Annotated in this window: 56 protein-coding genes and 1 riboswitch (1 of these 57 running past the window's edge); of the genes, 27 read left to right on the forward strand and 29 right to left on the reverse strand. The window is 46.1% G+C overall.

The genetic code is table 11. The features are described 5' to 3' along the window. Positions 1–178: 178 nt before the first annotated feature. The gene (locus AK966_RS09215; protein ID WP_099079976.1) at positions 179–775 is read left to right on the forward strand and encodes a LysM-like peptidoglycan-binding domain-containing protein; all 597 of its coding nucleotides are present in this window, start codon (positions 179–181) and stop codon (positions 773–775) included. 84 nt (positions 776–859) lie between these two features. Here the strand turns inward: AK966_RS09215 and AK966_RS09220 are convergent, their stop codons facing one another. Continuing rightward, the gene (locus AK966_RS09220; RefSeq protein WP_099079975.1) at positions 860–1,720 is read right to left on the reverse strand and encodes a DMT family transporter; all 861 of its coding nucleotides are present in this window, start codon (positions 1,718–1,720) and stop codon (positions 860–862) included. Then, positions 1,721–2,173: a GNAT family N-acetyltransferase gene (locus AK966_RS09225; RefSeq protein WP_099079974.1), complete on the reverse strand. Its 453-nt coding sequence runs from the start codon at positions 2,171–2,173 to the stop codon at positions 1,721–1,723. It lies immediately after the preceding gene. Between the two features lie 146 nt (positions 2,174–2,319). Here AK966_RS09225 and dbpA point away from each other — a divergent pair, with 146 nt between their 5' ends. Continuing rightward, entirely contained in the window at positions 2,320–3,699 is a 1,380-nt protein-coding gene (dbpA, locus tag AK966_RS09230; RefSeq protein ID WP_099079973.1) for an ATP-dependent RNA helicase DbpA, read from the forward strand. Between the two features lie 52 nt (positions 3,700–3,751). On the opposite strand, the gene AK966_RS09235 is transcribed toward dbpA, so the two are convergent. After that, positions 3,752–4,327, reverse strand: coding sequence for a Crp/Fnr family transcriptional regulator (locus AK966_RS09235; RefSeq protein ID WP_119464017.1), 576 nt, complete (start codon positions 4,325–4,327; stop codon positions 3,752–3,754). Between the two features lie 97 nt (positions 4,328–4,424). Continuing rightward, positions 4,425–6,386: a 2',3'-cyclic-nucleotide 2'-phosphodiesterase gene (gene cpdB / locus AK966_RS09240; RefSeq protein WP_182852642.1), complete on the reverse strand. Its 1,962-nt coding sequence runs from the start codon at positions 6,384–6,386 to the stop codon at positions 4,425–4,427. 260 nt (positions 6,387–6,646) lie between these two features. Between cpdB and cobA the strand changes: the two genes are divergently transcribed. The 5 genes from cobA (at position 6,647) to cysC (ending at position 12,525) form a co-directional block, all read left to right on the forward strand. Beyond that, positions 6,647–7,522 (forward strand): uroporphyrinogen-III C-methyltransferase, encoded by an 876-nt coding sequence (cobA, locus tag AK966_RS09245; protein WP_172438145.1) that lies wholly within the window; start codon positions 6,647–6,649, stop codon positions 7,520–7,522. A gap of 59 nt (positions 7,523–7,581) precedes the next feature. Next, positions 7,582–8,490: a sulfate adenylyltransferase subunit CysD gene (gene cysD / locus AK966_RS09250; RefSeq protein WP_099079970.1), complete on the forward strand. Its 909-nt coding sequence runs from the start codon at positions 7,582–7,584 to the stop codon at positions 8,488–8,490. 32 nt (positions 8,491–8,522) lie between these two features. Then, positions 8,523–9,953 carry a sulfate adenylyltransferase subunit CysN gene (gene cysN, locus AK966_RS09255; protein ID WP_119464018.1) on the forward strand — a complete coding sequence of 477 codons (1,431 nt, stop codon included), beginning with the start codon at positions 8,523–8,525 and terminating at the stop codon, positions 9,951–9,953. Positions 9,954–10,158: 205 nt separating this feature from the next. Beyond that, positions 10,159–11,883, forward strand: coding sequence for an SLC13 family permease (locus AK966_RS09260; RefSeq protein ID WP_119464019.1), 1,725 nt, complete (start codon positions 10,159–10,161; stop codon positions 11,881–11,883). Between the two features lie 24 nt (positions 11,884–11,907). Beyond that, positions 11,908–12,525, forward strand: coding sequence for an adenylyl-sulfate kinase (gene cysC, locus AK966_RS09265; protein WP_099079967.1), 618 nt, complete (start codon positions 11,908–11,910; stop codon positions 12,523–12,525). A gap of 90 nt (positions 12,526–12,615) precedes the next feature. Here the strand turns inward: cysC and AK966_RS09270 are convergent, their stop codons facing one another. The 7 genes from AK966_RS09270 to AK966_RS09300 form a co-directional block, all read right to left on the reverse strand. Continuing rightward, positions 12,616–13,521, reverse strand: a complete 906-nt coding sequence (locus AK966_RS09270; protein ID WP_099079966.1) for a TIGR03899 family protein — start codon at positions 13,519–13,521, stop codon at positions 12,616–12,618. 343 nt (positions 13,522–13,864) lie between these two features. After that, positions 13,865–14,362, reverse strand: coding sequence for a DUF3299 domain-containing protein (locus AK966_RS09275; RefSeq protein WP_099079965.1), 498 nt, complete (start codon positions 14,360–14,362; stop codon positions 13,865–13,867). 5 nt (positions 14,363–14,367) lie between these two features. Next, on the reverse strand, positions 14,368–15,627 hold the full coding sequence (locus AK966_RS09280; RefSeq protein WP_099079964.1) for an ABC transporter permease: 1,260 nt from the start codon (positions 15,625–15,627) through the stop codon (positions 14,368–14,370). Then, complete coding sequence (locus AK966_RS09285) at positions 15,624–16,352, reverse strand: ABC transporter ATP-binding protein (protein WP_119464020.1); 729 nt, start codon at positions 16,350–16,352, stop codon at positions 15,624–15,626. Before AK966_RS09285 ends, AK966_RS09280 begins: the two co-directional genes overlap by 4 nt. A 52-nt stretch (positions 16,353–16,404) precedes the next feature. Continuing rightward, entirely contained in the window at positions 16,405–17,082 is a 678-nt protein-coding gene (locus tag AK966_RS09290; RefSeq protein WP_099079962.1) for a DUF2796 domain-containing protein, read from the reverse strand. Between the two features lie 93 nt (positions 17,083–17,175). Continuing rightward, on the reverse strand, positions 17,176–17,475 hold the full coding sequence (locus AK966_RS09295) for a DUF2607 family protein (protein WP_099080008.1): 300 nt from the start codon (positions 17,473–17,475) through the stop codon (positions 17,176–17,178). Between the two features lie 172 nt (positions 17,476–17,647). Further along, positions 17,648–18,199 carry a YtfJ family protein gene (locus AK966_RS09300; protein WP_099079961.1) on the reverse strand — a complete coding sequence of 184 codons (552 nt, stop codon included), beginning with the start codon at positions 18,197–18,199 and terminating at the stop codon, positions 17,648–17,650. A 216-nt stretch (positions 18,200–18,415) separates the two neighbouring features. Between AK966_RS09300 and AK966_RS09305 the strand changes: the two genes are divergently transcribed. Beyond that, on the forward strand, positions 18,416–18,616 hold the full coding sequence (locus AK966_RS09305) for a DUF1107 domain-containing protein (RefSeq protein ID WP_099079960.1): 201 nt from the start codon (positions 18,416–18,418) through the stop codon (positions 18,614–18,616). A 45-nt stretch (positions 18,617–18,661) separates the two neighbouring features. On the opposite strand, the gene msrA is transcribed toward AK966_RS09305, so the two are convergent. After that, positions 18,662–19,294: a peptide-methionine (S)-S-oxide reductase MsrA gene (gene msrA, locus AK966_RS09310; RefSeq protein ID WP_099079959.1), complete on the reverse strand. Its 633-nt coding sequence runs from the start codon at positions 19,292–19,294 to the stop codon at positions 18,662–18,664. 170 nt (positions 19,295–19,464) lie between these two features. On the opposite strand from msrA, the gene AK966_RS09315 reads away from it, so the two are divergent. From AK966_RS09315 to AK966_RS09335, 5 genes are all read left to right on the forward strand, one after another. Next, positions 19,465–21,177 (forward strand): autotransporter assembly complex family protein, encoded by a 1,713-nt coding sequence (locus AK966_RS09315; protein ID WP_099080007.1) that lies wholly within the window; start codon positions 19,465–19,467, stop codon positions 21,175–21,177. After that, positions 21,174–24,968 carry a translocation/assembly module TamB domain-containing protein gene (locus AK966_RS09320; RefSeq protein WP_119464021.1) on the forward strand — a complete coding sequence of 1,265 codons (3,795 nt, stop codon included), beginning with the start codon at positions 21,174–21,176 and terminating at the stop codon, positions 24,966–24,968. The genes AK966_RS09315 and AK966_RS09320 overlap by 4 nt, the downstream gene beginning before the upstream one ends. A 32-nt stretch (positions 24,969–25,000) precedes the next feature. After that, entirely contained in the window at positions 25,001–25,348 is a 348-nt protein-coding gene (locus AK966_RS09325) for a gamma-glutamylcyclotransferase (protein ID WP_099079957.1), read from the forward strand. Next, a complete protein-coding gene (locus tag AK966_RS09330; RefSeq protein WP_253252695.1) occupies positions 25,345–25,551 on the forward strand; it encodes a DUF2799 domain-containing protein in 207 nt (68 codons plus the stop codon). The genes AK966_RS09325 and AK966_RS09330 overlap by 4 nt, the downstream gene beginning before the upstream one ends. 100 nt (positions 25,552–25,651) lie before the next feature. Next, positions 25,652–26,011, forward strand: a complete 360-nt coding sequence (locus AK966_RS09335; RefSeq protein WP_119464022.1) for a DUF2799 domain-containing protein — start codon at positions 25,652–25,654, stop codon at positions 26,009–26,011. 64 nt (positions 26,012–26,075) lie between these two features. Here AK966_RS09335 and ppa read toward each other — a convergent pair whose 3' ends face one another. Further along, a complete protein-coding gene (gene ppa, locus AK966_RS09340; protein ID WP_099079955.1) occupies positions 26,076–26,606 on the reverse strand; it encodes an inorganic diphosphatase in 531 nt (176 codons plus the stop codon). 126 nt (positions 26,607–26,732) lie between these two features. Continuing rightward, positions 26,733–27,749: a class 1 fructose-bisphosphatase gene (gene fbp, locus AK966_RS09345; RefSeq protein ID WP_099079954.1), complete on the reverse strand. Its 1,017-nt coding sequence runs from the start codon at positions 27,747–27,749 to the stop codon at positions 26,733–26,735. A 310-nt stretch (positions 27,750–28,059) separates the two neighbouring features. Here fbp and mpl point away from each other — a divergent pair, with 310 nt between their 5' ends. The 5 genes from mpl to thiQ all read left to right on the forward strand — a co-directional run bounded on the left by mpl (position 28,060) and on the right by thiQ (position 33,602). Then, positions 28,060–29,418, forward strand: coding sequence for a UDP-N-acetylmuramate:L-alanyl-gamma-D-glutamyl-meso-diaminopimelate ligase (gene mpl, locus AK966_RS09350; RefSeq protein ID WP_119464023.1), 1,359 nt, complete (start codon positions 28,060–28,062; stop codon positions 29,416–29,418). Further along, a complete protein-coding gene (locus tag AK966_RS09355) occupies positions 29,418–30,056 on the forward strand; it encodes a flavin prenyltransferase UbiX (protein ID WP_182852644.1) in 639 nt (212 codons plus the stop codon). The genes mpl and AK966_RS09355 overlap by 1 nt, the downstream gene beginning before the upstream one ends. Before the next feature lie 32 nt (positions 30,057–30,088). Further along, positions 30,089–30,238, forward strand: a riboswitch (TPP riboswitch). Positions 30,239–30,304: 66 nt separating this feature from the next. Next, positions 30,305–31,297: a thiamine ABC transporter substrate binding subunit gene (gene thiB / locus AK966_RS09360; RefSeq protein ID WP_099079952.1), complete on the forward strand. Its 993-nt coding sequence runs from the start codon at positions 30,305–30,307 to the stop codon at positions 31,295–31,297. A 14-nt stretch (positions 31,298–31,311) separates the two neighbouring features. Next, on the forward strand, positions 31,312–32,898 hold the full coding sequence (gene thiP, locus AK966_RS09365) for a thiamine/thiamine pyrophosphate ABC transporter permease ThiP (RefSeq protein ID WP_119464024.1): 1,587 nt from the start codon (positions 31,312–31,314) through the stop codon (positions 32,896–32,898). Beyond that, positions 32,898–33,602 (forward strand): thiamine ABC transporter ATP-binding protein, encoded by a 705-nt coding sequence (gene thiQ, locus AK966_RS09370; RefSeq protein WP_099079950.1) that lies wholly within the window; start codon positions 32,898–32,900, stop codon positions 33,600–33,602. Before thiP ends, thiQ begins: the two co-directional genes overlap by 1 nt. Positions 33,603–33,676: 74 nt before the next feature. On the opposite strand, the gene AK966_RS09375 is transcribed toward thiQ, so the two are convergent. From AK966_RS09375 to argR, 4 genes are all read right to left on the reverse strand, one after another. Continuing rightward, the gene (locus AK966_RS09375) at positions 33,677–34,114 is read right to left on the reverse strand and encodes a universal stress protein (RefSeq protein ID WP_099079949.1); all 438 of its coding nucleotides are present in this window, start codon (positions 34,112–34,114) and stop codon (positions 33,677–33,679) included. A 43-nt stretch (positions 34,115–34,157) separates the two neighbouring features. Further along, positions 34,158–36,737 (reverse strand): TRAP transporter permease, encoded by a 2,580-nt coding sequence (locus tag AK966_RS09380; protein ID WP_119464025.1) that lies wholly within the window; start codon positions 36,735–36,737, stop codon positions 34,158–34,160. A 287-nt stretch (positions 36,738–37,024) separates the two neighbouring features. Next, complete coding sequence (locus tag AK966_RS09385; protein WP_099079947.1) at positions 37,025–37,990, reverse strand: TAXI family TRAP transporter solute-binding subunit; 966 nt, start codon at positions 37,988–37,990, stop codon at positions 37,025–37,027. A 371-nt stretch (positions 37,991–38,361) separates the two neighbouring features. After that, entirely contained in the window at positions 38,362–38,832 is a 471-nt protein-coding gene (gene argR / locus AK966_RS09395) for a transcriptional regulator ArgR (RefSeq protein ID WP_099079945.1), read from the reverse strand. A 358-nt stretch (positions 38,833–39,190) separates the two neighbouring features. Here argR and mdh point away from each other — a divergent pair, with 358 nt between their 5' ends. After that, positions 39,191–40,126, forward strand: coding sequence for a malate dehydrogenase (mdh, locus tag AK966_RS09400; RefSeq protein WP_099079944.1), 936 nt, complete (start codon positions 39,191–39,193; stop codon positions 40,124–40,126). 124 nt (positions 40,127–40,250) lie between these two features. Next, positions 40,251–40,442 carry a hypothetical protein gene (locus AK966_RS09405; RefSeq protein ID WP_172438142.1) on the forward strand — a complete coding sequence of 64 codons (192 nt, stop codon included), beginning with the start codon at positions 40,251–40,253 and terminating at the stop codon, positions 40,440–40,442. Between the two features lie 98 nt (positions 40,443–40,540). Here the strand turns inward: AK966_RS09405 and ispB are convergent, their stop codons facing one another. Further along, complete coding sequence (gene ispB, locus AK966_RS09410; RefSeq protein WP_143699947.1) at positions 40,541–41,512, reverse strand: octaprenyl diphosphate synthase; 972 nt, start codon at positions 41,510–41,512, stop codon at positions 40,541–40,543. Positions 41,513–41,780: 268 nt separating this feature from the next. Here ispB and rplU point away from each other — a divergent pair, with 268 nt between their 5' ends. The 6 genes from rplU to folA all read left to right on the forward strand — a co-directional run bounded on the left by rplU (position 41,781) and on the right by folA (position 45,650). Further along, on the forward strand, positions 41,781–42,092 hold the full coding sequence (rplU, locus tag AK966_RS09415) for a 50S ribosomal protein L21 (RefSeq protein WP_000271393.1): 312 nt from the start codon (positions 41,781–41,783) through the stop codon (positions 42,090–42,092). Positions 42,093–42,112: 20 nt separating this feature from the next. After that, the gene (rpmA, locus tag AK966_RS09420; RefSeq protein WP_005383095.1) at positions 42,113–42,370 is read left to right on the forward strand and encodes a 50S ribosomal protein L27; all 258 of its coding nucleotides are present in this window, start codon (positions 42,113–42,115) and stop codon (positions 42,368–42,370) included. 214 nt (positions 42,371–42,584) lie between these two features. Continuing rightward, on the forward strand, positions 42,585–43,763 hold the full coding sequence (gene cgtA / locus AK966_RS09425; protein WP_119464027.1) for an Obg family GTPase CgtA: 1,179 nt from the start codon (positions 42,585–42,587) through the stop codon (positions 43,761–43,763). A gap of 124 nt (positions 43,764–43,887) precedes the next feature. After that, positions 43,888–44,688 (forward strand): threonine/serine exporter family protein, encoded by an 801-nt coding sequence (locus tag AK966_RS09430; RefSeq protein WP_099079941.1) that lies wholly within the window; start codon positions 43,888–43,890, stop codon positions 44,686–44,688. Next, positions 44,688–45,161: a threonine/serine exporter family protein gene (locus AK966_RS09435; protein ID WP_172438141.1), complete on the forward strand. Its 474-nt coding sequence runs from the start codon at positions 44,688–44,690 to the stop codon at positions 45,159–45,161. The genes AK966_RS09430 and AK966_RS09435 overlap by 1 nt, the downstream gene beginning before the upstream one ends. 9 nt (positions 45,162–45,170) lie before the next feature. Then, entirely contained in the window at positions 45,171–45,650 is a 480-nt protein-coding gene (folA, locus tag AK966_RS09440; RefSeq protein ID WP_099079939.1) for a type 3 dihydrofolate reductase, read from the forward strand. 67 nt (positions 45,651–45,717) lie between these two features. Here the strand turns inward: folA and apaH are convergent, their stop codons facing one another. The 6 genes from apaH to lptD form a co-directional block, all read right to left on the reverse strand. Further along, positions 45,718–46,524, reverse strand: coding sequence for a bis(5'-nucleosyl)-tetraphosphatase (symmetrical) ApaH (apaH, locus tag AK966_RS09445; protein WP_099079938.1), 807 nt, complete (start codon positions 46,522–46,524; stop codon positions 45,718–45,720). A gap of 11 nt (positions 46,525–46,535) precedes the next feature. Next, positions 46,536–46,916, reverse strand: a complete 381-nt coding sequence (gene apaG / locus AK966_RS09450) for a Co2+/Mg2+ efflux protein ApaG (RefSeq protein WP_099079937.1) — start codon at positions 46,914–46,916, stop codon at positions 46,536–46,538. Positions 46,917–46,981: 65 nt separating this feature from the next. Beyond that, a complete protein-coding gene (gene rsmA, locus AK966_RS09455; protein ID WP_099079936.1) occupies positions 46,982–47,791 on the reverse strand; it encodes a 16S rRNA (adenine(1518)-N(6)/adenine(1519)-N(6))-dimethyltransferase RsmA in 810 nt (269 codons plus the stop codon). Next, the gene (pdxA, locus tag AK966_RS09460; protein ID WP_099079935.1) at positions 47,788–48,786 is read right to left on the reverse strand and encodes a 4-hydroxythreonine-4-phosphate dehydrogenase PdxA; all 999 of its coding nucleotides are present in this window, start codon (positions 48,784–48,786) and stop codon (positions 47,788–47,790) included. The genes rsmA and pdxA overlap by 4 nt, the downstream gene beginning before the upstream one ends. Beyond that, positions 48,776–50,059 (reverse strand): peptidylprolyl isomerase SurA, encoded by a 1,284-nt coding sequence (gene surA, locus AK966_RS09465; RefSeq protein ID WP_099079934.1) that lies wholly within the window; start codon positions 50,057–50,059, stop codon positions 48,776–48,778. The genes pdxA and surA overlap by 11 nt, the downstream gene beginning before the upstream one ends. 62 nt (positions 50,060–50,121) lie before the next feature. Continuing rightward, a complete protein-coding gene (gene lptD, locus AK966_RS09470; RefSeq protein ID WP_119464028.1) occupies positions 50,122–52,476 on the reverse strand; it encodes an LPS assembly protein LptD in 2,355 nt (784 codons plus the stop codon). Positions 52,477–52,744: 268 nt separating this feature from the next. On the opposite strand from lptD, the gene djlA reads away from it, so the two are divergent. After that, the gene (djlA, locus tag AK966_RS09475) at positions 52,745–53,599 is read left to right on the forward strand and encodes a co-chaperone DjlA (RefSeq protein WP_099079932.1); all 855 of its coding nucleotides are present in this window, start codon (positions 52,745–52,747) and stop codon (positions 53,597–53,599) included. Positions 53,600–53,728: 129 nt separating this feature from the next. Here djlA and AK966_RS09480 read toward each other — a convergent pair whose 3' ends face one another. The 4 genes from AK966_RS09480 to leuB all read right to left on the reverse strand — a co-directional run. Continuing rightward, positions 53,729–54,511, reverse strand: coding sequence for a DUF547 domain-containing protein (locus AK966_RS09480; RefSeq protein ID WP_119464029.1), 783 nt, complete (start codon positions 54,509–54,511; stop codon positions 53,729–53,731). A 135-nt stretch (positions 54,512–54,646) separates the two neighbouring features. Beyond that, entirely contained in the window at positions 54,647–55,249 is a 603-nt protein-coding gene (gene leuD / locus AK966_RS09485; RefSeq protein WP_099079930.1) for a 3-isopropylmalate dehydratase small subunit, read from the reverse strand. 12 nt (positions 55,250–55,261) lie between these two features. Then, positions 55,262–56,680 (reverse strand): 3-isopropylmalate dehydratase large subunit, encoded by a 1,419-nt coding sequence (gene leuC / locus AK966_RS09490; protein ID WP_099079929.1) that lies wholly within the window; start codon positions 56,678–56,680, stop codon positions 55,262–55,264. Positions 56,681–56,752: 72 nt separating this feature from the next. Then, positions 56,753–57,671, reverse strand: the 3' portion of a protein-coding gene (gene leuB / locus AK966_RS09495) for a 3-isopropylmalate dehydrogenase (protein WP_119464030.1). The gene runs 173 nt beyond the window's last position; only the last 919 of its 1,092 coding nucleotides appear in the window; the start codon falls outside the window, past its right edge; it ends in the stop codon at positions 56,753–56,755.

Genomic DNA, 57,671 nt, shown 5'->3' on the forward strand with positions numbered 1-57,671 from the left:
AGGTTTAAACGATTGTAGTGGAATGTCTTATTAGGGCATCAAGGGTGTGACTTATCTCTTACTCCAAGTGAAATCTTTGCCAATTTCAGCCAAAACGCATTTTACTTTGGTGAAAAACATATACTCTCCGCGCTGGTATTTTTATACTGGTGTCAGAAGTATTAAGGGACTCATTACCATGAATCGTCGCAGAAAGAAAAAGCAGCAAGTCGACTACGTCGAATTGATGAAACAAAAGCTCGCTGCTATCGATTGGAAGCAGCCGGTCAGCAAGGCCAAGTGGCAGCAAATCATTCAGCCGATTGCCCAATTTTGGCAACACCTTCCTAAGTTACACCAACGTGCATTAATGGTGCTGCTACCAGTGGTCTTTTTGCTTTTGCTCATCCCTGCTCCTAAGGATAAGCAAGCAGTGGTGGAATCTCCGGTTGACACTCAACGTGTCGCAATCCAGCTGAATGCACAAAGCTTGAGTGAGCAGCGTTCAGTGCAAAACTCAGAACCAAAGAAGTCTGAGCAATGGAAAGAGTACACGGTAAAGAACGGTGATACGTTAGCTCAAGTATTCCGCAGCAACCAACTGCCGATGGCAGACTTAAACGCCTTGGTCAAAATAGAAGGCAGTGACAAACCTCTGAGTCGAATCAAGCAAGGTCAGTTGGTGCGCTTTAAGCTCGCTAATGATGGAAAATTAGATATGCTTCAGCTGGAGAAAAGTGGCGATTCGGTGATGTTTTTCCGTTTATCTGATGGGACATTCGGTCGTAACAAATAACATTCACTAGTAACTATTCTAGAGGCCTTTGATTCGCGCCTTGTTTGTATCCGCCAGTTGCTTGTGTATGGCTGCTCAATATGTTCAATCTTGTGTCTGTTGATTGACGCGCTGTTTTCTCTTATTCCATGGTAAGAGAGGCAGTACGATCACTAGGATCCCTATTGCCGTCAGCCAATCCGGAATCTCATCAAACCACCATATCCCGAATAGTGTTACAAACACTAAGCCTGAATATTCCGCTAAGGCAATGTCTCCAGCCGGAGCTTTCTGATACGCCAAAACAGCTAAGCCATTATAACTTAAGATGCACACGGCACTCGCGATCACGAACGCCAGTTCGTGCCAAGTCATAGGTTGCCAGTAAAACCTAGCTAATATTGTGGAGATAGGCAACGAGAACAGTGTTGTCCACCAAAGTGTGGTGACGACCGATTGTTCACTGGGCAGCTTTCTTACCAATATATTGAACATCGCCAGTGTGATTGCTGTGCCGAGTGCAAACAACGCAGCCCAATGAAAATGATCCGGTCTGAGCACCACTAAGACTCCGAGGAAGCCAAAGCAAGTGAGCAAGATCTTACTCAGTGGTGGGTGCTCTTTTAGGAACAATATTGACAGTGGCAACATTAAAATGGGTGCTGCGTAAAAGATGGCGTTAGCGGTAGCGAGAGGGAGGTGAGTGACTGCAACCATCATACAGCCGCTACCAATCAATATAAGGTGGGCTCGCAACAAGGTGATAGGTGCTTGTTTTAGGCTGCGCTTATTCGGTTTTTGTTTGAGGTAAAAAGGCAAGATGATCAGCAGTGAAGCCAACTGGCGCACAAACATATATTGGAAAGGGCTGATGCCGCCCTCAATCAGTTTGACGGCGACATCGGAGAGTGATGCCGCCAAGTTACCGATAACCAGTAGGAGTAACGCTAGCAGGTGTGGTGACATTTAGCTTACTCGGCGCATATCCACATGAGGGATACCATCTTCCAGGTAGCTTTCGGAAATGACCTTAAAGCCATGACTCGCATAGAAAGCCATCAGATGTTCTTGCGCGCCAATATCGATCGTCTGACCTGACCATAGCTGTTGGCAATATTGTAGGGCTTGCTCAAGAAGTTCATGTCCAAGACCACTACCTCGAGCGCTTTGTTTGGTTACCACACGACCGATACTCACATTGTCATATGTTGTACCCGCAGGCAGTAAGCGCGCACAAGCAACCAGCTCCTTGCCTTTATAGCCCAATAGGTGAAAAACGCCTTCTAGTGTATCTTTGCCGTCCAGTTCAGGATAAGGACAGGTTTGCTCCACCACAAAGACATCAACGCGCAGGCGCAGCATCTCATACAGTTGTATGGTTGTCAGTTGAGAGAAAGGTTGGGCAGTCCAGTTGATCATTTCCAATATCCATTAATGAGAGTATGCCGCTGACTTTACGTCGTTTTCTGCAATTACTCATTAACTATGGTTAATTTTAACTGGTCTTCGTGACAAATCTGGCGATAATGTGCCCTCTTTTTCATCCCACCTGAGGATACTACCCTGTGAGCAAACAAACTTTTGACCAAGTAGGGCTAAATCCAGCGCTACTAGAAACGCTTGATTCATTGAACTATACCCATATGACGCCAATTCAAGCGCTCAGCTTGCCAGCGATTTTGAATCAGCGTGATGTGATTGGTCAGGGTAAAACTGGCTCGGGTAAAACGGCAGCGTTTGGCCTCGGTGTGTTATCCAACCTCAACGTAAAGCGCTTCCGGGTGCAATCTTTGGTGTTGTGCCCAACGCGTGAGTTGGCTGATCAGGTGGCGAAAGAGATCCGTACGTTAGGTCGTGGTATTCATAATATCAAAGTGCTGACTTTGTGTGGTGGGATGCCGATGGGGCCTCAGATTGGCTCACTAGAGCATGGTGCTCATATTCTGGTGGGAACACCTGGTCGTATTCTCGATCACCTTGAAAAGGGCCGAATTAATCTTGAAGAGCTGAATACGTTGGTATTGGATGAAGCTGACCGCATGTTGGACATGGGCTTTCAAGACGCGCTGGATGCGATCATTGAGGCTGCGCCGAAGCAACGTCAAACGCTGCTTTTCAGCGCCACCTTCCCAGAGAAAATTGAACAGATTGCTCAGCGTATTATGCAATCACCAGAGATGATTAAAGTCGAAGCAACTCATGATACGTCGAGCATCGCACAGTACTTTTATAAGGTAGAAGGCTCAGAAGCGCGTGATGAAGCATTGGCCAATCTACTTTTGACTCATCAGCCAGAGTCGGCGGTGGTGTTCTGTAACACCAAGAAAGAAGTACAGAATGTGGCAGATGAACTACACCACAAAGGTTTCAGTGTCATTGACCTTCATGGTGATCTAGAACAGCGTGAGCGTGACCAAGCGTTGGTTCAGTTTGCGAACAAGAGTGTTTCTATTCTAGTGGCTACTGACGTTGCTGCTCGCGGTTTGGATGTGGACAACCTAGATGCGGTGTTTAACTTTGAACTGTCTCGAGACCCTGAAGTGCATGTACACCGTATTGGCCGTACCGGTCGTGCTGGCAGTAACGGCTTGGCATTCAGCTTCTTTGGTGAAAAAGACGGTTTACGCGTTGCCCGTATCGAAGAGTACTTGGATATGGATGTGGTTCCAGCAACGCTGCCAGCGAAATCAAACCAACAGCCTTATCAAGCAAAAATGGTGACGATCAATATCGATGGTGGTAAGAAGCAAAAAGTTCGTGCGGGTGATATTTTAGGTTGTTTGACCGGCAAAGGCGGCATTACTGGTGCACAAGTGGGTAAGATCCAATTAATGGCGATGCGCTCTTACGTGGCGGTCGAAAAGTCAGTGGCGAAGAAAGCGCTACAGATCATTAGTAACGGTAAGATGAAAGGTCGTCAATTCCGAGCTCGTATTCTGAAGTAATAAGATACCCTCTGAATTAGGAAGGCGCTTCGAATGAAGCGCCTTTTGCGTTTTAGTCATTCATGTCTTTCTTTAAGCGCGTTTTTATACGACTTAAACTGATGGCGGTTATTCCTAAATAAGCTGCAATTTGACTGTCTGTAATGCGTTGTTCTAAATCAGGGTAATGGGCGCAAAATAATTGGTAGCGTTCTTCCGGTGAGTAGAGCAACATAAAGCGCTCTTTGTTTTCTTTATGCATCAGTTGTGTTTCAAGCAACTTCAAATAAATCGGATGCTTCTCTTTGCGCCATTGGTGCACTATTTCAATGGGTAAGCAAAATAGATCACAAGGCGTCAGCGTTTCTAATAAATACGGGGCAGGCTGATTTTTTATAATGCCTTCAAAGCCAATCATCCAATCTTTTTCCCAGTAAAACTCTTTGCTGAACTCTTTGCCTTTATCGGTCAGGTAACTGGCGTGGCATAAGCCTTCCAACACAAAGTAGATGTGTGAACTGCACTCGCCTTGATGATTCAAAATGTGTCGTGTAGGCAGTTCAAGCTGCTGGCCGTGCTCGATAAGCTGATTGGCTTCTTGTTCCAGAAAACCATGATTGATTAAGTCAGAAAAAAGCGCGTGGTGCATGTGATACTCCCAAAGAATTTTCTCTATTCTAACGGCTTTTTCTGGTGACAAAAAAGCGGCTTATAGAAGCCGCTTAATATTTTGAGTCTGGTTGAGGCTATTTGTTTAAGTCGATTTGGTAGATCGCAAAACCAATCTCATCGGTTGCGACACGCTTCATCGGGTATTGTCCATTCGCTTTGATGAACTGTGCTGCTTTATCACTTGGTGATGTTTCAAAGCGGATGTCTAGCTTGGTATTTGACTTAATCGGAGCGAACGACCAGTTGTTATCAGCACTTGGTGTGACTTCGCCTTTTTCTTCACTTACGCGAGAGATGTAAGCGGCAATCACAGATCGGTTCTCATCGGGAGAATCGAACGCGATGAAGTCAGGGCCTGTACCAGGGAAGGTGTTGCTGTACGCACGGTAGTTGTTCGTCGCAATAATGAAATCTTGCTTCGGATCGACAGGCTTGCCATTGAACGTTAGGTTCACGATACGTTGTGAGTTCGGGTTGATGACTTTACAGCCTGCGTCGTACTTAGGTGGTTGAGTGATATCGATTTGGTAGCTCACACCATCAATCACATCGAAGTTATAAGTGCGGAAGTTATCCCAATCAATCAAAGACTGAGGTTCATGACTGTTCACATCGATGTGCTTGAATTGGCCAGCACTGCACTCTAGCCATTCTTTAACTTCTTTACCTTTGACCTTCATTGCCACGAGTGTATTCGGGTACAGATAAAGGTCAGCGGCGTTACGGAAGGTTAGCTGACCAGCTTCAACTTCTGTGAAGCCCGTTGGGTCATCTTTACGGCCGCCCACTTTAAACGGCGCAGCTGCACTCAATACCGGAATGTCAGCGAGATCAGGATCGCCTTGAATAAAGCGCTCCACGTAGTCTTTCTGTGCTAGGTTTACGATCTGAATGGTTGGATCATCTTGTACCAATGCGAGGAAGCTGTACATCACATCATTCGCTTTACCAATTGGCTGGTTAACGAACTCACGCGTGCCTTTATGGTCTTCTTTTAGTGCGTTAACGATGCCGTTATCCGCTTCTGCGAGAGATTTCTTGTTCGCGTTGTCGAAAATAGGGCGAGCTTCTGCTTGGCCTTCTACTACTTGCCACTTACCGTCTTGCTCTTTAAGTAGTAAGTCCATGACACCAACGTGACTGCCCCAGCGGCCTGGCATGACGGCTGTTACGCCATTGATGCTGCCTTTTTCGTTATCGACGCCTTGAAGATTTTTAAATCCTTTGCCTGGGAATACGGCGTGAGAGTGACCAAACGCAATCGCATCGATGCCTTCTACTTCCGTTAAGTAGTAAACCGAGTTTTCTGCGTCTAGTTTATATGGGTCAGTTGAAACGCCAGAGTGTGGGATCGCCACAATCACATCCGCACCCTCTTTTTTCATTTGAGGAACGAGCTTCTCCGCGGTTTCTTTGATGTCTTTGGCGACGACTTTGCCTTCTAGATTTTTCTTATCCCACACCATAATTTGAGGTGGCACGAAGCCAATGTAACCGACTTTGATTTCGTGGCTTTGACCCTCAGTGTCTTTGAAGGTGTGCGTTTTGATCAAATAAGGTTTGAAGTAGTGTTCACCCGTTTTTTTATCGAATACGTTCGCACTGATATATGGGAAGTTCGCCCCGTCGATGGTTTTTTTCAGAAAATCTAACCCGTAGTTAAACTCGTGGTTACCAATGTTACCTACATCGTAATCTAACTGGTTCATCGCTTTGTAAACGGGGTGGACTTCGCCAGCGTTAATCCCTTTCGCTGCCATGTAATCCCCCATCGGACTGCCTTGAATTAAGTCACCATTATCCACGAGGACGCTGTTTTCTGCTTCTGAACGGGCTTGTTTAACCAGCGTTGCAGCGCGACTTAAACCGATTTTCTGTGATGGTTGATCTTTATAGTAATCGTAATCCATCACATTGGTGTGAATGTCGGTTGTTTCGATAATTCGCAGCTTGATAGTGTCTGCCATGGCAGAGCTAGCCAGCGTTAACATGCCAGTCAAAACTGCGACGGAAACGGGATTAACTGCTATCTTCATTAGATGCTCCAAGTTTAATAGAGAGAACGTGCGTTGACTAATTTAGCAAATATTGATGCAACCCTACGCTTGGCATGCAGAAAACTGTGATTGCGGTTGGTTTAATGGTGGAGTTGTTGGCTTTTCATCGTTTTAAATGAGACTAAACAAAAATCGCTTAGCAGTTTTTTGAATAAAAAATGAAATTTTAGAATTTCCGGCAATATACGTACGCCGCCATAATGTCAGATATACGATATCAATGGATGATGAGTGAGCACATGGCAGTCAACGAGTCAGTAACGACGTTCCCCTTAAATAAGCCTCGGCTGGTGGCGAATAATAAAGCCGTCGAGGTTCCGCGTTTTGCTAAACAATCACTTCAATCAGGCGAAGTCGCTTTAGTCGGGGCCGGGCCTGGCGATCCTGAATTGCTGACGTTAAAAGCCCTAAACTGTCTGCAGCAAGCGGATGTCGTGCTTTATGACTACCTTGTCTCTGAAGAGATCATGGCGCTTATCCCAAGCGATACCATTTTGGTGTGCGTAGGGAAAAGAGCGAGTTATCACAGCGTGCCGCAAGAGAAGACCAATCAGCTGCTGGTGGATTTTGCCAAGCAAGGCCACAAAGTGGTGCGCATAAAGGGCGGTGATCCCTTTGTTTTTGGTCGTGGTGGCGAAGAGCTGGAAGTTTTGGCTGATGCCGGTGTGCGTTTTCAGGTCGTCCCCGGCATTACGGCTGCCGCAGGGGCGACAGCTTATGCAGGCATCCCTTTGACTCACCGTGATTATGCGCAATCCGCGCTGTTTGTTACAGGGCATTTAAAAGAAGACAGTGACGATATGGACTGGTCGACACTCGCTCGAGGTAATCAAACGTTAGTGATCTATATGGGCTTGATGAAGTCTCACCATATTCAAGATCAACTTATAAAACACGGCAGAGCGGCCTCTACACCTATTGCGATCATCGAGCGTGGTACTCAAGTTCAGCAAAAAGTGTTCTCAGGAGTATTGTCGCAGTTGTCCGAGCTGTCGAAGCAAGCTCAGGCGCCCTCTTTGATTGTTGTCGGTGAGGTGGTGCGCTTATCTCAAAAATTAGACTGGTTTTTGCCTAATACTGATTGCAACAAAACCGCCGTTGCGAATGGCCGATAGCCAGAGCCACAAAATTCGTAACCTAATGAGCCGGTTAGCTTAACAAGGAAATTCAAAATATGGATCAACAACGTTTAACTCACCTACAGCAGCTCGAAGCGGAAAGTATTCATATTATCCGTGAAGTTGCTGCTGAGTTTGATAACCCAGTCATGATGTATTCGATTGGTAAAGACTCTTCAGTCATGCTGCATCTTGCGCGCAAGGCTTTTTATCCTGGCAAAATTCCGTTCCCTTTACTGCACGTCGATACCGACTGGAAATTCCGTGAGATGATCGAATTTCGTGATCGTACGGCAGAGAAATATGGTTTTGAGCTTTTGGTTCATAAGAACCCAGAAGGTCTTGCTATGGGGTGTAGCCCGTTCGTACATGGTTCTTCAAAGCACACTGATATTATGAAAACGCAGGGATTAAAGCAGGCTCTGAACAAGTACGGCTTTGATGCAGCGTTTGGTGGTGCGCGTCGTGACGAGGAAAAATCACGTGCCAAAGAGCGAGTGTACTCATTCCGCGATAAGAACCACACCTGGGACCCAAAGAATCAACGTCCTGAGCTTTGGAAGACGTACAATGGCCAAGTCAATAAAGGGGAAAGCATTCGTGTATTTCCGCTTTCAAACTGGACAGAGCTGGATATCTGGCAATACATCTATCTAGAGAACATCGAAATTGTGCCTCTCTACCTTGCTGACAAGCGTCCTGTGGTTGAGCGCGATGGCATGTTGATCATGGTTGATGATGATCGTATGAAGCTAGAACCAGGCGAAGTGATTGAAGAGAAAAGCGTGCGTTTCCGTACGCTTGGTTGTTACCCATTAACCGGTGCGATCGAATCCGAGGCGAATACGCTAACGGGCATTATAGAAGAAATGCTAGTCGCCACTTCAAGTGAGCGTCAAGGCCGAGCGATTGACCACGATCAGTCAGGATCGATGGAGCTTAAGAAACGTCAAGGTTACTTTTAGGGTGAATAGACCCTTTGATCTAAGGAAAGATAATGAACAGTACAGTTGAAGCTCAATTAGCCGAGCTTGGTATCGAAGGCTATTTAACACAACATCAGTACAAGTCCCTGCTTAGATTCCTGACTTGTGGCTCGGTTGATGACGGTAAAAGCACCTTAATTGGCCGTTTGCTCCATGATTCCAAACAAATTTATGAAGATCAGCTTGCTGCCGTTCACTTGGATAGCCAGCGAGTGGGCACCACGGGTGAAAAACCAGATTTGGCATTGCTAGTGGATGGTCTCCAAGCCGAGCGCGAGCAGGGTATTACCATCGATGTGGCGTACCGTTACTTCTCTACCCAGAAGCGTAAGTTCATTATTGCCGATACCCCAGGGCATGAGCAGTACACCCGTAACATGGCAACGGGCGCTTCGACTTGTGACCTTGCGGTGATCCTTATTGACGCGCGTAAAGGGGTGTTGGATCAAACCCGTCGTCATTCATTCATTTCCAATTTACTCGGTTTGAAGCACTTTATTGTGGCGATAAACAAGATGGATCTGGTGGATTACTCACAATCGCGTTTTGAAGAAATTCGTGATGAGTACCTGAAGTTTTCTGAGAACCTAATTGGTGAGACTGATATTCAGATCATTCCAATTTCAGCTTTAGAGGGCGACAACGTGGTCGACAAAGGACCAAACTTAAGTTGGTTTGAAGGCCCGTCGCTATTAGAGCTGCTTGAAGAAGTGGATATTGATCAATCAAGAGATGCAGGGGATTTTCGCTTCCCAGTGCAATACGTGAATCGCCCGAATCTGGATTTTCGCGGTTTTGCTGGCACGATTGCTTCAGGCTCGGTGGAAGCCGGCGATGCGATTAAAGTACTGCCATCGGGCAAAACGTCTACGGTTGCACGTATTGTGACGTTTGATGGCGATGTACAGCAAGCCCAAGCGGGATTGGCAGTGACGCTAACACTGAGTGATGAAATCGACGTCAGCCGTGGTGACTTGATTGTGCTTGAGAATGCGCAAGTAGAATCAACCAATCACCTGTTGGCGGATGTCGTATGGATGACGGAGCAACCCCTGCAACCAGGGCGAGACTATGACATCAAGATTGCAGGTAAGAAGACGGTGGGGCATGTAGAGTCTATTCATCACCAATATGACATCAATAATTTATCGACTTATGGTACGCCAGAACTGCCACTGAATGGCATTGGTTTATGTGAGTGGTCGCTGAACGAGTCTGTCGCTCTCGATAATTACCAAGCGTGCGCGGACACGGGTGGTTTCATCATCATTGATCGTCTGACGAACGTAACCGTTGGTGCGGGGATGGTGAAAGAAAGCTTGGCTGAAGTTGAACGTGGCCTTGCTGATGTTTCAGCGTTCGAAATTGAGCTTAATGCTCTGGTTCGTAAGCATTTTCCACACTGGGAGGCCAAGGATCTGAGCCAGCTACTGAAGAAGTAATCGGTTCATTGAGCCTGGCTGAATTGCAGCACCAGTCAGGCTGATTTTTCCCCAAATCCAGAATGCTCAGGAGGTCAAAGAAATCGAGCATTTTGGCATTTTTCTTTTATGGTTTTGTTTTTGTAGCTCGTTTTTCACGTTGTATATCACGCGTTGTAAGAGTGATTCTTTTTGTCCGGTTCGGGTTTGTTAGTAAGGAAAGGCTATGTGGGAACAAGGATTGGTATTGGCGATTTTGCTGGGCATTATTACTTGTCTGCTCGTAAGTAAAATCAAACCGAGCCATGTCTTCGCTGGTGCCGCTTTTGTCGCCTTTATGGCCGGTATGATTGAACTTAACACCATTGCTGCCAACTTCACTAATTCTTCTCTACTGACTTTAGTCTTGTTGATCTTGGCATCTTGTGCATTGGAGAAAACGTTACTTATTAGTTGGGTTAGTCGCAGTATCTCGAAGGGGAGCCTCGGTCAGGTCATTGCTAAGTTAGGCTTTTCAACCGCGTTATTGTCCTCTTTTACCAATAACACTGCCGTCGTAATCTCTTTGATTGGTGCGATTAAGCGCAACCAGCAACATGCTCCATCTAAGTTACTGATCCCGCTATCTTACGCTGCTATCTTTGGTGGTACGTTAACGCTGATAGGAACCTCGACCAACTTAATCATCAACAGCTTTGTGGAAGATGTGGGCTTACCGAGTTTGAGCTTTTTTACCCCGACCATGATTGGTTTGGCAGTGCTGGTGGGCGGGCTGCTCATCTTAATTCCATTGAGCTATTTATTGCCTAACTATGATGATCAGAACCAAGAGGATTTGCCATACTTTTTAGAATCTCGTGTGGAGCCTGGGTCACCTCTAGTCGGGCGTACCATCAGCGAAAATAATTTACGTGCGCTAAGAAAGTTGTTTCTAGCGGAAGTGATCCGAGATGAGGTCAGCGTCCCCTCGGTTGGACCTGATTTTGTGTTAAAAGCGAAAGATCGCTTGCTGTTTTGTGGGGATGTTGAAAGTGTGGCCACACTGCAAGAAATTTCTGGCCTGACGTTATTTGGTCATCAGCATCTTAACGGGCAGCATTTTATAGAAGTCGTTGTGAGTTCGTCGGCGACCTTTTGTCGTAAGACGCTCAAAGAAAGCCGATTTCGTGACCGCTTTGATGCGGTGGTGGTGGCGATTCGTCGTGGTCATGAGCGCCTTGAAGGTGGGTTAGGTAACATTACGTTAGCGGCAGGCGATACCTTAATTTTAGTGCCCGGTAAGCGTTTTGAAAGTGAACGCCGAGCGCATCGTAAAGAATTTGTTGTGATAAATGATCTGGACTCCAGTGCCCGTTTGGATGCCAATAAATCTTCACTGGTGTTACTCGGCTTTGCGTCAGTCATCGGTTGTGCACTCCTTGATGTCATTCCGCTGATTAAGGGCTTAGCCGCTTATCTCATCGCTTTGCTTGCATTCGGTGTTGTACAACTTTCTGAGCTTCGTCGTCGTTTCCCCATCGATATCGTGGTGATAGTTGGCTCAGCGCTGTCGATTGCACAGCTAATGCTCTCGTCCGGTTTGTCGGTGAGAATGGGTGATATGTTTATTGAAGCCTTTAATGGCTGGGGTGTGTTAGGGGCACTGGTGGCGACTTATATTATGACCTTAGTGCTGACAGAGTTGGTGACGAATAATGCGGCGGCGGCGCTGTCTTTTCCTATCGGCTATAGTATGGCTGTAGGGTATGGTGTTGATCCCATGCCATTTATTATGGCGGTGTTGTTCGGCGCCAGCGCAAGTTTTATTTCTCCTTACGGGTATCAAACGAACCTGTTGGTCTACAGCGTAGGGAATTACAAATTGACCGATTATGTGCGAATTGGTGTGCCGATATCCATCGTGTATTCCGTGTTGGTACTGACACTGATCCCGGTCTTCTTTCCGTTTTAATCTGTAAATTTACAAGGATACGTTATGGCTGCTGAAACAGCGGTAAAAGATGGAAACATTGTTTGGCATCAGCACTCGGTTGATAAACAGCGTCGTGCGGAGTTAAAGCAGCAAAAACCAGCGGTGTTATGGTTCACAGGGCTGTCCGGAGCAGGAAAGTCCACCATTGCAGGGGCGTTAGAAAACCGCTTATCTGAGCTGGGGTACCACACTTATTTGTTAGATGGCGACAACGTTCGGCATGGTTTGTGTAGTGATTTAGGTTTTTCTGAGCAAGATCGTCGAGAGAACATTCGCCGTATTGGTGAATTGGCTAAGCTAATGGCGGATGCAGGCTTGATTGTGCTGTCTGCATTTATTTCCCCACACCGTGTTGAGCGTCAGTTAGTACGTGATTTACTGCCTGATGGCGAGTTTATTGAAGTGTTCGTCAATGCGTCTCTAGAAGTGTGCGAAGGGCGTGATCCGAAAGGGTTATACAAAAAAGCGCGCGCCGGTGAAATATCGAATTTCACTGGTATTGATTCTGAATATCAAGCACCAGCTAACCCAGAGATCGATTTGCCCGCAGGCGACAAGAGTGTCGAAGCGCTAGTGGAATTGTGTTTGGCTGATCTAACACAACGTGGTGTGATCCGATAAAAAAGCATTTGGATCATGGGTGGCCAAAAAGTCACTAAGCTGTTTAAAGAGCTTTTGGATCATCAGTGATAAAAAGCTCTTTTTTCTGAACTAAACGGTGTGATTCACCGTGGTTTTCGCTTCGCTGTGAACGCTAAATTTCTGATTTAAAAGGGTCAACATCTGGTCGTAGTATTGATTGTTAGGTTTATTGCCAAGCAGCTTACACAACTCATTGCCTGTTGGCGTAAAGCGGTAATACAGAAGACGGACACCTTTCGTGTTCACTTGCAGTGACAAACTCTTACCTTGGTAGGTGAGCATCAAAGGTACTTCGATACCAATCTCTCCTGATTCTAATTCTGTGCTGTGCAGAAGTCCCAGCTCAATCAACACCAGTAAACTCGAATAAGGAAGCTGGAAGCTGCCCATATTGAGGTTGCTAGTGGTATCGCGTTTACCAAAGCTAAATATTCCGCCATGCGCTTTGTAGCCAATGAGCAGCTTTTGGCTGCTGTCACCACCAAAACTGCACGCTAAAGAGGCGGCTCTTTGCAGCGTTTGAGCTTCCTTGGGTGACATGTCTTTCAATGCTTTTAGTGCCTTCATTGAAGTGGCTCCTGGGTTGATGACCTCTCGCTTCAGCACTTGCGCCCATAGTTTTTGCATTGAACTGTTGTGGATGTTCTGCGCCATATCGAAAAAGCGGTATAACCAATCTTGGTCTGGCTCTCCGGCGGTTTCATCTCGGCATGAGCTGTGCGCTAACTTAAGGATCTGTTCTAGGTTTTTCTGTCTTTGCTCTTGGCGGCGCTGCTCACGCAGTTGTGCACGTTCTAGTGCGGTTTTTGCAGGCGGTTCGCTTTGTAGCAGTGCGTCGAGCCCATAAGTCTGCGCAATGGTTTGAACACGGCTCGCGCTGTCTTTGATGTAGCCAGTCTTTTTGTCATGGTGACGTTTTTTCTGACAATTGGGTTTGTGTTCGATGACAATAGGTTGCTTTGCTGGTTCTGCCATTTATTTTCCTACCAAGGGCTTGCGGTTCTCGCTTGCCTAAATTTACACCTTAATACGATGGTCGACCAGAGAGTGATGCTCAGATTTTGATACAAAAAAGGACTATTCAAAATGATAACAAATTGTTAAGATTGTTATCACTATTTTGGAGGGGCGATGAAATATTCAGAGACAAGCAAACTGAAAAAGCACCTGTCGATCGCGCTTATTTTGATTCTGTATGTCGGGGTTTTAGCGTACCTATCCCGCTATATCACGTAACTTTCTGGCATGAAAAAGGCGTCAAAATGACGCCTTGGTGCACATTATATACTGACTGAAAAACGCACTTTTGTTCCGCTCACTACATATCATCGTAGGCTTCGATGCCTGTGCCTTCGATGACGTAGGCCGTTTGTGCCAGTTCATGACTTATGGTTTCTGTTTTTAATTCGCCAACCACGTAAATCACATCCCACAGTTCTTGCACGGGTGCGCCTTTAGGAAATTTTACATAAATGATTTGGTTTGGCGGCGGCGGTGGTACATGGATACACGCGCCAAAGTACGGCACCAACAGAAATTCAGTTACGGTATTTGCATCCCCCTCTAGTGGGATAACAAAACCAGGGATTTTCACCTGACTGCCATTCAACTCTGGTCTTACATTACCTATTTTTGATTGCTGTGCAGCGTCACCGTTGTGATCAGAAGAAGGCATGCCGATGCTGTCAAACATCTTGCGCTCCGATTCTGGTATGAGATCTATCCAATCTAGTGTTAGAGGCTCTTCGTCACTGGCTATCACAGGCGAAGCCAATGAGAAGATCAGCGCAACAGCGGTGAGAATTTTTGTCCACATCTTTTTTAAATCCTTATTGTCATTCCATCACTGAGTGATTGTCGATAAGCTCGGAATGCAGGGATGAAGCCAATGACTATCCCCGCGCATTGAACGAAACCAAGTAACATCCATTCATACGATGAGAGGGCGCTTAGCGTCAGGTGTATGCCATAGTGTTGTTGAATGATGGGTTTCAGTAGGGAAAGTATGGCATAAAGCCCTACGATACCCGTCACAATTCCGCTTGCTGTCAGGAGGCTCGCCTCACTGATCAACAGAGAGAAAACATGCCTTGGTCGTGCGCCCATGGCGCGGAGAATCGCCATTTCTCGGCGACGTTCTTGCAAACTGATGAGAAGACTGCTCAACATGCCAAGCAATCCTGCCACGACGACAAATCCAGACACGGCCATTAATGCTTGTTCTGCGATTGACATCATGCTCCATAACTCATACAAAGCAACGCCGGGCATGATGGCACTGAGCGGTTCTTTTGGATAGGTATTGATTTGCCGTTGTAGGGCAAAAGTTTGAATGCGTGACTTTAGTCCCACCAACATTGCCGTGATCTGCTTGGGCTGAAAGTCTCTTGCGCGTAGTTCATCCGCTTTTGGCGTCGCCCCGAGACGTGCGCCACTTTCCCAACCAACATGGATGGCTTCGATGGCCTCGAGAGAGACGTGGACTGTTTTATCGACAGGCGTTCCCGTTGGGGCAAGAATGCCTACGACCTTAAAAGGTAAATTATTATGGCGACTAAAGCCAACGTCACTGATGCCATGGGCGATAATGATTTCGCTGCCGAGCTTATAACCGAGCTGTTTTGCTACATCTGAGCCAAGCACGGTTTCAAATAATCCATTGAATGGTTTGCCTTGTGAGAAGGTAAGTGGTTGCTTACTTCCATACTTGTAATGTTCGAAATAGCGATGGTTTGTTCCCATCACGCGAAAGCCTTTATGAGAATCCCCCAACGAAATGGGAATTGCCCAGTCGACGGCGCGATGGTTTGCGAACTCTTGGTAGCTCTTCCAGTCAATATTGTTCGTGGCATTGCCGATTCTGAATATCGAGTACAGCAGCAGGTTCACTTGACCTGAGCGCCCGCCGACAATTAAGTCGGTTCCTGAGATGGTGTTGGCAAAGCTGTCTTTTGCTTGAGTTCGAATGCGTTCAACGCCTAATAAGAGTACGACCGAAATCGCGACCGTCATGATAGTGAGGATCGCAGTCGCTTTGCGGTTCATCAGGCTTTTCCAAGCGAGCTTGACGACAGTACTCATGATGCCGCTCCTCGATTTGAGGTTAGATTGATTTCAGGGAGATTAAGTGTTCGGTCGAACAAGGACTCAAGGGTTGGATCATGGCTAACAAACACTAACGTTGCGTTAGCAAGGTTCGCTTGTTCCATAAGCAACTCAATAAATGCCATGCGATTGTCATGATCCAACGCGGATGTCGGTTCATCGGCAATGACCAGTTCTGGCTGGCCAATTAAAGCTCTCGCGGCTGCGACACGTTGTTGTTGTCCGATACTCAGTTCTGATACTGGCTTATCGTGCAGTTCTTTAGGTAAGTGCAGGCGTTCTAGCAGTGTCGTCGCTTGCTCGACCAGTGATGAAGTTGATGCATTAGGCGTGACACGATCGCTACGGATCTTACTGAACTGGCATGGAATTAGCACGTTCTCAATCACATTTAAGTAAGGCAACAAATTGAATTGTTGGAAGATATAGCCAATGTGATCGGCACGAAACTTATCTCTTTGGCTTGCTCTTAGACTGGCCAATTCGGTACTTAGTACCGAGAGGGAGCCTGAGGTTAAGGTATTAATCCCCGTTAGTAGAGCGAGTAGCGTCGATTTACCACAGCCACTAGGACCCTTGATGAAAACATGTTCACCTTGGGCTATGTGTAACTGTGGGATATAAATGGTCGCGTTTTCTGAGCCGGGCCAGACAAACTGGGCATTCGTTAGCTCAACAACGTTTGATGTGGTTTCAGTCATAGTAAATCACCAAAGCACCGACGTGTTAGTAAGCACTCACACGTCATGTGAGTTATTTAATTGAGATCTTCGCGTTGTCTTTGCTTAGGTTAGTCGCAGACTGAGTGGTATCAGTGAACAGATTCACATTGATCGATTCCGTGGTTGGGAACGTCTTGAACCAAGTGGTATCAATGCTGTTTAGGTCTGCTATCGAGTCACAGTGGTAGCGGTATTCCCCTGTGAACTCACCGTGTCCGCCGTGTTCACGGTTGTGACCTTGGTGATCGTGATGTTCATGACCGTTATGATCGGAGTGGTCATCATGTGTGTGTTCATTATGAACATGATCTTTATGCTTGTCATGGTCATGCTTATCGTGATCGTGCCCTTCATGGGCGTGGTGATCATGACCTTCGTGCGAATCTTGGCCTAGCGTATGGGAGACGTAGACGTCTTCAATCACGCACTTCGCTTGTTGGTTGATAGCAAATAGTTTGTTGGTATCTTTGAGAGCAGCAATTGCGTTGTTAAGTGCCTTCTCTTGTTCTGCGTTTTCTGTTGCGTGCTCAAAGCCCACGATGTCAGCACCTGGAGAAGTGATTTCGATCAGTAGGTCTTTACCGTCTTGAGCAATATTGAATTCTACGTGACCGTGCTCGTGCGCTTTGTGCTGACGGTACTCTTCTGCGTTAACCGTGGCGGTTAGTGATAGACAGATAACAAGAGCTAGAGCGTGTTTAGATGGCATTTTATTATCCTAATTTTGCTTAAATTTCTTATGTGGTTGCGGTTTAGATTATGCGATTAGCAACCCTAATTCTAATAAGGGGACTTCTTAAGTTTAAGCAAAGATTGGAGGTGCGCGTGCGGTATAACGCACGTCACTAATGCTGAATTGCCTCTCTATGACGTCAGAATGCGTGGCGCGCTGGTAGGTTGGCGCGAAAGTCTCAGGTTGATGCTTGACCAAGCCATGTTGTGCGCCGGAAAATAGTTGGCAATGATGATGGCTATGATGCTCAGGTGTGAGATCGAGTTGATGGGTGATGGTGGCAAAGTTCCAAGCGATCAGCAACGTGACACTGAATAGTACAACAGTGCGGTGCAATTGATAGGTGATTGCTTGCCAAAGGTGATGCATCTTAGAGCCTGAAATAATACCAGTGTTATAATATAACATTTATTTGTAGTGAACGTTCCCCCTTTTGTTAACGCTAAGCCATTTATCGACATCGATACCCAAGTACCTGAGGCTACATGGGTATCGATGTCGATAAGGCTCCTTGTCAACGCGAACAAGAAGCCTGAGTCAATCAGATGTTCTGTTTGATAAGGCCTAATACTTGATTGATCTCATTAGGTGATAGGGCACCTTCTTTGATAAATAAAATCTTACCTTGCTTGTCTTGTACGATGATTGCAGAGCTTTCTTCTTTCAGTGCCCACGAGCTTGCAATGACACCGCTCTCATCCAATACCATGGACGACCAAGGAAATTCTTTTTTACTGTCTTGCGCTGATGATTTTACAAATGACCCCGTGCCCCAGATCGAATCATCTTGGTTAATGATCGTCGTTGTTTGGTAGCTATCTTGTGGTAATTTCGCCTCGATTAATGCAGTCATCAGTGGCGCATTCATTTCTTTTGCGCTGGTGCGTCCTGCAATCGCTTGGATCACGCGAACCTTTCCAAGCATGTGCTGTGTCGCCCATGGTTGGTAAGCGACGCCTTCACCTTGCAGTACGATTTCACCGTAAGCGTTTACTTTCGCGGCAGGCACCGTTTCGCCAAGCTTTAGGTTAGTAGCAAGAGCAAGGCTAGGAGTGAGAGCGATAAAAACAGAGAGGAGAGTCTTAGTTTTCATGTTGTTATGTTCCATGTGGGTTATGTAATTTGCCAAGTATACACTTAGAGTGAATAAAAATGTAGAACGACAATTAACAATTACTTAACATTTGCCGTATTGGTTTGTTGCGATAAGTCTAAAATTTGGTAAAATAAATTCTGTCGCAAATCGCGCATAAAGTTGCCATGGAAAGAGTTATAGGTATTTTTTCTCAAAAGGATATTGAGGTTGGTTATGCTTCGTGAGTTTGTTGTTTATCGTCCACGTCAAGTGGCGCGTTTCGTTAAGACGTTATTCAAAGGGCAATTTTCAATTGCTGGAGTAGGCCAGTTCCATTTTGATAACGGTAAAGTATTATTACCGGACATCAAGGATCCTAAGCAACTTTCCGTATTTAAAGAGGTGAACCAGGCAATATTGTCCTTGCCTGCTTAATTAGGAATTGCAAAAGAGCGACGATGGTCGCTCTTTTTGGTTTTGCTAGAGATTGGGTGGGAAGCATACGCCGGTACCGCCTAATCCGCAGTAACCATTGGGATTTTTTGCCAAATATTGTTGATGGTAGGTTTCTGCAAAGTAATAGGGGCCAGCGGGTCGGATCTCGGTGGTGATTGCAGAGCGTTGATCTTCTTGCAAGGCTTGTTGATAGCGCGTTTTTGATCTTTCAGCGGCGTCTTGTTGAGTCTGAGAGTAGGTGTAAATCGCTGAGCGGTATTGAGTCCCCAAGTCATTGCCTTGGCGCATGCCTTGAGTCGGGTCATGCTTTTCCCAAAAAGCGGCCAGAAGTTGCTCGAGTGAAATAATACTTTCATCAAAGAGCACTCGTACTACCTCGGTATGCCCTGTTTTGCCACTGCACACTTCCTCATAGTTTGGATTTGGTGTATAACCGCCCGCATAGCCGACGGATGTCGAGATCACTCCTTCGAGTTGCCAAAACAGGCGTTCTGCGCCCCAAAAGCAACCCATACCAAATAAAATTTGCTGTTGTTTACCCTGTGGTTTCGCCGTGAGGCTGGAACGATTGACAAAATGAATATCTTCAATCGGCATCGATACCTCTCGTCCCGGCAGTGAATCTTCTATACTGATCATTGTCTGTTTGTTGAGCATAGTATTTGTCCTTCAATACGAGTCTTAATGTTACGAATTTTTTAACTAAGTCGGAAACTTATGTTGGTCTGACACAAATCGCAGTAAACCTATTTATATTACAGATTTGGTCTTTGAACCGCGTTATTGTTGTTTACGTTAATTTAATCTCACTAGCTAAAAAAATAAGCATGATAAGAAAAGCTATTCCGATAATTGCTAGCCTAATTGTTTTTTCTCAAAGCACTTACGCCGATGTGTCCTTAAAAATCAAAGGGCTTGATGGTGCGCTAGAAGACAATGTGACCGCTTACCTTTCCTCGATACCAGAAAAGGATTATTCCACCTCTTTGCGTTTCCAGGCTCGTTTGGAAAAAAGTATCAATGAAGCGCTTAACGCGCTTGGCTATTATCATGCGACAATTTCATACACTAGTACGAAAGAGAATGATGAGTTGATCGTTAATGTCACGCCAGGCAAACCAATCCGTGTGAAAACCATGGATGTGGTGATCTCTGGGGAGGCTAAAACAGATGAAGAATTTATTAATCTTATTGCAAAATCGCCTCTAAAAGTCGGACGAGTGTTAAACCAAGGTCAATACGATAGCCTGAAGTCCGGAATTCGAAATCTAGCGCTGCAACGTGGTTATTTTAATGGTGATTTTACGCTTCATCGCCTTGAAGTGATCCCCGAACTCAATCAAGCCATTGTACGATTGCACTATGACAGTGGTATTCGTTATCACTTTGGCGACTTAGACATTATCGGTAGTCAAATCTGGGAAGAGAGGGTTGCGTCTTTAAGCCCATTCAAAAAGGGTCAGCCTTATTTAGTATCGGAAGTGGGTGAATATAATCAAAACCTATCCAACACAGACTGGTTCTCATCGGTATTTGTTGAGCCCGATCTGAGCAAGCTCAAAGACGGTCGTGACATACCGATAAAGGTCTCCTTAGCGCCGGCCGCTAAGAATCAAATTGAAACCGGTATTGGTTATTCCACGGATATGGGCGTGCGCGGAAGGCTAAAATGGAAAAAACCATGGGTAAGCGCTCGAGGCCATAGCTTCAATACCGCATTGTCACTCTCTAAACCTGAACAAACCATTATCGCGGGTTACAAAATCCCGATGGACGACGTGCTGCGCGAATATTACCAAGTTCAGTTTGGTCTCAAACACCTTGATAACCGTGACACCGAGAGTTTGGAGTCCAACTTGGCTTTTGGGCGGTATTGGCTCACTGATAATGGATGGCATACCGTCTTGTATGTTCGTCATCTATACGAAAACTTCTCTCAGGGCTTGCAAGATGATGGCGTGCAGTTTTTGTTGCCAGGTACAACCCTATCTCGAACTCGAACGCGCGGCGGGAACATGCCAATGTGGGGGGATAAGCAGAGTGTCACGATTGAGTATGGTGATCCTGCTCTGCTATCTGAAACACGAGTATTACGCCTACTCGGAGGAACATCATGGATTCGTAGTCTTGGTGAAAACAACCGTGGACTATTCCGTTTAGAAGGCGGAGCGAACATCACGGATGAATTGGAAAAACTCCCTCCATCGCTGCGTTTCTTCGCTGGTGGTGATAACAGTATTCGTGGTTATGGCTATGAATCGATTTCACCCAAAGATGCCAGTGGCGCATTAACGGGTGCAAAATATATGTTAGCGAGCACATTGGAGTATCAATATCGCGTTTACGGCAATTGGTGGGGAGCGGTGTTTTACGATATTGGTGATGCGTTCAATAAAACCCCAGTGTGGCAATCCGGTGTCGGTGTGGGCGTTCGCTGGGCATCACCTGTCGGTCCGGTGAGTATTGACTTTGCTTGGGGGTTAGATGCCGAGCCCGATCCAGACTTTCGTATCCACTTCTCATTGGGACCTGAACTATGATCAAAGTGATGCTTGAGTGGACGAAATGGTTGTCGTTCGCTCTACTTAGTTTGGTGTTGTTGATCGCGATTTTTATCGCGACCTTGTTGTTTACTCATCCCGGTTTAAAGCTGGCTTTGTGGGGCGCTGAAAAAGTGTTGCCTCAGCTGCAGGTTGAGAAGGTGCAGGGGGCGTTGTTTCCACGTTTTGCTCTGCAGAATATTCACTTTGTTGATGAGTCACTTCATATTGATGCGAAGGTTGAGAGCCTGACTTTAGCGACAAATTTCCGTTGTTTCACCGATCCTAAAGTGTGCGTAGATGAGCTTACGCTGCAAGGTGTGAACTTCCAAATGCCATCGTTGCCTCCGAGTGAAGACGTAGAAGAAGAGACGCCTCCACTGCGTTCGATCAGTACGCCAGTGCCAATTTTTGTTAATAAAGTCAGTTTGAACGACATCAATTTGAACATCTTGGGTAACCAAATTGACTGGCAAGATTTTTCCACTGCGATATCGATGCAGGGCGATCGTTTAGTCATTGCTCCGACAGTATTGAAAGCGATCAATGTTGCGTTGGCTCCGAGTGAAGAAGCGGCGGAAGATAGCACAGTACAAGAGACTGAAACGAAAAAAGATACAGCGGCTAAACCAGAGGCTGAGTCCGAGTCAAAAGACATCCTATTGCCAGAGGTTTGGATCCCTCTGAGCGTGGAAGTGCAGCGCTTGGACATTCATGACTTTAAACTGGCTGGGGAAACGCCCGTTATCGTGCATCATCTCGGCTTAGAAGCCAAAGCAGGCGGGGAGAAAGTCGATGTAAAAACGCTTGAGCTAGATATGCCAGAGGTGGAAGGAACGCTAAGCACACAAGTCACCTTATCTGCCGATTACCCAATCCAGGCACAGGTCGACGCACTTGTGAAGCAAGCGGATGTGAAAGGTCAGAAGCTATCACTTAACGCATCTGGCTCGGTGGGGGCTCTGTCATTGAATGCGACTTTGTCTGACTTGGTTAAGGCGAAAATTCAAGGCGAAGTGCAACCGCTTAAATCAGAATTGCCATTTGATATCAATCTTAAAGACGTTGAAGCGCAATGGCCGCTAAGCGGAAAAAGTGATTACCAAGTCTTGGCGCCGAGCTTGGCCGCTAAAGGATCGTTAAACGGCTATACCGTTGTATTGGAAACTCAAGCCTCAGGTAAAGATATTCCAGCGGTTGATGTCACTTTAAATGGTAAAGGAACGCTAGAGCAAATCGATTTGGACAGCCTAGTGGTGAAAACCTTAGGTGGTGAGCTGTCAGGAAAAGTGATGGCGAACTGGGCGGAAGCGATTAACTGGCAAGCCGACCTCAATTTGAAGCACATTCAGCCGGGCTTGCAATGGAAAGAAGCGGAAGGTGACATCAGTGGTCGTGTATCGACGTCAGGCTCACTGACAGATCAAGGCGGTTGGCAAGTTAGCTTACCTGAGCTAGATATTGACGGTATCTTGCGTGGCTATCCATTGCATGTTGAAGGTCAGCTAGAAGCTTCGGATAAGAATGGTAAAGGTGAAGACATCCAGCTTAACACCCAAGGTTTAGTGCTGTCTCATGGCCCGAACCAATTGCGTGCAAAAGGTAACATTAACAAACAGATACTGATGGATGTTGAGGTTAACTTCCCAGACTTGGCAAAAACGGTACCGGATCTTGGCGGTAATATGAAGGGAGCCGTTGCTTTACGTGGCAGCTTGAAAGAGCCAGAAGCTAATCTCGACCTCGTTCTTAACCAACTGAGTTGGCAGAAGCATGCAACAGTGGAGAACATTACCCTGAAAGGTGATGTTACCCCTATGCCGACCCCAGAAGCGAACTTAAGTTTGGTCGCGAAAAACATCACTTATGATGATGTGAAGCTAGACAGTGCGGATCTTGAATTATCCGGTGATGAGAAGTTGCACCAATTGACCCTTGATGTCGTGTCAGATGTGGTGTCTGCGAGTCTAGAGATCGAAGGCTCCTTTAAACAGAAACCAGAAATGATTTGGGATGGCGCACTTCGCCAGTTAACACTGAGTTCACCACAAGGTCCTTGGAAGCTACAAAAATCGACGGCGGTTACCGTCAATATTGATAAGCAAATCGTAGATGTTCAAGCCCATTGTTGGTTACAAGCGAAGTCTAGTGTTTGTTTGACTGAAGATATCCGTGTTGGTAAAAGCGGTGAAGCTAAGTTGGCTATTACTAACTTTGATTTTGACCAAATCAAACCGTTCTTGCCGACAGAAATTAAGTTGCAAGGTTCCGTGAACGCTAATGCTTTCGCTAAATGGGCGTCGGACAACAAACCGGAAGTGACGCTGAATGTTGAGATGCCAAAAGGTCAGGTGGAACAAACGCTAGAGCAACCAATCCAAATTGGGTGGAACAGCGTGAGTCTTAAAGCGACATTGGCTAAAGATAAACTGGATGCAGAGTGGTTGCTCGATGTGACTGACAACGGTGATTTATCCGGAAAGGTGTCGCTCAATGATGTCTCATCAGAGAACCCGACGATAGGTGGCAAGATATCACTATCAACATTTAATTTGGATTTTCTCTCTCCATTGGTTGGGGAGTACAGTTTATTGAAAGCCAATATGAGTACCGACCTTACACTGTCAGGAGATGTGATGCACCCGCAAGTTAATGGTCAGTTCTTGATTGATCAAATGAAACTGCGAGGCGAAGTGACGCCGATTGATGTTGATTCTGGTCGGGTGGCAATTAACTTTACTGGGCACCAAGCTAGTCTAGATGCAGGCATCATGACTCCTGATGGTAAGCTTGAAATCAATGGTGATGCAGATTGGCGCGACCTTGATAATTGGCACACTAAAGCTCGAGTATTTGCAAAAGAGTTGGAAGTCGATATGCCACCAATGATCAGAATGAAAGTTGAACCGGATATGACCATCAATGTCACACCGAAACTTGCTAAAGTGGATGGGAATATCAATTTGCCATGGGCTCGCATTCTGATTGATGAATTGCCGCCAAGTGCGGTTGGTGTATCTAAGGATACGGTCATCTTGAATAAAAACATGCAGCCCGTAGACGGGGATGAAACGTTTCCGTTCAATGTTGAGACAGACATCAATATTAAGATCGGTAATGACTTCCAATTATCGGCGTTTGGTCTCAAGGGGGATTTGCAAGGAGACTTGAGGGTTACTCAAAGAGATAAAGGCCCATTTATTGTTGGTGAAGTGAATATCATCGATGGTTCTTACCGTTCTTTCGGCCAAGATTTGCTGATTGAAGAGGGTAAGATCATTATGAGTGGGCCAGTTGATGAGCCGTATGTATCCATTAAAGCGATTCGTAACCCGGATAATACTCAAGATGGTGTGACGGCAGGAGTTCGTGTGACTGGTCCTGCTAGTGATCCTAAGGTGGAAATTTTTTCTGATCCTCCTATGCCTCAAGCGAATGCACTATCTTATTTATTACGCGGGCAAAATATTGATGCGGAATCGGATGGTAATGCCATGACGACAACCCTCATCGGTTTGAGTTTGGCGAAGAGTGGTCGAGTCGTAGGAGAGATCGGTGAAGCCTTTGGTGTACAGGATTTGCAACTCGATACGGCGGGCTCTGGTGATGATTCACAAGTTACCGTGAGCGGTTATATTCTCCCAGGATTACAGGTGAAGTATGGGGTCGGTATCTTTAATTCTTTGGGTGAGTTCACCATACGTTATCGTTTGATGAAAGATCTGTATATTGAAGCCGTGTCAGGGGTGGATAGTGCGGTCGATCTGCTTTATCAGTTTGAATTTGATTGATCATGGTCTGTGATCATCGCTAAGGAGTGATTATGCAGCAGCTAGTGTTTGTGTATGGAACCTTGCGTAACGGAGAGCGCAACCATCATTTTCTGAGTAACGCGGAGTTCCTAGGGCACCATGAAACGGATGCTCAGTTTGCTTTGTATGATCTTGGTCCGTATCCCGCATTATCAATTGGGCACAAGGCGGTGCAAGGTGAGGTGTACTTGATCGACGACAGCACTCTCATGGCGCTAGATAAGCTGGAAGATGTTCCAGTTGAATATCGCAGAGAGACTATCATTACGCCTTTTGGACAAGCTTGGATCTACTTGTATCAGGATACAGAGCAGTTGAGCGAAGAGGTGGCTTCTGGAGATTGGTGTCAGAGGGTGTGAACGATACTGAGAGCAGTAACGACAGCATGCAGTGGCAACAATACGGTATGCAGCGAGCGGAAGCGGGTGACTCAAAACTCTCCATGCAAGAGCTCAATAAAGGCGACGACTTATATATGGCGTACAGTAATGGCTATGAAAGCGGTCGAGCTAATTACTGCGCACAAGACGCTTTCACGCTCGGTGAAAGCAGGCTTTATTAGCGAGGCATTTGTGACGATTTAGATGATCGATTCCGTCGAGAATACGAATTAGGGCGCACATCTAAAGGCAGCAAACGCTATTCATGAGTGAGGAGTAATGATGAGACTATTTGCGATTGGCGCTATGCTGCTTTTTCTCAACGCTTGTGCGCAAACCACACTACCCAGCTCTGTTAACGCGACAGACTGGCAAGCTTTCGGCAAACAAACGGCACTTAATGGCTCTCTTGAGTTGTCTGAAGAGCGTATTGCCAAGTTAGATGACACTAAGCGTGCTACTCCTGAACTTATCATGGCCTACCAAACTGGCTACCAAGAGGGTAAGGAAGAGTATTGTCAGCAAAGTGCTTATATTCTCGGAGTACTAGGCACACCTTACTTAGGCATCTGCGATGATCTAGACCCATTTTTCCAATATGATTATGAATCAGGCAGACGGTCGACGGCCGGTGGGTATTAAACAAAGTTATGACAACGAAAAAGCGCTGCCGATTGGCAGCGCTTTTGTTACCTGATACCTGCGATTATTTTTTTTGAGCACGCTGGTAAGACTCAATAATTTCTGCTTTTGCTGCTTCTACATCAGCCCAGCCATCGACCTTTACCCACTTTCCAGATTCAAGCTCTTTGTAGCGCTCAAAGAAATGTGTGATTTGTGCTTTTAATAGCGCTGGAATATCACCCACGTCTTGAATATGTTCGTATTCTTTGGAAACTTTTGAGTGAGGAACGGCAACCACTTTGGCATCTTCACCTGATTCATCGGTCATTTTCAGCACACCGACCGGGCGGCAACGAATCACCGATCCAGGGATCAATGGATAAGGGGTTGGAACCAATACATCAACAGGGTCACCATCGAGAGAAAGCGTGTCGTTTACGTAACCGTAGTTGCATGGGTAGAACATTGGTGCTGACATGAAGCGATCGACAAATACCGCACCAGACTCTTTATCGACTTCGTACTTGATGGGGTCTGCATTTGCAGGAATTTCGATGACGACATAAATATCGTCAGGAAGGGATTTACCAGCGGGTACGTTGTTTAAGCTCATTTGAATATTCCTTTTCATTGAAGGCTAAGTATAATCTGGCTAATATTTACGCAATTTACTTTAGCGATAAAAACACGGCGGGTAAAGGCCTGCCGTGTTGGGAGTATTCGATCCTCAGCGATAAAATTAGACTTCGTCGCGATTTAGCTCAAGAAATTCTTCGACTTTTCTTACCATATTTTTTGAACCAACGAAGAATGGCACACGTTGGTGAAGTTCGGTTGGCTGTAAATCCAGAATGCGGTTCACGCCATCGGAAGCAATCCCGCCAGCTTGTTCAATTAAGAATGCCATCGGGTTACATTCATAAAGCAGGCGCAGTTTGCCTTGAGGGTGGCTTTGCGTACTAGGGTAAAGGTAAATCCCACCTTTTAATAAATTACGGTGGAAGTCCGCAACCAAAGAACCGATATAGCGAGACGTGTATGGACGCCCATCTTCAGGTTCATTCTCCTGACAGTATTTGATGTATTTTTTAACACCAACAGGGAAGCGAATGTAGTTGCCTTCGTTTATTGAGTAGATCTGACCGTCTTCTGGGATCATCATGTTCTCATGAGACAGGCAGAAACTGCCAATGGATGGATCGTACGTAAACCCGTTTACGCCATTGCCAGTGGTGTAAACCAACATGGTGGATGAACCATAAATCACGTAGCCAGCGGCGACTTGTTTGTGACCAGGTTGCAAGAAATCTTCTTCTGTTGCTGGTGTACCGATAGGGGAAACTCGGCGGTAAATGGAAAAGATGGTACCGACTGACACGTTCACGTCGATGTTTGATGAGCCATCGAGTGGGTCCATTAATACCACGTATTTTGCGTTTTGGTTGAGTTCTCGATTGAAGGCAACCGCTTCATCTTCTTCTTCACTGGCCACGCCACATACTTGGTCGCGAGCTTCAAGCGCCGCTTTGAACTTGTCGTTCGCATAAACATCGAGCTTTTGCTGGGCTTCACCCTGTATGTTTTCTGTACCGACTGCGCCAGTGATATCACCAAGGCCGGCCGCATTGATTTCGCGGTTTACGATTTTGGCAGCCAAACGAATGGAAGCTAAAAGAGATGAGAGATCGCCGCTAGCGTGGGGGAAGTCCACTTGCTTCTCTACGATGAATTCGCCTAAGGTGCGCATTCCTGACATGGTTAATCCTTACTTTTCAATTCAGTGGGGGCTCGCACAATGGGACATCTCTTTATGAATGTTAAACTATTGTGCTAATTGTAAGTTTAATTCGCAGATCTTTTTAATGGTAATGAAGTAACGGTTTGAGATCTCAATTTATTTGTAGAGCTACCCTAGCTTTCATCTCAGAGTTCGCTGACAGTACAGTCTGTATCCAGCCTTGTCAGATTTGTGAAAGGGACTGCAAGAAGAAGGTGAAAGACACTCGCTTTTCTTACAGTTATCACGATAATGAAAGAATTAAAAAACGCATTACAAGGTTACGTTTATGCACATTCATATCTTGGGTATCTGCGGCACGTTTATGGGCGGCGCGGCAATTTTAGCGCGTCAGCTAGGTCATAAAGTGACGGGTTCGGATGCCAATGTTTATCCACCAATGAGTACCCTGCTAGAGTCTCAAGGTATTGAAATAATTGAAGGATTTGACCCTTCTCAACTTGACCCTCAACCCGATCTCGTGGTGATAGGCAACGCGATGAGCCGTGGTAACCCATGTGTTGAGCATGTACTCAACACCAATATTCGTTACACTTCGGGTCCACAGTGGTTGCAAGAGTTTCTATTGCACGATCGTTGGGTTCTGGCGGTATCGGGTACCCATGGTAAAACCACCACTTCAAGCATGTTGGCTTGGATCCTAGAAGATTGCGGTTACCAACCGGGCTTCCTTGTTGGTGGTGTGCTAGGTAACTTTGGCGTGTCGGCTCGCTTGGGTGAAAGCATGTTCTTCGTTGTCGAAGCGGATGAATATGACAGTGCTTTTTTCGATAAACGATCTAAGTTTGTTCATTATCACCCACGCACGCTGATCATGAATAACCTTGAATTCGATCATGCAGACATCTTCGACGATCTAGAGGCGATTAAGCGTCAATTCCATCATTTGGTGCGTACTGTTCCGGGTAACGGTTTGATCTTGGCGCCAAAGCAAGATCCGTCTCTGCAAGAGGTGATCGAGCGCGGTTGTTGGACAGAAAAGCAGTTCTCTGGTGTCGATGGTGATTGGCAAGCACACAAATTGGTTGTCGATGGTTCTAAATTTGAAGTGTCACTGCAAGGCGAGAAAGTAGGCGTCGTGGATTGGGACCTCGTTGGTGACCACAACGTAGATAACGCATTAATGGCGATTGCTGCTGCGCGTCATGTTGGTGTTACTCCTGAGCTTGCTTGTCAGGCGCTTGGTCGCTTTATCAATACGAAACGTCGTTTGGAGCTAAAAGGTGAAGAGCAGGACGTGACGGTTTACGATGATTTTGCTCATCACCCAACAGCGATTGAACTGACGCTGGGCGGTTTACGGAACAAGGTAGGCGAACAGCGTATTCTTGCCGTACTGGAGCCTCGCTCTGCGACCATGAAGCGCGGTGTTCACAAAAATACACTCGCGGCGTCATTGCACAGCGCAGATGAAGTGTTCCTATTCCAACCGGATGACATTGGTTGGTCGGTACAAGACATTGCTGACCAGTGTCTACAATCTGCGTTTGTCGGTACAGAGATGGATAGCTTTGTCGCGAAAATCGTCGAACGAACACAACCGGGTGACCAAATTCTTGTGATGAGCAATGGTGGCTTTGGTGGCATCCACGGCAAGCTTCTAGAACAACTGAAACAAAAAGCTTAATGACATTTATGCAGCAAAAAGTAACCCCTAAAAAAGCCATCACATTAGCATTAACGGGCGCTTCTGGTGCCCCGTATGGCCTTCGCCTTCTCGAGTGTCTTGTTTCAGCGGATTACCACGTGTATGTGTTGATCTCTTCTGCAGCTCGTGTGGTGATGGCGACTGAGCATGATTTGAAACTACCAAGCGGCCCTGAAGCGGCACAAAAGGCATTAGTAGAACACCTCAACTGCAACCCAGATAATTTAACGATTTGTGGTAAAGATGATTGGTTCTCACCAGTGGCATCAGGCTCCGCAGCGCCGAAACAAATGGTGGTGTGCCCATGTTCAGCGGGTAGCGTCGCGGCGATCGCACACGGTATGTCGGATAACCTGATCGAACGTGCCGCGGATGTGGTGATGAAAGAACGTGGACAGTTGCTGCTTGTGGTGCGTGAAACGCCATTCTCAACCCTACATCTAGAGAACATGCACAAGCTATCGCAGATGGGCGTGACCATCATGCCTGCTGCGCCGGGCTTCTACCATCAACCGAAGAGCATTGAAGACTTGGTTGATTTTATGGTAGCGAGAATTCTTGATCACTTAGGTATTGAACAAGGTTTAGTGCCACGTTGGGGTTATGACCAACGTTGATTGTGTAATCAATCAAAGACCTTTACAATCCATCCAACTCATCGGGGAGCAAACTCATTTGGCATTGAACTCATCAATGCACTTGGGCGCTGAGACCTAATCGCTGAACGTTGTTGAGCAGGAAGGGACCCGTATTACCTGAACCAGATAATGCTGGCGTAGGAATTGAGCCTGGATATTGGAAGTCCTAAATACCTGCCTCAACCCTGTGCCGCTCAACTTTTCGACATGCAAATGGAGAGCGAGCCGTGAAAACCACTCTTAGTCTGATTGCCCTTGCAGCCATCACTTCGACTTCAGCGTTTGCCGCTGAAAACACCTTAACTGTCTATACGTACGACTCTTTCGCTGCCGATTGGGGACCTGGTCCTAACGTCGAAAAGGCATTTGAAGCCAAATGCGGATGCGATGTTAATTTCGTTGCACTGGACGATGGTGTTTCCATTCTTAACCGCCTTCGTTTGGAGGGAAGCAACAGCAAAGCGGATATCGTGTTAGGTTTGGATAATAACCTAATGGCGGAAGCAAAAAAGACTGGCCTGCTGACTGAGCATAACGTTGATACTTCTAAAACCACGCTGCCTAACGGTTGGCAGGATAAAACCTTCGTACCTTACGATTACGGCTACTTTGCTTTTGTGTACAACAAAGATAAGTTAGCAAATCCGCCAAAGAGCATGCAGGAGTTGTTGGAAGAGCGTGATGATCTGAAAGTCATTTACCAAGATCCTCGCACTTCGACGCCGGGCCAAGGCTTGATGTTGTGGATGAAGTCTATCTATGGCGATGACGCCACCCAAGCGTGGAAGCTGCTAGCGAGTAAAACCGTTACCGTTACCAAAGGTTGGTCCGAGGCGTACTCCATGTTCTTGAATGGCGAGTCTGATCTTGTGCTGTCGTATACGACTTCTCCCGCCTACCATTTGATTGCGGAAGACGATGCTAAGTACGCAAGTGCCAACTTTGCTGAAGGTCACTACATGCAAGTGGAAGTGGCGGCCAAGGTAAAAAGCTCACAGAATTCTGAGCTAGCCGATCAGTTCATGAACTTCATTTTGAGTGATGAATTCCAATCGGCAATGCCAACGGGCAACTGGATGTACCCAGTGACTGATGTTGAGCTGCCAAAAGGTTTTGCAACGCTCAGCGTACCAAACAAGTCACTGAGCTTTAGTGCTGATGAAGTTGCAAAAAAGCGTAAGTCCTGGATTCGTGAGTGGCAAAGCGCATTGACGTTTTAATATAGGTTCTACTTTTGAATTCTGTACCGAAAATTGGTTTAGGGGTCGCGATGATTATCACGGCCTTTGTTATTTCTGCCCTAGGTGCTTTGATTATTCAAGCGCCTTCTCTTGATGTGTCGATGGTTTGGAGTGATCCTTACTACCAACATGTCACCAAGTTCAGCTTCTACCAAGCATTTCTCTCTACCGTGTTGAGCGTCGGCTTTGCCATTCCCGTCGCTCACGCACTTTCTCGTCGTGAGTTCTTTGGTAAGTTTCTACTGTTAAAATTGTTTGCTTCCACCTTGGTTCTGCCAGTTTTGGTGGGTGTATTTGGTTTGCTGGCGATTTACGGCAATAGTGGCCTGATTGCAAAAGGACTACAAAGCCTTGATGCTGATCTACCGTTTTCCATCTATGGACTGAACGGTATTTTGCTTGCGCATGTGTTCTTCAATATGCCTTATGCGGCGCGCCTACTTTTGCAGGCATTGGAATCCATTCCTTCAGAGCAACATAAACTGTGTGCACACCTTGGTATGACTCATTGGGACAAATTCCGCTGGGTGGAATGGCCACGTCTAAGGCAACAGTTAGCTCATGTGAGTGGCTTGGTGTTTATGCTGTGTTTTACCAGCTTTGCCACCGTGATGGCATTAGGCGGCGGACCGAAGTCAACGACGATTGAACTTGCCATTTACCAAGCGATTAAGTTCGACTTTGATTTGCAAGCTGGGGCGCTGTTGGCGCTGTGGCAAATGTTGTTATGTGGCTTACTCGCGATTGGCGTACAGAAGTTGACGAAGCCAGTCTCGGTAAGCGCTGGAAGCATATCAGTACAGCAATATTTAACGAAGGATCATGGATGGTCAAAAGCTTGGGATTGCTTTTGGATCATGGCTGCCTTTTTACTTGTCATACCGCCGCTTGTGATGGTCGTATTCAGTGGTATCAACCAACAAGTTTGGTCGGTATTGAGTGATGAACGCTTTTGGTCTGCATTGTGGAATTCACTCAAAGTTGCCGTGTTAGCGAGCTCTCTGGCTGTTGCTGCTGGCGTGTCAATTTTGCTTACTAGCCGACGTTGGCGTTTGCAATACAAGAACAGCCGCGCCGATCAAATTGAACTAATTGGCACCATCATCTTGGTGACGCCTGGATTAGTTATTAGTACTGGATTATTTCTATTGCTACGCTCATTTACCGATGTATTCAGCTTAGCATTTTTTGTGGTTATTCTGGTGAATGGTTTAATGGCACTGCCGTATGTGATTAAAACCTTGTCTCAACCGATGTTACACATTGAGCAGCAATACCAGTACGTTTGTGCCAGCCTAGGCATGCGTGGTTGGCAACGTTTTAAAGTGGTGGAGTGGCAAGCATTACGCAAGCCATTTGCTCATGCGTTTGCAATCAGCTTTATGTTTGCGATTGGCGACTTAAGCGCGATTGCTTTGTTTGGTGGACAAGAATTTAGAACCTTGCCGTTGTATCTATTCCAATTGTTAGGCAGTTATCAAATGGAGGCGGCAGCGGTGGTCTCAGTCACGTTGTTATTGCTCAGTGTGGGCTGTTTCGCCGTGATTGAAAAAGTGTTGAAAACGAAGGGGAGAGCGTAATGTTAGTATTGGATGATGTGCAGTATACCTATCAACGTGATCTGTTTTGCTTTGAGCTAGAAATTCAACGTGGACAAATCGTGTCACTGATGGGACCGAGTGGGGCGGGTAAATCAACGTTACTTGCACTGTTGGCTGGGTTCATCAATCCAGACCAAGGCGATATTTTGGTTGATGGTGAGTCCATCGTACGCAAAGAACCGTACCAGCGTCCGTTCTCTATGTTGCTCCAAGAACACAATCTATTCGCTCATCTGTCAGTAAGAGACAACATTGGTTTAGGTCTGCATCCGGGATTAAAGCTCACGGTAGACCAAAAGCTTCTTGTGGAGCAAGCCGCAAAGCAAGTTGGTGTAGCAGAGTATCTTGACCGATTGCCAGAGCACCTTTCTGGCGGTCAGCGTCAGCGTGTGGCACTGGCGCGCTGTTTTGTTCAGCCGCATTCGATGTGGCTTCTTGATGAGCCTTTTTCTGCGTTAGACCCTGTGCTGCGTGAGGAGATGCTAACATTGGTTAAGCAGCTTGCTACTGAGCGTGGCATTACTGTCTTGATGGTGACGCACCACCTAAGTGATGCAAGAGCCATTGCCAGTCATTTTGCTTTTGTTGCTAGTGGTCAGGTAGAAGCATCTGGTGAGATTGCTGAGTTAAATGCACAACATGGCAGTGATGCGTTGAGCATTTTTGTTCGAGCGGCAGGATAAACACTATGATAAGGACGGATAAAAAAGGTTGATGCAAGCATCAACCTTTTGTTTTTAGGTTTGAATGGCTCACGCTAGCCTTGAGGCTTCACAACCATGACGTTGATTGGTGAGTATTCAACGACTTTGCTCGCGACCGAACCAAGCATCACTTTGTTGATTTTAGAGCGCTTGTGGCTTGGCATAATGATAAGGTCAGCACCTAAACGCTCTGCGTAGTCGAGAATGGTTGCGTAAGGTTTCCCTTCTGCAACGTGTACTTTGTAAATCACCTCATCGTCAATGTGTTGGTCAGCAAACGCTTTTAGCTGTTGCTTCACATCTTGCTTCATTTCCGCAGCCGCATCTTTCGGAAAGTAGCTTGCGACCATCGACATGTGGATACCGGGTACGACGGTTAGAAGGTGAACTTCTGCATTGGCTTGTTTTGCTTGCCAAACGGCTAACTCAACCGCACGGTCAGAAAAGCCTTGGTCGTTGAGATCAACAGGAACAAGAATTTGTTTGTACATTCAATGTCTCTCATCACGGCCCCTTGCCTCGGGGCCAAATCAGTTATGCGCTCAGTTGTTCCTTACGAGCACGATGTTTCTGGTTCATAGCAAGTACCAGTAAGAGCAACAAACACGGTACAAATACCCACTCTTTCATTGGGCGATCCGCATTTTGAATGACCGATTTGATCTCCCAATCGAAATCGATACCTGATGATTCAGCAGGGCTACCAAATTCGACCATATCTACGATCATTTTCCCGTCGCTCTCTGTCAGCATCAGTCCCATTGAAGCAATGCGTTCTTCAGCGGTGGTTGCTTTATCATCAAATGGCAGGCGAACGGTTTTCTCAATGTTATCGCCTTCTAAGTTTTGTCCAGCAACACGTAACTCAATGGATTCTCCTACATTCAGGCCCTGTGTGACTTGAATTATCTCAACACCAGGTGAAAGAACTTTCGCTGGATAGAGCATGTCCCACCAAAAACCAGGACGCAGAAATGAGAAAGTCAGTACTAATAATAGAATGGTTTCCCACCATTTGTTTTTTGTCAGCCACCAACCTTGCGTTGCCGCAGAGAAAATCAGCATCGCGATAATGGAAGAGATCACCGTCAGCGCTAAGTGCCACCAAGTATCAATGCCCATTAGCAGCAGTTGTGTGTTAAAGACAAACATGAACGGCAGAATTGCGGTTCGGATATCGTAGGTAAAACCTTGAATACCAGTTCGAATCGGGTCGGATTTCGCTATCGCCGCGGCTGCAAATGCTGCCAAACCCACTGGCGGAGTATCGTCGGCAAGGATACCGAAGTAGAACACGAACAAGTGCACTGCAATCAGTGGGATGATAAGACCATGCGCCGCACCGAGGGTAACGATCACTGGTGCCATTAAAGTAGAAACAACAATGTAGTTTGCTGTTGTAGGCAGACCCATACCAAGAATTAAGCTGATCACGGCGGTAAATAGCAGCATCAGAATTAAGCTACCACCGGAAATAAACTCGACAAAATCGGTCATGACTAAGCCGATACCAGTTAAGGTTACTACGCCAACAACGGTACCAGCTGCCGCAGTCGCCACGCCGATTCCGATCATATTGCGTGCACCGGAAACCAAACTTTGTGCGAGATCGACAAAACCATCTTTGGTTTGCTCAACTAAATCACCTTGTTTTGATAGCACCGCCATCAACGGGCGTTGAGTGAGCAAAATGAAGATCATGAATACCGTAGCCCAGAATGCGGATAGACCTGGTGAAAAACGTTCTACCGTCAAACACCAAACCAATACTACGATAGGCAGTAGGTAGTGTAGACCTGACTTAATAGTAGGACCCGGATCTGGCACTTCTGTTAGCTCGGCATCAATTTCAATCGCACCGTCTTTGATGTGGTTCGCGGAAATCTTCACCAAGCCAACATAAGCAATCAGCAGAGCAACGGTTACGATAGGCGTTGCTGCATCACCGAATACGTCTTTGGTCCAACCGATACCGTAGTAAACCAGAGCGCTGATCACACTCAAGCCCAAAATGGTGCCAGTAAATGACAGTAAGCTCTGTAGCATGGTTGGGTTATGACGGCGAGGAAGGCCAGTCATACCTGCTTTACACGCTTCAAGGTGAACGATGTAAATCAATGCGATGTAAGAGATAAGCGCTGGAAGTAGGGCGGCTTTAATTACTTCAACGTAAGAGATACCTACGTATTCCACCATTAGGAATGCCGCGGCACCCATGATTGGTGGGGTTAACTGGCCATTAGTTGACGCTGCGACTTCTACCGCACCTGCTTTTGTCCCCGGGAAGCCGACACGCTTCATCAGTGGAATGGTAAAGGTACCGGTTGTTACTACGTTGGCGATGGAAGAGCCAGAAACCAGACCAGATAGACCGGATGCGACAACGGCCGCTTTTGCCGGGCCGCCTTTCATGTGACCAAGCAGCGAGAAGGCGACTTTAATGAAGTAAGCGCCTGCGCCAGCTCGTTCTAGCATGGCACCAAACAGGACGAACAAGAACACGAAAGAGGTTGAGACACCCAGTGCAACGCCGAATACACCTTCTGTGGTTAGCCAGAGGTGCGACATCGCTTTGTTTAAGCTTGCGCCTTTATGGGCAATCACATCTGGCATGTATGGGCCGGCAAAGGTGTAAGTCAGAAATACCGCAGCAACGACCATCAATGGTGGTCCTAGAGCGCGACGAGTTGCTTCAAGTAACAATGCCATACCTGTTACTGAGACAACGATGTCAACCGTTGTTGGTGCGCCAGAGCGCCCTGCCAACTCAGTGTAGAAAATATAAATGTAAGCCGCAGCAAAGCTGCCTGCTAATGCAAGAATCCAGTCGATGAGTGGAATATGGTCGCGCGGTGAATTTTTCATTGCCGGGTAAGCTGTGAAAGCAAGAAAAGTGGCAAAAGTAAGATGAATTGCACGCGCTTCAGTATCGTTTAGTACGCCAAAATTAAAAATAAATGGCAGCGGAGAGGCATACCATAATTGAAATAGTGACCAACACAGTGGAACAAACCATAAAATTTGTCCCTGCAAACCCGATGGGCTGCGAGCACCTGTGTCTGCCTGAGCCACCATTTCTTGCACATCTTGTGACGGAGTATTATTCGTCGACATGTACTTTTCCTTATTATTGATGGTCATGTCAGTTCTTTGTTTCGAGAACCCCGCTTCGCCTCTATCAGTGTAGTGAATAGAGTGAAGTTTGCTTTCGAGTGTTTTGCTACTTGAGCCAATGCAATCGTTTTTTAAACGGTGGCTAGTAAGCGGTTTTCTTAGGTATGTGAGTGTGCTCCGTCGAGGGAGGAGCGATTTAGAATGCTGGTCGAACGAACTCTACCAGCACACTCATTCAGGCAGAACCCCATCTTTTTCTGCCTGAATGTTGAGTCAGTAGCTACTTATTAGAGTAGGCCTACTTCTTTGTAGTATTTTTCAGCTCCTGGGTGAAGAGGAATAGAAAGACCTGCTTTCACCATGTCCTCTTTCTTCAGGCTAGCAAATGCAGGGTGTAGGCGTTTGAAGGTGCTGAAGTTCTCGAATACCGCTTTTGCAACGTTGTATGCGACTTCATCTGAAACATCAGAGGTCGTTACCATTGTTGCTGCAACACCAAAGCTGTTTACATCGCCTTCTGTACCGCGGTACATGCCAGCAGGTACTGTGCTGAATGCGTAGTATGGATTGCCTGAAACGATCTCATCGATCTTTTCACCGCTTGCGGAAACAAGTTTCGCATCACAAGAGGTCGTCGCTTCTTTGATGGAACCATTTGGGTGACCAACCATATAGATGAATGCGTCGATCTTGTTGTCACAAAGTGCTTGAGAGCGCTCAGAACCTTTTAGCTCTGATGCAAGCTTGAAGCTGTCATTTGTCCAGCCCATTGCATCCATTACCACGCCCATAGTCGCTCGGTCGCCAGAGCCTGGGTTACCAATGTTGACACGCTTACCTTTTAGGTCTTGAACATTTTCGATGCCAGAATCAGCACGCGCGATGATGTTAAAAGGTTCTGTATGAAGAGAGAACATGGCGCGTAGCTTTTTGTAAGGGCCTTGTTCTGCAAACTTACTCGTACCGTTGTAACCGTGGTATTGCCAATCCGATTGCACGATACCAAAGTCTAATTCGTTAGCACGAATCGTGTTTACGTTGTAAATAGACCCACCAGTTGATTCTACTGAACAGCGAATATTGTGGTCTTTACGACCTTTGTTTACCAGTTTACAAATAGCACCGCCGGTAGGGTAGTAAACACCGGTTACAGAGCCCGTACCGATTGTAATAAACTCTTGAGCGTTAACTGCGCCAGCGCCCATTACTGCTGCGGCAATAGCGCCAACTTTGAGAAGTTTGTTAAATGCCATCAATTTCACTTCCTTATATTCATTATTAACCCAGAAATAACCACGAATGATTTCTGGAGTTTCCTACTGGGAAACGGCAACCTTTTCGACTGAATAGTTTGAAAAAGTGAACGAATAATAACAAAAAAAAAGCAGAAAATTATCTTATTGTTAAAGCTTATAGCGAATTAACCTAATGTGAATGAGAGTAAAGAGGGCCTGTTACTAGTGTGTAATTTCTTTTATAACAATTGCTTATGAAAAATTGGAGGAGGGTAGCAAAAAAATCAACAGTGTGATCGGTGTCGCATTTTTAGAGGCGGGGAGGAATCAGAACATTAACATAGTACCAGGACTATAAAATGCTATTTATTTCATAGCCCTAGCGTTAGTTAACCGGCGTACTCAAAAAGTTCGCATACAGACTCAAACAATTGCTCTGTCGAAACAGTTTTTGTTGGTGTGATGAAGATTGTGTCATCGCCAGCAACAACGCCAAGAATGCCTTCTGATTTACCGAGAGAGTCAAGCAAGCGAGCAATCAACTGCGCCGCGCCAGGACCGGTGTGAATAACAACTAATGCTGCATTGTGGTCGACGTCTAAAACCAACTCGCGTAGCGAGCTACTTACCGTCGGTACGCCCAATTCGGCGGGTAGGCAGTAGACCATCTCCATTTTCGCATTGCGAGTTCGCACTGCACCGAATTTGGTTAGCATGCGAGACACTTTGGATTGGTTGATGCTTTCAAAACCTTGCTGCTTTAATGCATCTACGATCTCACCCTGTGAACCAAAGCTCTCTTCTTTTAATAAGGCTTTAAAAGCGCGAACTAAGTTATCTTGTTTCTCTGAATTGCGCATAGTCGTTATGATTCTCTTTTTTTGAAACAGCGATTTTGCATATTCTCGCATAGATATTCATCTAGTACCAAAAAAGTCACAGTATTATGTTAATGTCATCACTGTAAACTTTATATAGGATGAAATACCTTAAATTGCTGGTGCAACAACGAGAACTTTGAGGTCACTGTTGTTTTTTCTACAGAATAAAAGAATAATCAAGCCTTTATTTGTAGCACGCCAGTAGTGAGTTGCGCGAGGTCGCAAAGCTGGCGTTAATTGATTGTAATCAAGTTGTGATTCAGATAATTTGACGCTAGTTGGTTACAAAACACCCTACGAATACGTTTATAAGAGAAATACTCTCAAGGAGAACTACATGAAAGTAGCCGTAATTGGTGCCGCTGGCGGCATTGGTCAAGCCCTAGCCCTTCTGCTTAAGAACCGCCTTCCTGCTGGTTCTGATTTAGCCCTATACGATATTGCTCCAGTAACTCCTGGTGTGGCCGCTGATCTTAGCCACATCCCAACGCCAGTATCTATCAAAGGTTACGCTGGGGAAGATCCTACTCCTGCACTTGAAGGTGCGGACGTAGTACTCATCTCTGCTGGTGTTGCTCGTAAGCCTGGTATGGATCGTGCGGATCTATTTAACGTAAACGCTGGCATCGTAAAGTCGCTAGCGGAGAAGATCGCAGTTGTGTGTCCAAAAGCATGCGTAGGTATCATCACTAACCCAGTGAACACGACGGTACCAATCGCGGCTGAAGTTCTAAAGAAAGCCGGTGTTTACGACAAGCGCAAGTTGTTTGGTGTAACAACACTAGACGTAATCCGTTCAGAAACATTCGTGGCTGAGCTAAAAGATAAAGATCCTGGTGACGTTCGCGTTCCTGTTATCGGTGGCCACTCTGGCGTAACCATTCTTCCTCTACTTTCTCAAGTTGAAGGTGTGGAGTTTACCGCTGAAGAAGTAGAAGCACTCACCAAGCGTATCCAAAATGCGGGTACAGAAGTAGTAGAAGCAAAAGCGGGTGGTGGTAGTGCGACTCTGTCTATGGGTCAAGCGGCATGTCGCTTCGGTCTAGCGCTTGTACGTGCACTGCAAGGTGAAGAAGGTGTGGTAGAGTGTGCATACGTGGAAGGCGGTAGTGAGCACGCTCCTTACTTCGCGCAGCCTGTGAAGCTAGGTAAAGACGGTGTAGAAGAAGTACTAAGCTATGGTGCATTGAGCGACTACGAGAAGTCTGCGCTTGATGGCATGCTTGAAACGCTAAACAGTGATATTAACATTGGTGTTGAATTCGCTAAATAAGCCTTTTTTATTTAAAGAAGGTCATTTAAAGAAGAAAGTCGATCTTAGGATCGGCTTTTTTGATCCTTTCGCCTTAACTTGCGTAGCAGAGTCAGATCCAAGCAACGTTGTGAAGGAGAAGATGATGGAAGCAAGTCGAATCCGTAAAGGTATGGTTGTGGAGTGTCAGCAAGGTGTAGGAACCATTATGGTTGTTGATCAAGAATCTGAGACCGTATTACTGGCTAAGCAAGGCTCTGAGGAGCAATTGGCGGTCAGTTTTGATGAGATAGAAGACAACCCACAGCTTCATGGTAATTGTGAGCAATACTATTGACTTTTAATCGGTTAGATTGCGAATAAATACGACAGATAACAAAAAGGAAGCGCATAGCACTTCCTTTTTACTTTAGGATCTTTCTATTTTATTTAGCGTTAGCTCGTACGCTTCACGGCCATGTGTGCTAGCGTGATGAGTGCTTGCTTGTAATCTGACTCAGGAAGGACAGTAAGCTCAGCGATGGCTTTATCAGCTTCATCCAACGCTTTCTGCGTCGTGTATTCAAGCGAGCCCGTTTGTTCCATGACCGCAAGGATGTCGTCTAAACGTTCCATGCCGTTGGCTTTCTCAATCGCTTCTCGAATCATCAGGGCGTTTTCTGGCGTCGTGTTGCGCATGGCGTGAAGCAAAGGAAGTGTTGGTTTACCTTCAGCCAAATCATCACCAACATTTTTACCCATGTCCTCACCGTCAGACGTGTAATCCATCACGTCATCGATCAGTTGGAATGCGGTGCCTAAGTATTTGCCGTAATTCTGTAATGCGAGTTCCACATCTTCTGGTGCATTATTTAGGATGGCACCAATTTGTGTGGCTGATTCAAACAAACGTGCAGTCTTAGAGTAGATGACTTGCATGTAGTTATCTTCAGTCGTGTCAGGATCATTACAGTTTATTAACTGTTGAACCTCACCTTCTGCGATCACGTTTACTGCTTCACTCATGAGCTTGAGGATCTTCATGGATCCTAGTTCAGTCATCATTTGAAACGAACGAGTATAGATAAAGTCCCCAACCAGCACGCTCGCCGCATTACCAAATGCCGCATTGGCTGTCGCTTTTCCACGACGCATCTCTGATTCGTCGACCACATCGTCATGCAGCAAAGTTGCTGTATGGATGAACTCGATAAATGCAGCAGCCATAGTATGGCCGCTACCTTGGTAACCCAGAGCGCGCGCTGACAATATTGCCAGAAGCGGTCTAAGACGTTTGCCTCCACCACTGACGATATAAAAACCGAGTTGGTTGATTAAAGAGACATCAGAATTGAGTTGGGCTTGAATTGTTTCATTCACTTTTGCCATGTCATCGGCAGTAAGCGCTTGGATAGTTTTAAAATCCATCGTATATCCGGCTGAAGTTAGACCCTGCAAGGCTTATTCGAATTATATAATTGTCGAATAATACACTAAAAAACGTTGATTAATACATTACTAAAGGGCATGATTGCCGCACTTTTCTTTGGCGATTAGCTTTTCGCCAATTTTTTCAAAATATGGCTTGTCATAGGGGCATCTCTTCTGTAGAATCTGCGCCCTATTGATGATTAGTTTAGCGCACACCCTAGCTCAAATAATGATTGCAGGCTGTGCGGAAAAAGCGGAGTAAAATATGTACGCTGTTTTCCAATCTGGTGGTAAACAACACCGTGTAAGCGAAGGTCAAACTCTTCGTTTAGAGAAATTAGACGTTGAAACTGGTGCAACTGTAGAATTTGATAAAGTTCTTCTTGTTGCTAACGGCGAAGACATCAAAGTTGGTGCTCCTCTAGTAGAGGGCGGCAAAGTTGTTGCTGAAGTTGTACAACACGGTCGTGGCGATAAAGTTAAAATCGTTAAGTTCCGTCGTCGTAAGCACTCTCGTAAGCAACAGGGTCACCGTCAGTGGTTCACTGAAGTGAAGATCACTGGTATCAACGCTTAATCTATTAGGAGAGTTTAACAATGGCACACAAAAAAGCTGGTGGTTCTACTCGTAACGGCCGCGATTCAGAAAGCAAACGTCTAGGTGTTAAGCGTTTCGGTGGTGAATCTGTTCTTGCAGGTAACATCATCGTTCGTCAACGTGGTACTAAATTCCACGCTGGTAACAACGTAGGTATCGGTAAAGACCACACTCTATTCGCTCTTACTGAAGGTAAAGTGAAGTTCGAGGTTAAAGGTCCTAAGAACCGTAAGTTTGTAAGCATCGAAGCTGAGTAATTTGACCTTTAGGCTAATTATTTAAGCTTGATAGCTGAATTCAAAAGCCCTGCCGATTCGGCGGGGTTTTTTATTTGTAGCAGTCGACATATCGAAGTTTCTCGTCCGAAACCAAATGGGCTCGGTATCTTTGGGAGCTTAGATCTGTCATCTGCTAGAATTTGATTGATGGCACATGAGATTTAATCCACGCACGAAGTAGTCGGAGTAAAAGATGAAGTTCGTAGATGAAGCGGTAGTAAAAGTTCAGGCTGGTGACGGCGGTAGCGGCGTTGTTAGTTTCTGGCGTGAAAAATTCATCACTAAAGGTGGCCCTGATGGTGGCGACGGTGGTGACGGCGGTGATGTATACATCCAAGCCGATGAAAACCTAAATACCCTGATTGATTACCGTTTCCAGCGTTTCTATGAAGCAGAGCGTGGTGAGAATGGTCGCGGCGGTAACTGTACAGGTAAACGTGGTAAAGATATTACGCTGCGTGTTCCGGTTGGTACTCGCGCTGTTGATATCCACACTAACGAAATCGTTGCAGAAGTGGCTGAACACGGTAAGAAAGTGATGGTTGCGAAGGGCGGGTGGCACGGTCTTGGTAATACACGTTTTAAATCTTCAGTAAACCGTGCTCCTCGTCAGAGAACGCTGGGTACAAAAGGTGAGATTCGTGAAATTCGCCTAGAGCTACTGCTATTGGCCGATGTTGGTATGCTTGGTTTACCGAATGCGGGTAAATCAACGTTCATCCGTGCGGTATCAGCAGCAAAACCAAAAGTGGCAGATTATCCATTTACGACGTTGATCCCAAGCTTGGGCGTAGTCAGTGTGGTTCCTGAAAAGAGCTTTGTGGTTGCCGATATCCCTGGTCTAATCGAAGGGGCTGCAGATGGCGCTGGCCTAGGTATTCGTTTCTTGAAACACCTAGAGCGTTGTCGTGTATTGCTACACATGATTGATATCATGCCGATTGATCAGTCAGATCCTATCCAGAATGCACTCACCATCATTGATGAGCTAGAGCAATACAGTGAGAAGCTAGCAAACAAACCTCGTTGGCTAGTATTCAACAAAACGGATCTTATGCCGGAAGAAGAAGCGGATGAAAAGATCCAAGAGATCTTGGATGCGCTAGGTTGGGAAGACGAGTTCTACAAGATCTCGGCGATCAATCGTAACGGGACTAAAGAGCTTTGCTACAAGCTAGCTGAGTTTATGGAAAACCTACCTCGTGAAGAGGAAGAAGTTGCTGAAGAAGATAAAGTGAACTTCATGTGGGATGATTACCATAAAGATGCAATGGCTGGTAAAGACGTGATCACTGAAGATGAAGATGATGATGATTGGGATGACTGGGACGACGAAGAAGACGACGGTCACGTTGTTTACGTCCGCGACTAATCATTAGCAAATTCATTAAAGCCGCAATATTTATTGCGGCTTTTTTTGTATCTAAATCATGTTTACGGAATGTGATTTACGGCACAATAACACACCGTTTAGGGAAAAGAATTGAGATGTCTTTATGACAATGGAAGTTATGTCGTCAGAAGAACTGATAATAGCAAATCAAAGAAGCATTTCACGACTTGTCGCACAAGCTGGACAAATGCTGTTAGCCCATGGTGCAGAAAGTACCTTGGTGAGCGACATTATGCGTCGCATTGGTCTCGCTTGTGGGGTCAATGAAGTTGAAGTGGCGCTATCAGCAAATGCATTAGTCGTAACCACACTCATGGATGATCATTGCATCACTACTGCTCGAACGTGTGTGGACCGTGGGATTAATATGCGGGTTATCACGCAGATACAGCGTATTTGCATTATGATAGAGCGCGGCCTGCTTGATGTAAAAATGGCGCAGAAAAAGCTCAACACTATCAGCCCTGAGCGCTATAACCGCTGGTTAGTTGTATTTATGATTGGCCTTTCCTGTGCTGCATTCAGCCATTTAGCCGGAGGCGATTGGGGCGTATTTATCATGACATTTTTCGCCTCAGCAGGCGGTATGATTGTTCGTCAAGAGATTGGCCATCGCCACTTCAATCCATTACTTAATTTTTCTGTTACGGCTTTTGTCACCACACTCATTTCTGCTCAAGCGGTGATTTTTAATATTGGTAATTTGCCAACCGTTGCTATGGCATCTTCTGTCTTAATGCTTGTTCCTGGTTTCCCATTGATTAATTCCGTCGCAGATATGCTTAAAGGTCACATCAACATGGGTATTGCTCGATTCACCATGGCGAGTCTGCTAACTTTAGCGACTTGTCTTGGCATTGTTGCGGCGATGGAAGTCACCGGAATTTGGGGGTGGATGAGCTAATGAGTTGGTTTGAACTTGTATTTGGTCTGCTCAACGATATGTTTTTTGCTGCCATTCCAGCAGTAGGGTTTGCCATGGTATTTAACGTACCACACAAGGCACTGAAGTATTGTGCCGTCGGTGGTGCGATTGGTCATGGTAGCCGTTATTTGATGTTGCACTTCGGTTTACCAATCGAATGGGCCACTTTTTTTGCTGCGACGTTAGTTGGCATGATCGGTGTTCACTGGTCCCACCGTTTTCTTGCCCACCCGAAAGTGTTCACCGTGGCGGCATTGATCCCGATGGTGCCGGGCGTGTTTGCTTACAAAGCCATGATCGCCATGGTGGAGATCAACCATTTGGGGTACTCACCTGAGCTTATTGCAACGTGTATGGAAAACTTTCTTAAAGCGATGTTTATTATTGCAGGCTTAGCGGTTGGCTTAGCGGTTCCTGGGCTGTTATTCTATCGCCGCAGACCCATTGTATAAGGATCTAATATGATCATCAGTATGATTGCCGCGATGGCAGACAATCGAATTATCGGCAAGGACAACCAAATGCCTTGGCACCTTCCTGCTGATTTTGCCTGGTTTAAACGTTGCACTATGGGTAAACCTGTCGTGATGGGACGCAAGACCTATGACTCGATCGGTCGTCCCCTCCCTGGTCGTTTGAATATTGTGATAAGCCGAGATGCATCCCTGTTGATAGAAGGCGTCACGACGGTGACATCGATTGAGCAAGCGCTGGAAGTTACAGGTGATGTCGAAGAAGTCATGATCATTGGTGGGGGCGCCATTTACGCAGCATGCTTACCGATGGCGAACAAGCTATATGTGACTCATATTGAAGCCAAAATTGATGGCGATACTCAGTTCCCGGATTGGGGCACTGATTTCAAAGAAACGTACTCAGAAGTGTATAGAGCGGATGAGAAAAACGCTTACAACATGCGTTTTACGATTCTAGAGAAATAATCCGCACAATGAGAAAAGCACCGTTAATGCGGTGCTTTTTACTACTTTGGGCCCTGAGCTGGAGTGCTTAGTCTAGCGCCTCTTGTGTGAAAACTTGCTTATCTTCCCAACGAATCATTGTCAGCGAGCCCCCCCATACACAGCCAGTATCAAGACCAATCACTTGCTCGTTAATATGACCTTGTAATGCAGCCCAGTGGCCAAACAGCACGGTTTTTTCAAGATTTATACGTTGTGGTAATTTGAACCAGGGCACTAACTCGTCTTCCTGTACTTCTTGTGGAGGGAGCTTACAATTCATATCTAAGCGACTGTCAGGAAAGCAAAAACGCATACGCGTAAAGGCATTGATGGTATAGCGATAACGATCCAAACCTTGTAGGGAGTCATCCCAAAGATCAGGTTGGTTGCTGTACATATTCTCTAGCAACCATGGCAACCGTTCGCTCCGAATAATGCTCTCCACTTCACGAGCGCATTGTCTTGCGGTGGCTAAATCCCATTGGGGGGAAATGCCAGCATGGCACATGACAAACTCATCATGTTCAGCAAGTAATGGTTGTTGGCTAAGCCAAGTGAGCAGTTCATCTTTGTCTGGCGCCGAGAAAATTGCGGCGGTTTTGTCTTTCTCTTTAACTTTTTTTAGTCCTACAGAAACGGCCATTAAGTGTAGGTCATGATTGCCTAATACGACTTTGGCACTGTCGCCAAGCGATTTAACAAAACGTAGTGTTTCTAATGATTTAGGCCCTCTGGCGACTAAGTCACCAGCAAGCCAAAGTTGATCTTTTTGCGCAGAAAAAACGACACGTTTTAGTAGCTGTTGTAGTTCATCAAAACAGCCTTGGATATCACCAACGATATAGGTAGCCACTGAATCTCCGATTAATTTAGGACATTGGGAACAGCAAGACGGAATGGCTCAACGTCAACGAGAAACTCTTGTCCTTTTTCATCTAGCATCACGTAGTGTCCTTGCATTACGCCAACCGGTGTTTCTAGTGCGGTGCCGCTGCTGTAAGTGTACTCATCGCTACCATCGATAAATGGTTGTTGGCCCACCACACCTTCGCCTTCTACTGTCATCTGTTTGCCATCGGCGTTGGTGATTAACCAACGGCGGCTCACTAATTGCACCGTTTGCTGGCTGAGATTTTTGATGGTGATGATGTAGGAAAATACGAAGCGCTGTAGCTCGGGGCTGGACTGCTCTTCAATGTATTTGGTGTGAACTTGAATCTTTATGCAAGGTTGAATGACGTCCATGTGCACTCCTTGATAAGCATAATAATAAGCCAAACCGGCTAGGGCTTGGCTTATCGTTTGAGTGATTAGTGCTGTGGGTTATCCGCAAGCCAGTTCGCCATGGCGACGAATTGTTGTAGCGTCAGGTTTTCTGGACGCATACTAGGATTGATGCCTAGTTCTTCCAGTGTTTCTGTGCTTAGTAGAGATTTGTAGCAGTTGCGTACGGTTTTACGGCGTTGGTTAAAACCTTCACGACACACGCGCTCTAACAAGCGTAAATCTTTTGCTGGGTGTGGCAGCTCCTCGTAAGGCACCAAGCGTACGACCGCTGAATCTACTTTTGGTGGCGGAACGAAGGACTCTGGCGGCACTTCTAATACCGGAACCACTTTGCAGTAGTATTGCGCCATCACAGTCAGACGACCATATGCTTTGCTGCCAGGACCCGCTGCTAAACGGTTAACCACTTCTTTTTGAAGCATAAAGTGCATGTCTTGAATGTCTTTATGGAACTCAAAAAGATGGAACATCAATGGAGTAGAGATGTTGTACGGCAAGTTACCGAAGATACGTAGCTTGTTGTTCGGCTTCACTAACTGTGTGAAGTCAAAGCGCATCGCATCGCCTTCATGAATGGTCAGTTTGTCTGCCAGCTCAGGATGGTTGCGTAGACGCTCGGCTAGATCGCGGTCTAATTCAATAACCGTGAATTTGTCGACTTCACGGCCGACTGGTTCAGTAATTGCGCCTAGACCAGGACCGATCTCAACCAGATTTTGCCCTGGTCTTGGGTTAATTGCCGATACGATGCCATCAATAATGTATGGATCGTTCAGGAAGTTTTGACCAAAACGTTTACGCGCTTTGTGTCCTAAATGGACATCATTTCTCATTGTTTCTTCTCTACCAATTCTATCGCATGCGTGAGCGCTGTTCGGAAGCTCCCTGTATCCGCTTGACCTGTCCCTGCCAGTTCTAATGCAGTACCGTGATCTACCGAGGTTCTTATAAAAGGTAGACCAAGAGTAATGTTTACTGAACGACCAAAGCCTTGGTATTTTAATACCGGCAATACTTGGTCGTGGTACATGCCTAAAACAGCATCAGCATCGTTTAAATACTTTTCATTGAAAATGGTATCTGCCGGTAGTGGACCGATCAGATTGATGCCTTTTTCTTGTCGAATCTTTTCCAATGTCGGAGTGATGGTCTCGATTTCTTCACGACCTAAACAGCCATCTTCTCCCGCATGTGGATTTAGCCCGCAAACATAGATGTTTGGTCGTGAGATGGCAAATTTTTCGACAAGGTCGTTATTAAGAATATCGATGACTTTCTCTAATCGCTCTTGTGTGACGGCTTTGGACACGTACGCCAAAGGAATATGCGTAGTGACAAGCGCGACGCGCAATCCTTCGGTCGCCAACATCATCACGACCAAGGGGGTGTTGGACTTCTCTGCGAAGAACTCAGTATGGCCACTAAAGGCAACACCAGAGCGATTGATCACCCCTTTATGTACAGGACCGGTGACAATAGCATCAAATTCATCATTCATACAGCCCAAAGCGGCTCTTTCTAGCGTTTTTAATACGTAATGGCCGTTGGCTTCATTGAGTTGACCTGAAACGACGTTTTCCGACATTTCGATATGGTCAACGATGAGCGTCCCCGCTTTTTGTGCTTTAGGGGCTTCTTCTGGATGGTAATCATATAGTTGGACATCAATGCCAAGCAGATTAGCACGTTCCATCAACATGTTTTTATCGGCACAGACGACAATCTGGTGTGCCCAGTCTTCCTTAGACAGGGCAAGCACTAAGTCTGGGCCGATGCCCGCAGGTTCCCCTGCGGTTACGACGATTCTGCGAATCGGATTAGTTGTCATCATTGTCATCCACGATTTCAACAAACGCACTTGCGCGTAGCTCTTGCATCCATGCGCCTGCTTCTTCATTAAATTTACGGTTAAATAGAATACGGTAAGCTTTGTTCTTCATCGCTGAGTCAGTTCGGTCAACTTGACGGCGATCTAGGACTTCAACAATATGCCAACCGTGCACGGTTTTGAATGGTTCACTGATAGAGCCAACAGGTAGCGTTTCTACTTGGTGTTTGAACTCAGGCACATACAGGTCGGGCGTTTGATAGCCAAGTTCGCCATCTTGTGCTGCAGAGCCTGGATCCTGGCTGTATTGTGTTGCGAGTTGAGCAAATGTGGCTTCACCAGCTTTAATACGGCGAATAAATTCATTCAACTGTTTTTTCACGCCCTCATCACTTAGGATAACGGTTGGTTTGATCAGAATGTGGCGTGCATTGACTTCCGTTACTGCAACCGTCTCTAGGCCTTTTACATCCTCAATTTTAAGAATGTGGAAGCCTACACCACTGCGAAATGGACCAATAATGCTGCCCTTATTCTGCATTTTGATTTGATCGGCAAAGATGGTTGGCATTTCTTCTTTACGCATCCAACCCCAATCACCACCTTGAAGTGCTTTTGGCCCCTTAGAGTAGGCATAAGCCATTTCAGCGAAATCAGCGCCTTGGTTTAAATTTTTAACCAGTGCTTTTGCTTCCGTTTCGACTGCGGATTTATCTTGATCATCAGAGAATCTTAGCTGGATGTGGCCAATTTTGTACTGAACGGTAGCGTTGGTCTGTTGTGCAAGTTGATCCGCTAGGGTATCGACTTCCGCTGGAAGTATGTTAATGCGACGGCGAACCAGTGCATTGCGAGCTTCTGATGCCGCAAGTTCTTTGCGAATTTGTTCACGGAATTCAGGGTAGCTTAGGCCCTCTGTTCGAACTGATGCAACGAGCTGTTCTACGCTCTGGTTATTGTTACTGGCAATTTCTGCAATCGCTTGGTTTAGGCGGTTATCATCAATACGCACACCGATACGTTCTGCTTCTTGGCCTTGCAGCGTATCCATGATCAGTTTCTCAACCACTTGGTCTTTTAGGACGCTTGCTGAAGGTAAGCTTTTTCCACTTTGGCGCGCATTGGCTTGCAGCGTTTTTAGTGCCGTATCGATGTCACTTTGTAAGATCACACCATCATTAACAATGACTGAAACCTTATCAAGCTCGACTGGTGCTGCTGTTGCACCGCAAGAAAGTAGGGTAGTGAATAGGATTGATTTCCAAATTTTCATTTAAAATTCCGTCAGTATTTTAGATTAAGCGTCTTGGTTTATTTTTAAGACGCTTAAATCGATTAATTGTTCAGATCGAATGGGCGACCGTACTTGATCGCATTATCAGAGCCATCAAGCTCTTTTGCTGCCGTTGTTGCGCGTTGATTGGTTGAAAAGCCTTGAATACCGAAATTCACACTGATGTTGTTCTCGTATTCTGGAGAAGCGCCATCGGCACCAATAATGGCATTATCCCAACCGAGTAGTTGGTTAGAGTACGTAAAGCCAATGTACCAACAATCAGATTGATAGCGTAGGCTAGCAAGCCATTCCAATGAATTACTTTCATTGAGGTCATAGTAATATTGACCGCTCGTTGACCAATTTCTATCTATGTCATAGGCAGCGACTAAGCCCGCTTGGGAAATGCCTTCTCTGGTGATTAAGTCCAAGTTTTTTAAGTCGATAGAACTTTTAATGTAATCGAGAGTAACGTATCGATAGTTGGCTTGAATAAAGCCACCTGCGAACTGGTATTCCAACGTGCTGTTAGCCAACTGCATTGAGTTCAAGTCAATATCGTACTGAATGCCACCGTGGTAAAACAGGTAATCGTTATAGTTAAAATCAGTCTCAATTGCCCAAGATGAATAGTTGGTTGCCGAGGTACTCGATTCATTATTCTGATTTTTCTCATTGAATTTTGCATCAGTATTAAAATAATAAATCTGACCAAATGAGATATTCAGACGCTCTTTGTAATCGTCATCGAAGAAACGTGTACTTGCCCCGTAGCTTAGCTGATTTGCCGCTGCGATAAAATCGACACCACTGTACCGGCGGCTGCGGAACAAACCGTAATAATCCATTTGTAGTCGTGTTGTGTCGTAATCGTAGATGTTATTTTGGTCTTCTTTCGGCACATACAAGTACTGCAGTTGTGGCTCTAAGGTTTGGGTATAGCCTTTAATCCAGCTGGTATCTCTTTCTAAATATATCTGAGTATGAGAGCGAAACTCTGGAATCACACTAGAGACGTTTTTATCCAATCTTCTTTTTAACGTCTCGTCGGTTAATGCATCGATATCTTGATTGTAATATCTTGATAGTAATCGAGCTTCTGTCGTCCAGGTAGCCCAGGCCGTAGAAAGTGGGATGGTCAAACCGGGGGCAACAAATATACGAGTAGCGTCGGGTTTAGTGGTATCGTCACTACTAAATTGGCTTACTTGGCTTTTAACATCAAAGTTGACGTAATTCCCCCACAGCGGTGTGTAATAATTTAAATCGAGTTGAGGCATCAAGCGGTAAGGCTTGTTTTGGTCTTCTAGAAGGATTTGGAAGTCACGAGCGGTCAGCGAGACATCCCAAAAATCAGTGCGATATTTTACCTGACCTTCTTGAATTAACTGCCCATCTTCACGGTTACCGAGATCAGAGCTTAAATCACGGAAGTAATCAATATCACTCACCTTTGAGTAATCGGCTTTGACCACCCAATGTTTATTGATGATGCCATCGTGCTTAAACTGATATCCCCAGCGAGATTTGTCTTGGTATTTTTTATCACGGTTCATGTACTCGGTTTTGATTTCACCCCGACCCCAACCTTCAGTGAGGTAGCGAAAATCGGTATCGAGCTTAGTGCCACGCTGTTGCATGTATAACGTGGTCAACGTCATGTCATATTGAGGGGCGATATTCCAATAAAACGGTACTTCGACTTCTAGGCCGTCACTTGAACCATAGGACAAGGACGGAAATAGGAAGCCCGTTTTACGTGTGTCACCAATCGGCATCGTCAAATATGGTACATAGAAGACTGGCACATCTAACACCTCGAAGCGAGGATGGTGCAATGTCGCCATTTCTTCGTCCTGATCAACGTCAATGCCCGACGCGACCAAACGCCATGAATTGTCTCCTTGTGGACAAGAGGTAATTGAGCCATCTTCTAACTCATAAACCGACTGACCTGTGCGAGCTATGTATGCAGCGGTGCCTCGACCTTGCTGACAAAGAAATTGATAATCGGTGTTTTCAAGGGAGAAGGTGTCTTGATTGATATCGTTGGTCACGCGATCAGAGCGTGCTTTTACCTGACCGTCGTTAAAGGTCACATTGCCTTCAGCGACCACCACGTTGTCCTGCTGATGAAGTGTGACGTTATCTGCGGTGATTTTTTTCTGACCTTGCGTGACTTCTACGTTACCTGAATACTGAGCTTTGTCACCGTTAATCACTTGCAGGTGGTCTGCCTGAACAACAACAGGCTCATTGAGTGCGTCTTCCTCACCACTTGGCTCAACCAAACATTGATCTGTGGTGGGCATTTCCTGCACACTATCTTGTATATTCACTTCAGCTTGAATTGTGGGTACAAACAAGGCGGTGCTGATAGAGGCTGCTAAACATGTGCGGGAGAAATGTTGCATTGAATTGAACTTTCCTGTGTCACTAATACTCGTGGCTATAGGGCTGGTTGTCCCCTTGCTATATAACCAAATGAATCAACTATCGTTGGCATTTATCCCAGTGTGTGGGTTCACTGTGGCATAATGTCGTTAAAGATAGCTGCAAAAGGTGAGCAGGCGAAAAAGCCTGACCTAAATAAAACTAATTCCATTATCATAAAGGAAATCGCTGCGTCCGGCACTATAAGACCGCTGTCGTCGATAAAAATTCATTGATAGAGAACACATAATGCATATTTTTGGCAAAATATTGGGTGCCTTCTTTGGCTTATTGCTTGGTGGCCCGTTTGGTTTATTGCTTGGTTTATTCATTGGTCACCAATTTGATAAAGCACGTCGACTGAGCAAAGCGGGATTTTCGACGGGAGGGTTTGGTAAAAGCCCAAGCCAGGCGCAGCGACAAGAAGAGTTTTTTAAAGCGGCTTTTGCCGTTATGGGGCATCTTGCTAAAGCCAAGGGGCAAGTGACAAAAGAAGAGATTCAGCTGGCTTCTGCGATGATGGATCGCATGAGTTTGCATGGTGAACAACGCCGAGCGGCGCAAGAGGCGTTTCGTGAAGGTAAAGAGAGCGACTTTCCACTTGAGGATGTGTTGGTTCGGGTGAAGATCTCCTCTTCTGGCCGTTTTGATCTGCTGCAATTCTTCCTTGAGTTACAGATCTCGGCTGCGTTTGCTGATGGTGAAATACACCCAAGTGAACGCAATGTGCTGCACAAGATCGCGCGCGGGTTAGGGTTCTCTTCTGAACAGCTTGAGCGTCGTCTGCATATGCAAGAGGCGGCATTTCGTTTCCAAAGCCAGGGCGGCTTTCATGGACAGCATCAAGGTCAGTACCAGTCATCGGATTGGCAACAAGCCTCCCAGGCTGAGAAGTTGGCAGATGCCTATGAGATTTTGGATGTGGCTTCGGATGCGGACAGCAAGACGGTGAAGCGCGCTTACCGTAAGTTGATGAACGAGCATCACCCAGATAAGTTGATGGCCAAAGGTTTGCCGCCAGAGATGATGAACGTTGCGAAAGAAAAATCGCAAGAAATTCAAAATGCTTACGATTTAATTAAGAAAGTCAAAGGCTTTAAGTAGCCGGACGTTTTCTATCAAATATTGGATTCTAAAAAGGGCACTCAGTGCCCTTTTTAGTTTCTGGCTTGCTAGTGTCTTTAGGTTTTAGGTTATGGCGGTCCAAAAGCTCGTTGAACTCAAGCGAGCCGTTCAGTCGGCTTCGTTTAAGTCCCAATTGTATTCGTATTTCACTTTCCCAGAGAAGCTTTTGTACTGTGGTGCATACTGAACGATATGGCGGAATACTTGTTTTTTACCTCCAAAATCATCGGAAAACCAATCATAAAGTGAAGACAGTTGGGCGGTGTTACCTTGAACAGAGACGCCTTTTCTGCTGTTGATAAATGCTTTTGCTGCGCTATTGAGTAGCGCTTGTGTGTTGTCTGCGGTAAATGCTTGTGTTTGCAGATTTGGGCAGCCTAAACTTGCGCAGTTCACGGCGTAGTGGGTTCTTGAATCATTCCAAATTGGCCGCAAAATGCGATGCTCAATGTCGTTCAAAGTCAGAACTTTGCCGTTAATCACCACGACATCATCCCCCCAAGGTCCAAAGCTAAATAGCCCACCAAGCTTAGTAATCGATTTGACTGGGTAGTTGTCTAGAATTAGCTGTACCGTGATGGCATTGTAGAGATTTACCCAATACGCGTATTGCTCTGCTTGGTTGTATTGTAAAGGATTGAGATTTGCTAAGCGCTGGATGTAATGCTTTAACTTAGCTTTGTCAGCGGAAGAGACTTTGCTGTAGCGAAACAAAGTGTTCTCGCCTTGCTTAACTAAATAAGTATCGAGTAATTGCTGCCACTCTTGATGAGAAATCTGGGCTTGGTTCGCTTGATTCGATTGCTGCCAATACGGCCACAAATCCGATTTTGGCGCGGAAAATGTCGAGAAAGAAACGAGAGCACACATTAGTAACAACAGACGTGTCATAGGGAGTCCTTTGGGTTAAACCTTGTTGATAGTGTAGACCTGTATACGGACAGAGTTCTTTCGTGAGGCTATGAAAATAAGAGAAAAAAGGCTGGCAAGCGCCAACCTTTTAGTTTGTGTCGATTGAGATGTGAGTTAGCGCAGAAAGCTTGGGATTTTCGCCTCGTACTCGGCAATCTTATCTTCATGCTGTAGGGTAAGACCAATGTTGTCTAAGCCATTAAGTAAGCAGTGACGACGGAACTCATCGATTTCGAAGTTATACTCTTTGCCGTCGGCTCGGACTTTTAGTGCATCTAAATCTACTTCAATTTCTGCACCGATGTTGGCTTCAACAAATTGGAAAATCTCATCCACTTCTTGCTCGGTTAGACGCACAGGCACCATTTGGTTGTTGATCGAGTTGCCATAGAAAATATCAGCAAAACTAGGGGCGATCATTGCTTTGATGCCGTAGTCCGCTAGGGCCCAAGGTGCGTGTTCACGTGATGATCCGCAGCCAAAGTTTTCACGTGCGAGCAAGATAGATGCGCCTTGGTAGCGTGGTGCATTCATCACGAATTCTGGGTTTGGTTGCTCACCAGCGTCATCGAGGAAACGCCAGTCATGGAACAAGTGTTTTCCAAATCCAAGGCGTGAAACCTTTTGTAGAAATTGTTTTGGAATGATGGCATCAGTATCGACGTTGGCGGCATCTAGAGGTACAACCAACCCAGTGTGTTGCTTAAAACCTGACATGATGGTTCTCCTCTAGTCCTGTTTATCAAAAAAAGTTAATTCACGAATATCAACAAAGTGACCAGCAATTGCTGCTGCCGCTGCCATTGCAGGGCTAACCAAGTGGGTTCGACCATCACGGCCTTGGCGACCTTCAAAGTTACGGTTTGATGTGGATGCGCAGCGCTCATGGGGACCCAAACGGTCGTTGTTCATTGCTAAACACATTGAACAGCCAGGTAGGCGCCACTCAAAGCCCGCTTCTTTAAAGATTATATCTAGGCCTTCTGCTTCCGCTTGCGCTTTTACTTGCTCAGAACCAGGAACGATAAGCGCTTGAACGTGAGACGCTACTTTGCGACCTTTCGCTACTTCAGCGGCTGCGCGCATGTCTTCGATACGTGAGTTGGTACAAGAGCCAACGAAGACTTTATCGACATTGTAATCAGACAGTGCCTTGCCAGCTTCTAGGCCCATGTAAGCCAGTGCTTTCTCTGCCGAGGCTTTCTCTACTGGGTCGGTGAAGCTTTCTGGTGCTGGGATGGCTTGGTCTACAGCGATAACTTGGCCAGGGTTGGTGCCCCAAGTCACTTGTGGCTTGATATCTGCTGCATTTAGGGTAACTACCGCATCAAATTGAGCATTATCGTCAGTTTTTAGTGTCTTCCAGTATTCGACTGCGGCATTAAAGTCGGCACCTTGAGGTGAGAATTTGCGGCCTTTAATGTATTCGAATGTGGTGTCATCTGGCGCAATCAAACCAGCTTTAGCACCTAGCTCAATCGCCATGTTACATACGGTCATGCGGCCTTCCATTGAAAGGTCAGTGATCGCTTCACCGCAGAATTCAACCACGTAGCCTGTACCGCCAGCAGCTGTGGTTTTACCGATGATCGCTAGCACGATATCTTTAGCGGTGATGCCTGGAGCCACTTTGCCTTTCACTTCGATCTTCATCGTCTTAGCGCGCGCTTGTTTTAGCGTTTGAGTTGCCAATACGTGCTCCACTTCTGAAGTGCCGATACCAAAGGCTAGCGAGCCAAACGCGCCGTGAGTTGCGGTATGCGAGTCGCCACAAACAATGGTCATGCCCGGTAGGGTAATGCCAAGTTCAGGGCCCATTACGTGCACGATGCCTTGATATTTGTGGTTGATGTCGTACAAGGTGATGCCGAATTCTTCACAGTTTTTCGATAGCGTTTCCATTTGGATGCGCGCCATCTCACCAGAGGCATTGATGTCTTTCGTGGTAGTCGATACGTTGTGGTCCATCGTGGCGAAGGTTTTGCTCACTTGGCGAACTTTACGACCTTTTTCGCGCAAACCATCAAACGCCTGTGGAGACGTCACTTCGTGCACTAAGTGGCGGTCGATGTACAAGATAGGGGTTTCCCCTTCAGCTGCGACGGCAACATGTGCGTCGTAGACTTTTTCGTATAGTGTTTTGCCCATTGTCACAATCCTGTGTGAGGCTCCCGATAATGGCTCATCAGGAGCAAGTAATTATTATGAATTTGGTCTGTATTAAGAGTTCAAGATGTACTCTGCGATCTTGTCACCCATCTCTGAGGTCGAAAGTGCAGGATTGTTTCCGGCAAGATCACCGGTTAATTGGCCTGCTGACAGGGCTTTTGATACCGCAGTTTCAATATCTTGCGCCGCCGCCTCTTCCCCTAGGCTGTAACGCAGCATTAGCGCGGCCGAGAGAATTTGCGCCACTGGGTTTGCCATGTTTTTACCAGCGATGTCTGGTGCGCTGCCACCAGCAGGTTCGTATAGGCCGAACTTGCTTTCGTTAAGACTCGCAGACGGTAGCATGCCCATGGAACCGGTGATCATGGCACACTCATCAGAGATGATGTCACCGAAGATGTTTGAACACAGCATTACGTCAAACTGTGCCGGGTCTTTGATTAGCTGCATGGTTGCGTTATCAATGTACATGTGTGATAGCTCTACATCTGGGTAGTCTTTTGCGATTTCTTCGACCACTTCACGCCATAGGATAGAGCTTTGTAGGACGTTCGCTTTGTCGATTGAGCAAACTTTCTTGCGACGTAGACGCGCAGACTCAAAGGCAATTTTTGCAATACGTTCGATCTCAAAGCGGTGGTAAACCTCAGTATCGAAGGCTTTCTCTGTTGGACCTTCACCTTCGCGGCCTTTTGGTTGACCGAAGTAGATGCCACCTGTTAACTCACGAACTACCACGATGTCAAAGCCGCGATCTGAGATGTCTGCACGTAGTGGTGAGAAGGCTTCAAGGCCTGAGTGAATTTGTGCTGGGCGTAGGTTACAGAACAGTTGGAAGTGTTTACGTAGTGGCAGTAGGGCGCCACGTTCAGGTTGGTCATTTGGTGGCAAGTGTTCCCACTTAGGACCGCCAACTGAACCGAATAGGACTGCATCAGACTCTTCACACGCTTTCACTGTACTTTCTGGA

Source organism: Vibrio sp. PID23_8, assembly GCF_003584965.1.
GTDB lineage: Bacteria > Pseudomonadota > Gammaproteobacteria > Enterobacterales > Vibrionaceae > Vibrio.

Coding starts and splice junctions, on each gene's coding strand:
- AK966_RS09215 (WP_099079976.1), top strand. CDS start 179: ATGAATCGTCGCAGAAAGAAAAAGCAGCAAGTCGACTACGTCGAATTG.
- AK966_RS09220 (WP_099079975.1), bottom strand. CDS start 1,720: ATGTCACCACACCTGCTAGCGTTACTCCTACTGGTTATCGGTAACTTG.
- AK966_RS09225 (WP_099079974.1), bottom strand. CDS start 2,173: ATGATCAACTGGACTGCCCAACCTTTCTCTCAACTGACAACCATACAA.
- AK966_RS09235 (WP_119464017.1), bottom strand. CDS start 4,327: ATGCACCACGCGCTTTTTTCTGACTTAATCAATCATGGTTTTCTGGAA.
- cpdB (WP_182852642.1), bottom strand. CDS start 6,386: ATGAAGATAGCAGTTAATCCCGTTTCCGTCGCAGTTTTGACTGGCATG.
- cobA (WP_172438145.1), top strand. CDS start 6,647: ATGGCAGTCAACGAGTCAGTAACGACGTTCCCCTTAAATAAGCCTCGG.
- cysD (WP_099079970.1), top strand. CDS start 7,582: ATGGATCAACAACGTTTAACTCACCTACAGCAGCTCGAAGCGGAAAGT.
- cysN (WP_119464018.1), top strand. CDS start 8,523: ATGAACAGTACAGTTGAAGCTCAATTAGCCGAGCTTGGTATCGAAGGC.
- AK966_RS09260 (WP_119464019.1), top strand. CDS start 10,159: ATGTGGGAACAAGGATTGGTATTGGCGATTTTGCTGGGCATTATTACT.
- cysC (WP_099079967.1), top strand. CDS start 11,908: ATGGCTGCTGAAACAGCGGTAAAAGATGGAAACATTGTTTGGCATCAG.
- AK966_RS09270 (WP_099079966.1), bottom strand. CDS start 13,521: ATGGCAGAACCAGCAAAGCAACCTATTGTCATCGAACACAAACCCAAT.
- AK966_RS09275 (WP_099079965.1), bottom strand. CDS start 14,362: ATGTGGACAAAAATTCTCACCGCTGTTGCGCTGATCTTCTCATTGGCT.
- AK966_RS09280 (WP_099079964.1), bottom strand. CDS start 15,627: ATGAGTACTGTCGTCAAGCTCGCTTGGAAAAGCCTGATGAACCGCAAA.
- AK966_RS09285 (WP_119464020.1), bottom strand. CDS start 16,352: ATGACTGAAACCACATCAAACGTTGTTGAGCTAACGAATGCCCAGTTT.
- AK966_RS09290 (WP_099079962.1), bottom strand. CDS start 17,082: ATGCCATCTAAACACGCTCTAGCTCTTGTTATCTGTCTATCACTAACC.
- AK966_RS09295 (WP_099080008.1), bottom strand. CDS start 17,475: ATGCATCACCTTTGGCAAGCAATCACCTATCAATTGCACCGCACTGTT.
- AK966_RS09300 (WP_099079961.1), bottom strand. CDS start 18,199: ATGAAAACTAAGACTCTCCTCTCTGTTTTTATCGCTCTCACTCCTAGC.
- AK966_RS09305 (WP_099079960.1), top strand. CDS start 18,416: ATGCTTCGTGAGTTTGTTGTTTATCGTCCACGTCAAGTGGCGCGTTTC.
- msrA (WP_099079959.1), bottom strand. CDS start 19,294: ATGCTCAACAAACAGACAATGATCAGTATAGAAGATTCACTGCCGGGA.
- AK966_RS09315 (WP_099080007.1), top strand. CDS start 19,465: ATGATAAGAAAAGCTATTCCGATAATTGCTAGCCTAATTGTTTTTTCT.
- AK966_RS09320 (WP_119464021.1), top strand. CDS start 21,174: ATGATCAAAGTGATGCTTGAGTGGACGAAATGGTTGTCGTTCGCTCTA.
- AK966_RS09325 (WP_099079957.1), top strand. CDS start 25,001: ATGCAGCAGCTAGTGTTTGTGTATGGAACCTTGCGTAACGGAGAGCGC.
- AK966_RS09335 (WP_119464022.1), top strand. CDS start 25,652: ATGAGACTATTTGCGATTGGCGCTATGCTGCTTTTTCTCAACGCTTGT.
- ppa (WP_099079955.1), bottom strand. CDS start 26,606: ATGAGCTTAAACAACGTACCCGCTGGTAAATCCCTTCCTGACGATATT.
- fbp (WP_099079954.1), bottom strand. CDS start 27,749: ATGTCAGGAATGCGCACCTTAGGCGAATTCATCGTAGAGAAGCAAGTG.
- mpl (WP_119464023.1), top strand. CDS start 28,060: ATGCACATTCATATCTTGGGTATCTGCGGCACGTTTATGGGCGGCGCG.
- AK966_RS09355 (WP_182852644.1), top strand. CDS start 29,418: ATGACATTTATGCAGCAAAAAGTAACCCCTAAAAAAGCCATCACATTA.
- thiQ (WP_099079950.1), top strand. CDS start 32,898: ATGTTAGTATTGGATGATGTGCAGTATACCTATCAACGTGATCTGTTT.
- AK966_RS09375 (WP_099079949.1), bottom strand. CDS start 34,114: ATGTACAAACAAATTCTTGTTCCTGTTGATCTCAACGACCAAGGCTTT.
- AK966_RS09380 (WP_119464025.1), bottom strand. CDS start 36,737: ATGTCGACGAATAATACTCCGTCACAAGATGTGCAAGAAATGGTGGCT.
- AK966_RS09385 (WP_099079947.1), bottom strand. CDS start 37,990: ATGGCATTTAACAAACTTCTCAAAGTTGGCGCTATTGCCGCAGCAGTA.
- argR (WP_099079945.1), bottom strand. CDS start 38,832: ATGCGCAATTCAGAGAAACAAGATAACTTAGTTCGCGCTTTTAAAGCC.
- mdh (WP_099079944.1), top strand. CDS start 39,191: ATGAAAGTAGCCGTAATTGGTGCCGCTGGCGGCATTGGTCAAGCCCTA.
- AK966_RS09405 (WP_172438142.1), top strand. CDS start 40,251: ATGGAAGCAAGTCGAATCCGTAAAGGTATGGTTGTGGAGTGTCAGCAA.
- ispB (WP_143699947.1), bottom strand. CDS start 41,512: ATGGATTTTAAAACTATCCAAGCGCTTACTGCCGATGACATGGCAAAA.
- rplU (WP_000271393.1), top strand. CDS start 41,781: ATGTACGCTGTTTTCCAATCTGGTGGTAAACAACACCGTGTAAGCGAA.
- rpmA (WP_005383095.1), top strand. CDS start 42,113: ATGGCACACAAAAAAGCTGGTGGTTCTACTCGTAACGGCCGCGATTCA.
- cgtA (WP_119464027.1), top strand. CDS start 42,585: ATGAAGTTCGTAGATGAAGCGGTAGTAAAAGTTCAGGCTGGTGACGGC.
- AK966_RS09430 (WP_099079941.1), top strand. CDS start 43,888: ATGACAATGGAAGTTATGTCGTCAGAAGAACTGATAATAGCAAATCAA.
- AK966_RS09435 (WP_172438141.1), top strand. CDS start 44,688: ATGAGTTGGTTTGAACTTGTATTTGGTCTGCTCAACGATATGTTTTTT.
- folA (WP_099079939.1), top strand. CDS start 45,171: ATGATCATCAGTATGATTGCCGCGATGGCAGACAATCGAATTATCGGC.
- apaG (WP_099079937.1), bottom strand. CDS start 46,916: ATGGACGTCATTCAACCTTGCATAAAGATTCAAGTTCACACCAAATAC.
- rsmA (WP_099079936.1), bottom strand. CDS start 47,791: ATGAGAAATGATGTCCATTTAGGACACAAAGCGCGTAAACGTTTTGGT.
- pdxA (WP_099079935.1), bottom strand. CDS start 48,786: ATGACAACTAATCCGATTCGCAGAATCGTCGTAACCGCAGGGGAACCT.
- surA (WP_099079934.1), bottom strand. CDS start 50,059: ATGAAAATTTGGAAATCAATCCTATTCACTACCCTACTTTCTTGCGGT.
- lptD (WP_119464028.1), bottom strand. CDS start 52,476: ATGCAACATTTCTCCCGCACATGTTTAGCAGCCTCTATCAGCACCGCC.
- djlA (WP_099079932.1), top strand. CDS start 52,745: ATGCATATTTTTGGCAAAATATTGGGTGCCTTCTTTGGCTTATTGCTT.
- AK966_RS09480 (WP_119464029.1), bottom strand. CDS start 54,511: ATGACACGTCTGTTGTTACTAATGTGTGCTCTCGTTTCTTTCTCGACA.
- leuD (WP_099079930.1), bottom strand. CDS start 55,249: ATGTCAGGTTTTAAGCAACACACTGGGTTGGTTGTACCTCTAGATGCC.
- leuC (WP_099079929.1), bottom strand. CDS start 56,680: ATGGGCAAAACACTATACGAAAAAGTCTACGACGCACATGTTGCCGTC.